This window comes from Methylobacterium frigidaeris, assembly GCF_022179185.1.
Lineage (GTDB): Bacteria > Pseudomonadota > Alphaproteobacteria > Rhizobiales > Beijerinckiaceae > Methylobacterium > Methylobacterium frigidaeris.
This window is the reverse complement of the sequence record NZ_BPQJ01000019.1, coordinates 53833-108931: the sequence shown is the minus strand read 5'-3', so window position 1 is coordinate 108931 and position 55099 is coordinate 53833. Positions and strand designations below refer to the sequence as shown.

Genomic DNA, 55099 nt, shown 5'->3' with positions numbered 1-55099 from the left:
TGCAGCAGCTGCAGAAATCCACCGACGCGCAGCTCGCGACCCTGACCGGAGTGAGCGCGGACAAGCGCCTGGCCGCGATGGCGGCCTCGGCCGACGACAGCCTGGCGTCGCTGACGAACCTCCTCAACTCTTCCGCGAGCGGGCAAGCGCTGTTTTCCGGCACCAGGACGAGCGTCGCCCCGATCAAGGACGGGGCCGTGGCGGATGCCAGGGCCACGGCGGCCACGGCGTTCCAGACTGCCTTCGGCTTCGCGCCGGGCGACCCCAGGGCCGCCACCCTGACGGCGGCGCAGGTGAGGACCTTCCTCGAGAGCACGATCGCGGCTCAGTTCGCCGATCCGAACTGGGGCACCACCTGGTCGCAGGCCTCGAGCACTGCCGTGACCAGCCGTATCGCGCTCGGCGAGACCGTCACCACCTCGGTCACCGCCAACGAGACGGCCTTCCGCCAGCTCGCCCAGGCGGGGATCGTCTCGAGCCTCGGACTCGCCGGCCTGTCGGCCGATGCCCAGGCGGTCGTGTCCGAGCGGGCGATGGGCCTCCTCAGCAAGGCCAGCGCCGGGCTGGTCTCGCTCCAGGCCGACCTCGGCCGCAGCCAGACGCGGATCGCCGATGCCAATACCCGGCTCGACGCCCAAGGAGACCTCATCAAGAAGGAGATCGCCCGCCTCGAGAGCGTCGATCCGACCGAGGCCCAGGCCCGGCTCGCCGCCGCGAAAACCCAGCTTCAGATGTCCTACTCGCTGACCGCGCAGCTCCAGGAGCTGTCGCTCCTGAAATACGTCGCGTAGCGCCCGCCCCCCGGGCCGCGCGATGGCCGCCAAGCCGCGCGACCCGTCCACACGCGCAGACACCAGACCGACGAGGCATCGGCCCGATGTATCGCTTTTCCTATTCCGAGATCCTGGAGGACGCCCCGGAGGTCGGCCGCGAGCGCGAGCGCGCCGCCTTCGACCGGGCGATCACCCTCCTGCGCGACGTCGAGGCCCGCGGCCTCGGCGGGCCGGAGCGGACCGCCGCGGTCGGCTTCGTGCAGGATCTGTGGAACGTCCTGATCGCCGACCTGCTGGCGCCCGAGAACGCCCTGCCCCCCGCCCTGCGCGACGACCTCGTGTCGATCGGCGCCTGGACCATGCAGGAGGCGGGCGCCGTTCTGCGCTCGCCCGAGCGCAGCCTCGCCGCGCTGATCGAGGTGAACACCTCGATCCGCGACGGGCTGCGGTGAGCCGCGCCATGCGCCTGTCGCTGCGCGCCGGGGAGCGGATCTACATCAACGGCGCCGTGCTGCGGGTCGACCGCAAGGTGGCGATCGAGCTCATGAACGACGCGACCTTCCTGCTCGAGAGCCACGTGCTGCAGGCCGAGGACGCGACGACGCCGCTCCGCCAGCTCTACTTCGCCGCCCAGACCATGCTGATCGATCCCGGCCAGTCCGCGGCGGCGCGGGCGCTCTACGACGGCATCCGCGACGGCCTTTTGGCGGCGAGCGGCGAGGCGGCCCTGCACGAGGGGCTCTCAGCCTCCCATGCCCTGGTCGAGAACGGCCGCCTGTTCGAGGCCCTGAAGCTGATCCGCGGGCTCTACCCCCTCGAGGCCGCCCTGATGAAGGCCGGGGAAGCGCCCCCCGCGCGGGGCCCGAGCCCGAGCCTGAGCGCACTGGCCCGCCGCCCCCGCGGCCCCGACCGGCCCCGCGAGCGCGCGGCCGTGCGGCCCCCGGCCGCGGGCCGCCGGCCCGCTGCCACCGCCCTGCCCGCCCGAGACCCGGAGGCCTGAATGACCGTCGACAGCACCGCCAGCGCCACCGCGACCACCGGGACCGCCGCGACCGCGGCCGCCGCCAAGGCCGGCAGCTCCTTCGCCGCCAAGCTGAACTCGGACACCTTCCTGACGCTGCTGATGGCGCAGCTCAAGAACCAGGACCCGACGAAGCCGATGGACTCGACCGAGTATGTCGGCCAGCTCGCCACCTTCTCGCAGGTCGAGCAGGCGACGAAGACCAACCAGAAGCTCGATTCGCTGCTCTCTTCGAGCTTCCTCGACCAGGCCGACACGGTGATCGGCCGCACCCTGACCTCGGCCGACGGCACCCTGACCGGAACCGTCCAGTCCGTGCGGGTGACGAGCGACGGGGCCCTCGCGCGGCTGACCAGCGGCCAGGAGGTGCTGCTGACCTCCGGCGTCGTGATACAGTAGGGCGGCGTTCCAGAGCCCCCATGCGTTCCCCATGAGGTCCCCATGAACGAGGTCGACGCCCTCGAACTCGTCCGCGCGGCGATCTGGACGGTGATCGTCGCCGCGGGCCCCGCGGTCGGCGCCGCGATGCTGGTCGGCATCGCGGTGGCACTCTTGCAGGCGCTCACCCAGATCCAGGAGGTCACCCTGACCTTCGTGCCGAAGATCGTGGTGATCCTGCTCGTCCTCCTCGTCACCGGCACCTTCGTCGGCTCGCAGATCCACGCCTTCGCGGAGGCGGCGTACGGGCGGATCGCGACGGGGTTCTAGAATTCCTCGGTTGGCTCCGACGAGGTTGAAACCCGCCAAGTCATCGCGGGCTCCGCGTCGTGGCCCCGGAACGACGATGCAGGAATCGTCTCCTTCGGAGGATCATCCGCCGGGCTGACCGGACGCACCCCGATGGGCCGGTGGTGCCGGCCGAGGCCTCCGTCCCCAACCCCCGCGCAAGCTAGCCGTGGCACACCCTTCCCCGAAAAATCCTTCGCGGAGGGTGGTGGGGTCATGGCGGTGGGCGCGGCGCTGGCAGTCGAGCGCAAGTCGCGGCGGGATTTCGGCTTCGCGGCCGGCATCGTGGCGATCCTGGCGGTGCTGTTCCTGCCGGTGCCGGCGGTGCTCATCGATATCGGGCTCGCCTTCTCGATCGCCCTGTCGGTGCTGATCCTGATGGTGGCGCTCTGGATCCAGAAGCCGCTCGAATTCTCGTCCTTCCCGACCGTGCTGCTGATCGCCACGCTTCTGCGCCTGGCCCTCGGCATCGCGACGACGCGGCTGATCCTGGCCAACGGCCAGAAGGGCGTGGACGCCGCCGGCCACGTCATCCAGGGCTTCTCGCAGTTCGTGATGAGCGGCGACTTCGTGATCGGGATCGTGGTGTTCCTGATCCTGATCACCGTCAACTTCCTGGTCATCACCAAGGGCGCGACCCGCATCGCCGAGGTCGGCGCCCGCTTCACCCTCGACGCGATCCCCGGCAAGCAGATGGCGATCGACGCCGATCTCAATGCCGGGCTGATCGACGACAAGGAAGCGCAGCGCCGCCGCCGGGAACTCGAGGAGGAGAGCGCGTTCTTCGGCTCGATGGACGGCGCCTCGAAATTCGTGCGCGGCGAGGCGGTGGCCTCGCTCATCACCATCGCGGTCAACGTCTTCGGCGGCATCATCATCGGCACGACGCGGCACGGCATGCCGCTCGGCGCCGCCGCCGACATCTTCACCAAGCTCTCGGTCGGCGATGGCCTGGTCTCGCAGATCCCGGCCCTGATCGTCTCGCTGGCCGCCGGCCTCCTCGTCTCGAAGGGCGGCACGCGGGGCACCGCGGAGCAGGCGGTGATCGGCCAGCTCGGCGCCTATCCCCGGGCGCTGCTGGTGGCCGCCGCCCTGATGGGCGTGTTCGCCCTGGTGCCGGGCCTGCCCTTCCTGCCCTTCGTGGCCCTGAGCGGCCTCCTGTTCTTCGTCGCCCGCACCATCCCGCGCCGCCTCCAGGCCCAGGCGGCGGCGGCCGACGCCAAGGCCAAGGCCGAGGACGCCGTGAAGCAGGCCGAGACGAAGGAGAAGGATTCGGTCAAGGAGTCGCTCAAGACCCCGGAGATCGAACTCTGCCTCGGCCGCCAGGCCGCCTCGCAGATCCAGGCCTCGCAGGCCGAGCTCGGCCACCGCGTCGCCAAGATGCGGCGCAAGTTCGCCCGCCAGTACGGCTTCGTGGTGCCGGACATCAAGGTCTCGGACAACCTCGCGCTGCCGCCGAAGAGCTACCAGATCCTGATCCACGGCACCGTGGCGGCCGCCCAGGAGATCCGCCCCGGGGAGATGCTGGTTGTGGTCGGCGACGGCCCGAAGCCCGACGTGCCGAGCGACGAGGTGCGCGAGCCCGCCTTCGGCCTGAAGGCGCTGTGGGTGATGGATGCCTATGCCGGCGAGGTCCGCCGCGGCGGCTTCGAGCCGATCGACGGCGCCTCGGTGCTGCTCACCCACCTCTCCGAGGTGATCCGCAACAACCTGCCGCAATTCCTCTCCTACAAGGACATGCGCGGCCTGCTCGACCGGCTCGATCCCGAGTACAAGCGCCTGCTCGACGAGATCTGCCCGTCGCAGATTTCCTACTCCGGCCTGCAGGCGGTGCTCAAGCTGCTGCTCGCCGAGCGGGTCTCGATCCGCAACCTGCACCTGATCCTGGAGGCGGTGGCGGAGATCACGCCGCATGCGCGCCGGGCCGAGCAGATCGCCGAGCACGTGCGGATGCGCATGGCGCAGCAGATCTGTGGCGACCTCGCCGAGAACGGCGTGCTCAACGTGCTGCGCCTCGGCGCGAGCTGGGACCTGTCGTTCCACCAGAGCCTGAAGCGCGACGCCAAGGGCGAGGTGGTGGAGTTCGACATCGACCCGCGCCTCGTCGAGCAGTTCGGCACCGAGGCCTCGGAGGCGATCCGCGCCCGGATGCGGGAGGTGCACGGCTTCGCCCTCGTCACCGCCCCGGACGCCCGGCCCTACGTGCGGATGATCATCGAGCGGATCTTCCCGACCCTGCCGGTGCTCTCGCACCTTGAGATCGCCCGCGGCGTCGAGATCAAGTCGCTGGGCACCGTCTCGTGACGGGAATCGGGCCGGACAGCTTCCTCGCCGTCTTCCTGATCTTCTGCCGGGTCGGCGGCTGCCTCCTGGTGGTGCCGGGCTTCTCCAGCCCCCGGGTGCCGCAGCAGGTGCGCCTCCTGATCGCCGGGGCCGTCTCCCTCGCCATCGCGCCCCTGATCGTGCCGCAATTCGAGCCGCGTCTCGCCGGTCAGGTCCCGACCCAGACGCTGGCCTGGATCGTCAGCGAGACCCTGACCGGTCTGATGATCGGCTTCCTCGGCCGGGTCTTCATCCTGGTGCTGGAGACGGTGATGAACGCGACCTCGACCATGGTGGGCTTCGGCGGCATGCCGGGCTCGCCGGTCGAGGGCACCGACCCGGTGCCGGCGGTGGAAGGACTGATCCTGCTCACCGCGACGGCGCTCCTCTTCGCCGCCGACCTGCACTGGGAGCTGTTTCGCGGCCTCGTCGAATCCTATGCCCGCATCCCGCCCGGCGAGGGCGTCGGCAGCCAGGTCATGCTGACCCGGATCGTCGACCAGGTCGCGAGCGCCTTCATGCTGGGCCTGCGCATCACCGCGCCGTTCATCATCTACGCGATCCTGGTCAACCTGGCGGCGGGCTTCGTCAACAAGCTCACGCCGACGATTCCCGTCTACTTCGTCGCCACGCCGTTCGTGATGTTCGGCGGCCTCCTGATGCTCTACTATCTCGCGGGCGAGTTCATGACGCAGTTCCTCCTCGGCTACGCGTCCTGGCTGCAGCGCGGCTGATGGCCAGCACCGGCGACCGGCTGAAGCGCGCGAGGCGCCTCGTCACCGTGCAGGAGCAGATGCGCCGCGCGGCGGAGATCGAGCTGGTGGCGACGCGAGAGCGCGCCGCGGCGATCGAGGCCGACCGGGCCCGGCTCCTCGCGGCATTGGCCTCCTCCGATCACGGCCCGATGCTGCTCGAGGCTACGGCGAAGCGCCTGCGCGGGCTCGCGGCGGAAGCCACCGCGGTCGAGGCGGAGGCCGCCGCGCAAGCCGCGGCGGTGCGCGAACGAGGCCTCGCCCAGAAGCGCGCCGAGGCCTTGGCCGAGCGCCGGGCCGACGATCACCGCCGCGACGCGGACAAGCGCGACGACCTCGACCGTCTCGACGGCCTGGCGGCAAGACTCCCGGCCCGTCCCGACGCAAGCCTCCCGTAAGCCAGACCCGCTAAGACCCCGTTTACCAAAAGATCCGGACCCGCCCGCTGATGAGCATCTCCCCGCCCTCCGACATCGTGCTCGACGTGGCCCGGGCCGCCGATCCGTCGCGTTATCAGGAGGCCGCCGCCAAGCTGTCGCAGCCGGGCAGCGCCGGCGCCACCGCCTTCGCCGATGCGGCGCGCGACGTCGGGCTGTCGACCCACATGCCGCTCGATGCCCGCGGCGCCCTCATGAACCTGCAGAACCAGACCGCGCTGACCGGCGCCGGCAGCGACCCCTACAAGAAGTTCGAGGGGCTGGTGCTGCAGCAATTCGTCGAGGCGATGATGCCGGAGAAGTCCGAGACCGTGTACGGCAAGGGCAATGCCGGCGGCATCTGGAAGTCGATGCTGGCCGAGCAGATCGGCACCCAGATCGCCAAGGCCGGCGGCATCGGCATCGCCAAGATGCTGAACGCCGCCCACCCGGCCGCCCCCGCCGCGCCTGCGGACGCCGCCAATCCCGCGGCCAAGGTGTGACGGCCATGCTGCTCGCCTGCATCAAGCGGCTCGAAGCTGTCGTCGAGGAGGAGACCGAGGCGCTGGAGGCGCGACGAGCGGTCGACCTCGACGGCCTCAACCGCCGCAAGAGCCAGGGGCTCCTCGAACTCACCCGCCTCACCCGCGGCCTCGACGTCGCGGCGCTCGACACCACCGTGGCGATCCACCTCGCGCGTCTGCGCGACAAGCTCGCCCGCAACCAGCAGGTCGTCGCCCTGCACCTGCGCGCGCTGGAGGAGATCGACGACACCCTGGCGCAGGTCGCCCTGGCTGCGGAATCCGACGGCACCTACTCGGCGCGGGCGAACCTCCGGTCATGAAGATCCTGATCACCGGCCTGTGGATCTGCGCCGTCACCATCGCGTCGTGCTACGGCGCAGTGACCTTCGGCGGCGGCATCTTCTCCAAGAAGACCGAGCCCTACCTGGAAGGCTTGCAGTACCAGAAGCTCGCGCCGATCAACATCCCGATGATCGCCGACGGGAAGGTGCAGGGCTACGTCATCGCCGTGCTGGTCTTCACCGCCGACGCCAAGCTGATGCACACCCTGCCGGTGCCGCCCAACGCCTTCGTGGTCGATGAGGCTTTCCGCCAGATCTACGGCGACACGGCCCTCGATTTCCGCCGCCTGGCGAAATACGACATCACCAAGCGGCTGGCCGAGGTGCGGTCGAAGGTCAACGAGCGCCTGGGCGGCGACGTCGTCAAGGACGTGCTGGTGGACGAGATCAACTTCGTGGCGAAGCGGGAAGTGCGGTCGTAGAGGCCGACACCCCCTGAAAATCCCCTCCCCCGTTCCGGGCCCGGAACGGGGAGTGTCGGAAACGGGGACAGGTCAGCGCCCTATCCCCCGAACACCGACGTCAACTGCTGCCCGCCCCGGCTGATCGTCACCTCCCACATCGAGGCGGGACTGCGGGTCATGCGCTCCAGGTCCTTGGTCGAGGTCACCGGGGCGCCGTTCACCGCCAGCACGAGGTCGCCCTTCTGGAGGCCGGCCCGGTTGGCGAGGGTGCCGCTCTCGACCTCGGCGATGATGACGCCGTCGCCCTGCGCCTGCGCCGGCAGGTCGAGCTGAAGGTCCTCGGCCACCGCCGGCGACAGGTTGACCGCGGTGGCGCCGAGGAAGGGCGAGCGGGTCTTCACCTTCAGGGTGTCGCGCGGGCGGGTCTCCGGCGCGGGGCCGAGGCGCACCGGCACCGTCGTGCGGGTGGCGCCGCGCAGGACCGTGAGCTTGGTCTCGCCCTTGATGCCCTTGAGCGCGAAGCGGTAGCCGAAGGCCTCCGGGTCGTCGACGGACTGGCCGTCCACCGCCAGGATCACGTCGCCGCGCTTCAGGCCCGCCTCCTCGGCCGGGCTCTTCGGCTGCATCGAGGCCACCAGCACCCCGGTCGGGTGGTCGAGGCCGACGCTGTCGGCGATGTCCGGGGTCACGTGCTGCAGGCGCGCGCCGAGCCAGGGCCGGCGCACCGTGCGGGCGCCGCCCTTGGCGGTCTCCACCACCGCCTTGACCATGCTGGCGGGGATGGCAAAGCCGATGCCGTGGCTGCCGCCGGATTGCGAGTAGATCGCGGTGTTGATCCCGACGAGGCCGCCGCTGAGGTCGACGAGCGCGCCACCCGAATTGCCCGGGTTGATCGCCGCGTCGGTCTGGATGAAGAACTGGTAGTCAGCCGAGCCGACCTGGGTGCGGGCGAGCGCCGAGACGATGCCCTGCGTCACCGTCTGGCCGACGCCGAACGGGTTGCCGATGGCGATCACGAAGTCGCCGACCTGCAGGTGCTCGGAATCGCCGATCTCCATCGGCGTGAGGCCGCCGCTCGGGCTCTTGATCTTCAGGATGGCGAGGTCGGTGCGGGGATCGCGGAGCAGGATCTGCGCCTCGAACTCGCGCCGGTCGTTCAGCGCGACCTTCACCTCGTTCATGTTCTCGATGACGTGGTTGTTGGTGACGATCAGCCCCGAGGCGTCGACGATCACGCCCGAGCCGAGGGAGCGCTGCGCGCGCTCCTGCGGCAGGTTCGGGCCGGCATCGCCGAAGAAGCGGCGCAGGAACTCGTCCATCGCGCCGCGATTGGCGGCGCGCTTCTCGACATGGGTGCCGTAGACGTTGACCACGGAGGGCGCCGCGCGCTTGACCAGCGGCGCGAAGGAGAGCTGCACCTGCGCCTTGGATTCGGGCACGGCCCGGTTGTCCTGCAGGGCGCGGAAAGGCGGCACCGACTCGGCCTGCGCGGCCGCCGATTGGGCGACCCCGAGGAGGAGCGCGGCGAGCAGCAGGGAGGTCGTCGGTCGGCGCATCGGCATTCGGCTCCGGAAAATCGGGTTCGCGGTCTGGATGCTCTCTCACATGACAGCACTGCGCTGAAAAGATGGCGCCTCGGCCGCACCGGTCATCCCGGCATAGAGGTCGCGGAGCGCGCTCGCATGGACGTCGAGGGTCATCGGAGCGGCCCAGTAGCGCCCGTGGGCCGCCTGGCCGAGACGGCGCACCAGGGCATCGTCCTTCAACCGGCCGAAGACCTCGGCGAGCGCTGCGACCTCGGGCGCGGCGACGAAGCCGGTCTCGGCCTCGCGGATCTTCTCCCCGGCGCCGGCCCGGTCGGACGCGATGGCCGGGATGCCGGCGGCCAGGGCTTCGTAGATCGTCAGCGGGCCGGTCTCGAGCCAGCGCGCCGGCGCCACCACGGCGCGGGCCCGGCGGCGCAGCAGTGCCTCGACCTCCGCCGGCGCGCGCCAGCCGACCACCTCGGTTCCCGGCACGGTGCGCAACTCCGCCGCGAGCGGGCCGTCGCCGACGAACAGGGACGGCAGACCTGCTTGATGGGCCGCCTGCGCCACGAGGTCGGCGCCCTTCTCGCGGGTGAAGCGGCCGACGAAGGCGAGCGCGTCGCCGGAGGCCGGATCGGCCGGGGCGGCGCGGTCGACCCGCACCGGGTTGTCGATCCGGTGATGGCGGAAGCGCCGGCTTCCAAGCAGCGGTTCGAGCCGCGCCCGGCTGCCATCGGAGACGTGGACGAGGTCGAGCGGGCGGCGGGAGAAGCCCCGGGCGATCGCGGCCGATTGCACGACGGAGCGGGCCAGCCGCACCGCCTTGTGCGCCCGCGATTGCGGATCGCAGGACGCCGCGAGGCAGCCGGCCGAGAGCGGCCGCAACGCGCAGGGCTCGGCCCGGTCGAACCGGTAATACACGCCGTTCGGGCAGGCGAGGAAGTAGTCGTGCAGGGTCACGGCCACGGCTGAGCCGCTGCGCGCCAGCACGGAGAAGACGGCAGGCGAGAGCGAGCGGGTCCATTGGTGCAGGTGCAGGACGTCGGGCCGCGCCGGCAGGGCCGCGAGCGCAGCATCGAGGCGCCGCGCCGCCTCCCGGTTCCAGATCCCCTCGACCGCGCCGCGCCAGGCCGGCCGCTCCCACACGTCGGTGAGGCCGAGGCCGATCCGGCGGATGTCGGGATGGTCGAGCATCGGGTCGGCGGGCCCGTCGACCCCGTGAATCAGGGTGACGGCGATTCCAGCCTCGGCGAGGCCGCGCGCGGATTCGATCGCGACCTTCTCGGCGCCGCCTTTCGGCGTCGCGAAATTCGTCAGGATGCCGACATGCATGGGACGGGCCCTCTCACGCCGCGACCCTAGCCGGCGAGGCGCCACCGTCCCGTTAAACGCGCCGCGGACGCAACAGGCCCTGGCCCCGCGCGTTAGCCGGGCAGACCGCCACCGAACGAGGAAGCCCCGATGAGCGACACCCAAACCCCGAATCAGGACCAGCCCGGCTTCCGCCGCGACAGCGCCTCGCCGGAGGACAAGGCGCGGCCCGAGAACCAGCAGGGCAAGCTCAACGAGCGCCTCGACGAGGGGCTCGAGGAGACCTTCCCGTCGAGCGACCCGGTCTCGGTGAAGATCACGAAGTAGCCTGAACGACGAGCAGAAAGAGGAGCGGCGCGGGGGTCAATCCGCGCGGCGCTCCTCATGTCTTGGCCCCGACAGCACCTGGCGTCTACTGCACCTCGAGCAGCCGTCGGGCGATGACCTGGGCCTGGATCTCCGCCGCACCCTCGAAAATCGAGAGGATGCGGGCGTCGCAGAGCAGGCGGCTCACCGGATATTCCAGTGCGAAGCCGTTGCCGCCGTGGATCTGCAGGGCGTTGTCGGCCGCGGCCCAGGCGACGCGGGCGGCCAGCAGCTTCGCCATGCCGGCCTCCAGGTCGCAGCGCTTGCCCTCGTCCTTCTGGTGCGCGGCGAAGTAGGTGAGCTGGCGGGCGATATTGATCTCCACCGCCATCATGGCGAGCTTGTCGGCGACCCGCGGGAAGGAGACCAGGGGCTTGCCGAACTGCACCCGCTCCTCGGCGTAGCGCAGGCCGACATCGAGGGCCGATTGGGCGACGCCGACGGCGCGGGCCGCGGTCTGGATGCGGGCCGATTCGAAGGTCTGCATCAGCTGGGCGAAGCCCTTGCCCTCGACGCCGCCGAGGAGATTCGCGTCCGGCACCTTGAATCCGTCGAAGGCGAGCTCGTACTCCTTCATGCCGCGATAGCCGAGCACCTCGATCTCGCCGCCCGACAGGCCCTCGACCGGGAACGGATCCTCGTCGGTGCCGCGGGGCTTCTCGCCGAGCAGCAGCGACAGACCCTTGTGGCCCGGCTCCTCGGGCTTGGTGCGCACCAGCACGGTCATCAGGTCGGCGCGGACCGGGTGAGTGATCCAGGTCTTGTTGCCGCTGATCCGCCAGGTATCGCCCTCCTTCACCGCCTTGGTGCGCAGCGACGCTAGGTCCGAGCCGGTATTCGGCTCGGTGAAGACGGCGGTCGGCAGGATGTCGCCGGAGGCGATCTTCGGCAGGAAGCGGCTCTTCTGCTCCTCGGTGCCGCCCCCCAAGATCAGTTCGGCGGCAATCTCCGAGCGGGTGCCGAGGGAGCCGACGCCGATATAGGCCCGCGACAACTCCTCCGAGACCACGCACATCGAGATCTTCGGCAGGCCCATCCCGCCATACTCTTCCGGGATGGTCAGCCCGAACACGCCGAGCTCGGCCATCTGGGCGATGATCTCAAGAGGGATGTAGGCGTTCTTCTGGTGCCACTCATGGGCGTGGGGCGCGACCTCGGCCTGGCCGAAGCGGCGCATCTCGGCGCGGATCGCCTCCATGTCCTCATCGAGGCCGGTCTCGCCCACCGTGGCGCTGCCCTGGCCCTCGCGGATCAGCCGCACCAAGGCGGCGCGGTTCCCGGCGGTGTTGCCCTCCGCGATCAGGGTCTCGACCGCCTCCGAGCGGTGGCGCGCCACCTCCTGGGCCTTCAGGCCGAGGGACGAGGTCGGGCGCACCATCTCGCCCTGGCTCATCGGGATGCCACCGAAGAGCTGCTCCAGGTACTCGCCGAGGCCAATGCGCACGAGCAGCGTCTCGGTCTCGCCGAGGCGGCCCTGGCCGGCGAGGTGGGCGGCGTAAGCGCCGAGCTGGGTGATCGCCTCGGCATAGGTCGAGAGCCAGGCGAGGCCGTGGGCGGCGTGCTGCTCGGCCTCGAGGCGCTCGGGCGAGAGCCGCCCGTCGGCTCCCAGAAGGCCGGCGCGCACGCGCCGGGCGGCATCCGCGGCGAGCGCCTTCGCAGCGAGGCCCGCCTCCTGCGCGAGGGTGACGAGATCGGTCGGGGCGGGGGCGGCCTGGGCGGACATCGGTCAGGTCTCCGGTCAACTTTGCTGCAGCGCATACAAATAGCGGCGAATCGCCGGCCTGTAGAGGGGCCGGCCTGCCGTTGCGGTCCGACTTTTTGGGCAGCGGCGATCAGTGCGCCTCACGACACTCCCGCTGCGCCGACACTGCCGGCGCGCACGATGCCGGTGATCGGGAGTTTCGTGAGGGACGCCTATTGCGCCGTGACGCCACCGTCGATCACCATCTCGGCCCCGGTGACGAAGCCGGCCTCGTCCGAGGCGAGGTAGGCGGCCAGCCCCGCGATCTCCTCGGCAGCGGCGTTGCGGCCGAGGGGCACCGAGGCGCGCAGGCGCTCGGACAAGGCTTCCGGGGTGTAGCGGCTGCCGCTGGCCAGATCGCGCAGCATGTCGGTCTCGGTGAAACCGGGATGGATCGAGTTGCAGCGTACCCCGTAGGCCTGCCGCGCGCAGTGCAGCGCGACCGACTTGGTGAGGAGCCGCACCGCCCCCTTCGAGGCGTTGTAGGCCGCGAGGTTGTGCCCGCCGACGATGCCGGAGACCGAGGAGAGGTTGATGATCGATCCGCCGCGGCCGGCCGGCGGCTTCATCGCCCGCACCGCGTGGCGGCAGCCAAGGAAGGTGCCGTCGACGTTGATCGCCTGGACGCGGTGCCAGTCCTCCAGGGTGACGGACTCGATCGTGCCGACCACCGCGATCCCCGCATTGTTGACCAGCACGTCGAGGCCGCCGTGGCGGGCCACCGTGCGGTCGACGGCCCGGATCCAGTCCTCGTCCTTCGTGACGTCGAGGGCGCAGGAATGGAAGGCGGGGTTCTCCGTCGCCACCCGCTCGGCTTCTCCCCCATCGATATCGGCGAGGATCACCGCCGCTGCGCCCTCGCGGGCGAAGCGCCGCGCGATCGCGAGCCCGATTCCCCGCGCGCCGCCCGTGACCAGGGCGACCTTGCCGGCCAGACGTTGCATCCTGATCCTCCTCCCCTGCTCCGCCTCTTTCCGGGCGGCCGGTCAGGGTGGCGCGGCCGAGGCGCGCCCGCAAGTCCGAAGTCGAGGCCGTCGGGCCGTGGCAGCGCCGACTGTCCAGACCGCGCCCCCGAGCCGCAGGGCGGGCGCTTCGCCCGCTCGCGCAACGCCTCATACCCGTACAGGCTCGGCTTCGCGTCGGTTTCTATCAAGGGTGACAAGCTTCTCGGCTTTCGAGCATGGACGACGATGCCACGATTAGCCGCCCATTGCGCACACTCATCTCAGCCAGGCACCGAGCAGCCATGCTTTGTCAGCCCATGATTGATATGATTTTATTTCTAGTATAGGATTGTTGTTTGCTTTAGCCCAGCCCTTCGACAGGGAGCGGTGCCGTGCGAAGGCGCGAATGCATATCCCTCCTGGGGACATTCCTATTCCTGCGCTCGACGACGGCCGAGAGCCGATCTAGGCCGGGAACTTGGCAAATCGGGGTCATCACGGCCTACGCCCCCAACGATGCCGAGATCCAGCCGCGAATCGACGCTTTCACGAATACGCTGTTCAGCTTGGGTAATCACAGCCGGAGCAACACGGACATATTTCTCAAATCCGCGTCGGGAAATATGGACCTCATGAAAATCCACGCGAGGGAGACGGTCGGACGGCGCCCTGACGTCATCTTATCCGCGACCACACCGGCCACAGCAGCTATCCTCGCGGAAACCAAGGACATCCCGGTCGTGTTCGTCAGCGTATCGGATCCCGTTGGAAGCGGATTCGTGACACATTTCGCACGCCCTGACAGGAACGCGACGGGCTTCGTCAACACAGACCCGACTCTGTGCGCGAAATGGGTCGAGATCCTGAAAGACGTTGTGCCGGGCATGTCCTATATTGCCATCATGTATAATCCCAAAACCGCACCCTATTCGAAATCGTATATCGAACCCTTCAAGCTGGCGGCGCACAAATTCGATATCGAGCCCGACACACTCGCTGTTTTCGATGAGAAGGATATCGCTGCTGCCATCAAGGCTGTCCGTCAGAGACAGGGTGGGATCGTGCTGATGAACGACAGTTTTAATACGAATAATAGATTTCTGATTAATTCACTGACACGAGAGCACAAAGTTCCGACAATGTCTTACAACCGCCATATCACTGCCAGTGGCGGCCTGATCTCCTACGGCGTAGATGAAGTGAGCATATACTCCCGGGCCGCACATTACATTCATCGCATCCTGCAAGGTGAGACAATCAACGCATTGCCTGTTCAGACGCCCGACATCATCAATCTAACGGCAAACATGCAAACCGCCAAATTGTTAGGAATTTCGCTTCCAGAAGCGATCCTCATGCAGGCGAGTGAGGTTTTCGAATAAGCGCCGGATCGTCTCGGATGTCTGGAATCTGCGCGTGGATGCTCGGGCAGCGTTCGATCGGATTGCAACATCGACTGCACCAGTGCCGTCCAGCGACGCGTCGTGGGGTCGAGGATGGCTCGCGATCCTCACCTGTCCGGGTCCGGAACGGGAGAGACTTACGAAGTGCCGTCGGCCCGTCAGGTGCGGCTGGATCCCGCTGTCGTGCACGATGGCGTTGCAATCGGACGCCGTGCGAAGTCTTTGATCGTGCCGCCTCTTCTGCGACGAACCGATATCATCGACGTCGGAGAATGCTCTAGAACTTCACCGCCGCACCGCCCCGCACGGTGTTGAGGTTCAGCTTGTGGCCGTCGAAGTCGTTGAACAGGACGTATTGATACTCCGCCCGCAGCAGCAGGTTCGGCGTGATGGCGTATTCCAGGCCCGCTCCCGCCGCGATGCCGCCGACGATCTTCTCCTTGGAGGGCGTGAAGATGTCCGGCGCGGCGAGCACGCTGTTGCCGGGATCGTTCTGCAGGAAGGTCTTGTAGCCGGAATTGTGGACGTAGACCCGCTGCGACGGGTCGGCGAGGGCTTGGTTGCTGCGGTAGGTCGCCTGGTCGTACTCGTAGCCGCGCACCGCCACCGTCTCGGCGATCTGGGCCCGGCCGATCGCGAAGCCACCGGTCACGAAGGGCATGAAGCCGGCGACGGTGTAGCCGACGCGAGCCCGGATGGTGGCGTAGTCCTTGATCTGCGTCGTCGCGTCGCCGGCGAGGTAAGCCCCTCTGAGAGAGCCCCCGCTATCGACGATCTCACGGCCGATCTCGTCGCTGCTGCGGCCTTTCAGGCCGAGATGGGTGTAGTCGAGCTCGACGCCGATCACGGTCTCGTCGAACTGGTAGTTCACTCCCGCGAAGGCGCCGAAGCTCGTCCCGTCCCGGCGCACGTCACGGGCATGCAGGAGGCCGGAGGCGCCGAGGGTGGATTCGATCGCGGTGGCGCGCAGGGCCTGGGCGACCGACGAGCGGAAGACGTCACCGAAACCGAAGCTCGCGCTCGACCAGCCACCGTGGCCGCCAAGATAGATCCCGTCCCAGACGTCCGGAGACGGAAGCGGTGCCGGCTCGACGCCGCCGCGCAGGCCACCGAAGTCGAGATCCGCGGCCTGCACCGTCATGGGCGCTGCGACGCTTAAGCCGACCAGACAACCGCCGACGAGAAAACCAAAGCTCGCGAAACGCATCTGGGCCGCCCCCGGCTTGTTAATCGGCAAATTTTGCCGTGCCGCTGGGAGGATAATGTCGTGGTAACCTTAAATTTCGGTTACACACTCCGGCATGACGCTAGGGACGGTCCGAAATGCCGATCGCCCGGTGTGGCGGGCACACCGGGCGATCGGTCACGCGGATTCGGAAGACGTCAGTAGGCCAAGCCGCCCAGGCCCGGCAGGGCGAGGCCGTTGCCGAAGGCCCACCGCAGCCCGACCCGGAACTCGTTGGCGGCGATGTCCTTGATGCGGGTGTTCTGGTTGTAGGCGTCGAAGCCGGTGCGGGCCTTGCCGACCTCGAGGTAGCGGTAGCTGGCGTCGACGCTCACGCCGGCACCGATCTGGTAGGAGATGCCCGCCATGGCCGCCCAGGCGAGACCGACCGCGGTGTGGTTGGCGCGGGCGTCGTACCCCTGCGCCCCGAGTTGATAGGCGCCGTCGACGCCGCTGCCGCAGGCGGTGGTGAAGCAGGTGGTGCCGGTCCAGGCGTCGTGGAAGCGCTTGCTCGCCATGCCGACGCCGGCGCCGATATAGGGGGTGAAGCCCCACCAGGTGCCGAGATCGACGTAGACGTTGAACAAGCCGGTCAGGACATCGAGCTTGCCGGCCTCGGTGTTGAAGCCCTCGACGAACAGCGTACGCGAGGAATAGTCGCGGAAGCGGCTGCGGGTGCGCCCGTCGATGGTGACGTCGGCGCGCAGGAAGCTGTTGAAGCGGTAGCCGATGCCGCCGCCATAGCCATCGGTGTCGCTGAGGCGGAAGCCGACGAGCTTGGCGCCCTCGGTGCCCGGGAGGGTGTCGTCCTTCGGGTGGCGGAAGTCGCTCGCCGTGTAGTCGCCGCGCAGGTACCAGCCGCTGCCGATCTGCACCGGGGCAGCGAGCGGCGGTGGCGGTGGGGGTGGCGGCGGCAGCAGATCGGCAGCGAGCGCGGGCGCGCCGAGCAGGCCGAGCCCGAAAGCCGCGACCGGAATGCAGTGACCGAACCGTGCCATGGGGCGCCCTTTCCTGCCCCTTCGGCTCCTCAGCCGGGGCTTGCTTGTCGCGAGTGAGTGTGCGGGCTCGAGCGGCCCGACGACTTTACGTAATATCAGAAGGTGAGCGGCGACTTGACCCTAACGGTCCACCACCGCGATCTCCGGCGCGAGCACGCCGGAGACGTGTCGCTCGCTTCAATACTTGCGCACCAGCGGCATCATCGAAGGCGGGGGCGGCTCGTAAGCGGCGGCCAGGACCGGCGCGCCGAACATCCAGCGCATGCCGAGCTTGATGTCGTGCGCCTCGATGTCCTTTACCTTGATCGGCGCCAGGGGAGTGCCGCAGAAGCAGTTGAGCACGCCGGTGCTGCCCTCGCCGAGATTGAGGTAGCGGTAGGCGAGTTCGAGCTTCACGTTCGGCGTGACGGCGTAGGACAGGCCGGCGTGCAGGGCCCAGGCCAGGCTCGTCTTCGTCTGGTTCTTGTAGGTGCCGCCGCTGATGCTCTGGTAGCCGTACTTGCCCCACTCCGGATAATCCGCGTAGGTATAGCTGCCGGTGATCTGGCTCGACTCCGACAGGCCGGAGAAATGGTGGAACGCGGCGCCGACGCCGGCGCCGACGAACGGCGTGACGCCGTAATAGGTGCCGAGATCAGCGTAGCCGTTCACCAGGACGACCGCGGCCGAGTAATTGCCGTTGGTGGTCTCGTAGGTGGCATCGTCGTGGTCGCGGCGAAGGCCGGCTTCATCGTAAGTCGGGTACTTCGACTTGAAGCGGTCGTTTGTGCGGAAGCCGCTGGAGAAGCGGTACTCGCCGGTCACGTCGCCGCGCAGCCAGGAATTGAACTGGTAGCCGACACCGATGCCGGCAAAGCCGCCGCCGCCGAGATCGGTGTTGTAGTAGTTGACGACGTCCGGGCTCGGCACGGTCGAGAGCTTCGGCCGGGTGTAGATGCTGGCGCCGACATCGCCGCGCAGGTACCAGCCGCCGCCGAACTCGACCGGCGGGGGCGGCAGCGGCGGGGGCGGAGGCGGCAGGAGGTCGGCGGCGTGGACGAGCCCCGGCGCAGCCACGCTCGCAGCGAGCGTGAAGATGCGCGCCAGCGCGAGTGGCTTGCTGCGGCCCATGACGGTTCCTTGTGGTGAAAGGCCGCGAGGACGTCGGGCGGCCGTTCTGGAAGACGTCATGACTGTCGCTGAGTTCGGTAAACCCGCGCTTAACGTTAAGCCTTAGGGATGAGAAAGTGTTGCACTTGATTGATCGGACGCCGGCGCCGGGGTCCAGGCTCGAAGCCCCGGATGCGAAGGCGGGGCTCGGCTTGCGCAAGTGATGCGCGTAGATTTGCCGGGAACTCGCGCCTTGGCTGTGGCTTGGGCGGAACGGAGGACGTCGCTGCCTCCGTTCCGCGAGAAATCGGTCAGGCCGCGACCTTGCGCAAGGCCTCGACGACGTCGTCGACCACCCTCACCACGAGGTCGCGGTCGTCGCCCTCGGCCATTACCCGGATCACCGGCTCGGTGCCGGAGGGACGAATGACCAGGCGGCCGCCCTCCCCCAGACGCTCCCGGGCGCCCTCGATGGCGGTGACGACGGAATCCTGGCGCAGCGGCTCGCCGCCGGCGCCGTAGCGCACGTTCTTGAGCACCTGCGGCAGCGGGTCGAAGCAGTGGCAGACCTCGCTCACCGGGCGCTGCTGGCGCTGCACCACCGAGAGGAGCTGGAGCGCCGCCACCAGCCCGTCGCCGGTGGTGGCGTAATCGGACATGATGATGTGGCCGGACTGCTCGCCACCGAGATTGTAGCCGTGCTCGCGCATGTGCTCGAGCACGTAGCGGTCGCCGACGGCGGTGCGGACCATGCCGAGGCCGAGGCCGCCGAGATAGCGCTCGAGGCCCAGATTCGACATGATCGTGGCGACGATGCCGTTCTTCGACAGGCGGTCGTCCTCCTGCCAGGACCGGGCGACCACCGCCATCAGCTGGTCGCCGTCGACCCGCTGGCCCTTCTCGTCAACCACCAGCACCCGGTCGGCGTCGCCGTCGAGGGCGATGCCGATATCGGCGCGCAGCTCACGCACCTTGGCGACCAGGGCTTCCGGCGCGGTCGAGCCGACATCGCGGTTGATGTTGAAGCCGTCCGGCTCGGTGCCGATGGCGATCACCTCGGCGCCGAGCTCCCACAGGGTTTCGGGCGCCACCCGGTAGGCGGCGCCGTTGGCGCAATCGACCACCACCCGCAACCCGTCGAGGGTCAGGTTGCGCGGCAGGGTGCGCTTGGCGAACTCGATGTAGCGGGCATGCACGCTCTCGATGCGCTTGGCCCGGCCGAGATCATGGGATCCGGCGAGCCTGACCTGCAGGTCGGCGTCGATCAGGCGCTCGATCTCGCGCTCGACCTCGTCGGAGAGCTTGAAGCCGTCCGGCCCGAAGATCTTGATGCCGTTATCCTCGAACGGGTTGTGCGAGGCCGAGATCATCACCCCGATATCGGCGCGCATCGACCGGGTCAGCATCGCGACGGCCGGCGTCGGCATCGGGCCGAGCTGCAGCACGTCCATCCCCACCGAGGTGAAACCGGCGATGAGCGCGGTCTCGATCATGTAGCCCGACAGGCGGGTGTCCTTGCCGATCACCACGCGGTGGCGATGGTCCCCGCGCTGGAACACGAGGCCGGCGGCTTGCCCCACCTTGAGCGCGAGCTCCGGCGTGATGACGCCGTTGGCCCGCCCCCGGATGCCGTCGGTCCCGAAATACTTGCGCACGGCTGTCGTCTCCCTGTCCCGTTCCGGGCCAGCGGCCCCCGTCTCGCACGATTAGCGCAAGGCTGGTGCCGCCATCACCCGGACGCGGTCACATGCTGTTTGGGTTATTTTGCGACTTCGGCACAACAACAAGGGGCGACGGGATCTCTCCCGCCGCCCCTCGTCGCGAAAACCGACCGGTGTGGATTCCGGGCCCGCGTCAGGCCTGTGGCTGCGGCTCGTAGCCGCCGTCATTCTCCCGCGGCCGGCCGCGGCCGGCGGAGGGGACCGGCGAGCCGCGGGTGGGGTTCGTCGGATAGTCGCCGGCGTCACGCACCGGGGGCTTGCCGTCGAGCAGGTCGCGGATCTCGTCGCCCGACAGGGTCTCGTACTCGAGCAGGCCGCGGGCCAGGGCCTCGAGGTCGTTGCGGCGCTCGTCGAGGATGCGGCGGGCATCCTGAAGACCGGCCTCGACCAGGCGGCGGACCTCGGCGTCGATCTTCTGGGCGGTGGCCTCCGACACGTTCTGCTGCCGGTTGACCTGCATGCCGAGGAAGACCTCGTCGTTGTTCTCGCCGTAGGCGACGGTGCCGAGCTCGGGCGAGAAGCCCCAGCGGGTCACCATCATGCGGGCGAGGCGCGTCGCCTGCTCGATGTCCGACTGGGCGCCGGAGGTGACCTTGTCGTGACCGAAGATCATCTCCTCGGCGACGCGGCCGCCCATCATGATGGCGAGGCGCGAGGTCATCTGCTCGAAGGACATCGACAGCTTGTCGCGCTCCGGCAGCTGCATGACCATGCCGAGGGCCCGGCCACGCGGGATGATCGTCGCCTTGTGCACCGGATCGGTCGCCGGGACGTTGAAGGCCACGATGGCGTGGCCGCCCTCGTGATAGGCCGTCAGCCGCTTCTCGTCCTCGGTCATGACGAGGGTGCGCCGCTCGGCGCCCATCATCACCTTGTCTTTGGCGTCCTCGAACTCGTGCATCGTGACGATGCGCTTGCCGCGGCGGGCCGCCAGCAGGGCCGCCTCGTTGACGAGGTTCATCAGGTCGGCGCCCGAGAAGCCGGGGGTGCCGCGGGCGATGACCTTCAGGTCGACGTCGGGCGAGAGCGGCACCTTGCGGACATGGACGCGCAGGATGCGCTCGCGGCCGATCACGTCCGGGTTCGGCACGATGATCTGGCGGTCGAAGCGGCCCGGACGCAGCAGGGCCGGATCGAGCACGTCGGGGCGGTTCGTCGCCGCGATGATGATGATGCCCTCGTTCGCCTCGAAGCCGTCCATCTCGACGAGGAGCTGGTTGAGGGTCTGCTCGCGCTCGTCGTTGCCGCCGCCGAGGCCCGCGCCACGATGCCGGCCGACCGCATCGATCTCGTCGATGAAGATGATGCAGGGGGCGTTCTTCTTCGCCTGGTCGAACATGTCGCGGACGCGGCTGGCGCCGACGCCGACGAACATTTCCACGAAGTCCGAGCCCGAGATGGTGAAGAACGGTACGTTGGCCTCACCCGCCACCGCCCGGGCGATCAGGGTCTTGCCGGTGCCGGGGGGACCGACCAGCAGCACGCCGCGCGGGATGCGGCCGCCGAGGCGCTGGAACTTCTGCGGGTCGCGCAGGAACTCGACGATCTCCTGCAGGTCCTCCTTGGCCTCGTCGACGCCCGCCACGTCCTCGAAGGTGACGCGGCCATGGGCCTCGGTCAGGAGCTTGGCCTTCGACTTGCCGAAGCCCATGGCCCGGCCGGCGCCGGACTGCATCTGGCGCGACAGGAAGATCCAGGCCCCGATGAACACCAGGATGGGCAACCAGTTGACGAGCAGCGCGATGAACCACGGCGTGTTGTCCGACGGCGGACGGGCCGTGATGGTCACGCCCTTGCCCTGGAGCTTCGACACCAGCGAGGGGTCGTTCGGGGCATAGGTCGTGAACGTGCCGCCGCTCGTGTAGGTGCCGCTCACCTCCTGGCCGGAGATGACCACACTCTGGATGCGGCCGGCCTCGGCGTCGTTCAGGAGCTGGCTGTAGGCGATCTCCCCGCCGCCCGAGCGGTGACCCGGGTTCTGGAACAGGGTCACGAGGGCCAGCACCAGCAGGAAGATGACGACCCACAGGGCGAAATTGCGGAAATTGGGGTTCATCGAAGAGTCAATCCCTGAGGAGCGCGGTACCGGGCGGGCGTGCTGGGTGGGGCACCGGCACTCGGACCGCAATGTAGGCACCCGCCCGGGGCTTGCCAAGTAATCGCCCGCGCCTGCGGCGCCGCACGCCGTCGGGCGCAGCCGACCGTCATTCCGGTCGCGGTGTCCGCGGCCGCCGCGGCGGCTCCGGCCCCAGGGTCAGCCGGCCGCCGCCGGCCGCCAGGAGGAGACCCGCGACGGTGCGCCGGCAGGCCTTGCCCTCCCGCAGGGCCGGCAGGATCTCGCCGAGGGCGGTCCGCTCCAGCCGGTCCAGGCGCGCCGGGTAGTGCGACGCCTCGCCCCGTGCCGCGGCGCCCTGCACGGCTCCGACGGCGAGGACGACGACCCGCAGCGCGACCGCCTCGGGCAGGGCCGCGAGCCCGAGCCCGTCGAGGACGAGGCGCCCCTCCCCGTCCGGCTCGGGTCGCCGAAGGTCGCGCAAGGCCGCCTCGGCGGCCTCGCTGAGGGCCGCCTCGTCGCGGCGCAGACGCCCGGCGAGGCGGACGAGACGATCCGCACTCAGCCCCTCTTCGGCGAGGAGCGGCAGCAGGCGCCGCAGGCGCGCACGGCCGAAGCGCGGATCGGTGTTGGATGGGTCGCGCACGAACGGCCAGCCCCGCGCCTCGCAGGTAGCGACGAGGCGGGCCTTCGGCACGCTCAGGAACGGTCGGCCGAGAGTGAGCCCGCCGAGGGCACGGGCCGGCGCCATCCCGGCGAGGCCGGCGGGACCAGATCCGGCGCAGAGGCGCATCAGCACGGTCTCGGCCTGGTCGTCGAGGGTGTGGGCCGTGAGGACGAGGTCGGCGCCGGCCTCCCGGGCGAGGTCGGCGAGCAGGCGGTAGCGCGCCGCCCGGGCCACCTCCTGAAGGCGCGCCGCCGGCTTCGGGCCCGTCCAGGCGAGAACCCGATGCCTCAAGCCGAGCCGGGCGGCGAGGCCGGCGACCCCGTCCGCCTCGGCGGTCGAGGCGGGACGCAAGCCGTGATCGACGGTGGCGACGATGACGGGAACCCCGCGCCCTGCGAGAGCGGCGCAGCCCATCAGCGCCGTCGAATCGGGCCCGCCGGACACCGCCAGCACCGCGCCCCGGTAGGCGGCGCCGGGGCCGATCCAGGGATCCAGGAGAGCCGCGCTCTCGGCCAGGCCGAGAGGTCGACCGGAAGAGAGCCCGTCCGGGCGACTCACACTGCTTGGCTCACGCGGCGCAGCGCGCGCGCCGCTGTTCCCGGTCGACTCCCTGCTTCACCGTCGAGGAGGCCTGCGGGAACTTGCGCTCCAGCTCGGCCAGGGTGGCGCAGGCCTGCTCGCGGGCGCCAAGGGCGTTGAGCGAGGCGCCGAGCTTCAGCATCGCGTCCGGCGCCTTGCGCGAGCGGGCGTAGTCGGTCGAGACCTTCAGGAACTGCTCGGCCGCCTCACGGGTGCGGTTGCGCTGCAGGTAGCTCTCGCCGAGCCAGTAGGTCGCGTCCGGCACCAGGGCGTCGCGCGGATGCGACTGGATGAACTGTCGCAGGCTCATCTCGGCCTGCTCGTACTGGCGCTGCAGCACGTAGGCGTAGGCCGTCTCGTAATCGGCCTTGGCGTCGCCGGTGCCGGTGGCCGCGACGCTGGCGGTGGGTCGTGGCGCCGCGGCCGGTGCGGCGGCGGTCGGGCGGGACGGAGGGCGCAGGTCCACCGGCTCGCCGTAATCCGGCGTCTCGTCCTCGATCGCCGCGCGGGGTGGCGCGAGGGTGGCGGTGGCGCTCGGGGTCGCGGGGGCGGCCGCCGCGGAGCGCGGCGCCTGCGAGGGCGTCGCGGCGCCCGATCCAGGCGTACCGCCGAGGGCCTGCGGGGCGCCCGGTGCGCCGGGATTCTGGGACGGGTCGAAGGCGTCGCTCCGCTTCTGGGGCTTGGCCTGCGGGGTGGAGGCTGCCGGGCGCTGCCCGCCCTTCATCTCCTGGAAGCGGAACTCGACGTCCTCCTGGAACTTGCGCAGCTGCTCCTTGAGCTGGCGGTTCTCGTACTGGAGCGACTCGATCTGGCCCGCCATCTGGCGCGACTGGTTCTCCAGCCGGTTGAGGCGCACCACGAACTCGGCGGCGTCCTGGGCAGCGGCCGGGCACGCGGCGGCGAGGGCCAGCCCTGAAACGGCGAGGGGGGCGAGGAGCAGGCGGCGAAGCATGGCGGGGCGCATCACGGCTCGGGTCAGGCGGCGGGTCCGCACTCGGGAGCGCGGGTTAGCAGATGCCGCGTCTCCCGGCAAAAGGTCGGCGCGGACTACTCCGTCCCTCTGGGCAAGGGTCCCCTCTCCGGGCAAGGGGGCGGCAGCGCGCCGCCCCTTACCCTCACGAGCCGGCGCCGCCGTCCAGCACCGTGACGGCGCGGCGGTTCTGCGACCAGCACGAGATGTCGTTGCAGACCGCCACCGGGCGCTCCTTGCCGTAGGACACCGTGCGCATGCGGCTCGACCCGATGCCCCGGGAGGCGAGGTAGTCCCGCACGGCCTGCGCCCGGCGGGCGCCGAGGGAGAAGTTGTACTCGCGGGTCCCGCGCTCGTCGGCATGGCCCTCGATCAGGAAGGTGTAGCGCGGGTAGCGCGACAGCCACTGCGCCTGCTTGTCCAGGGTCGCGGTGGCGGTCGGGGTCAGGTCGGTCGAGTCGGAATCGAAGAACACCCGGTCGCCGATATTGACCACGAAGTCCTGGGCGCTGCCCGGCGTCGCAGGACCGCCGCGCCCGCCGGCGCCGCCGGCGCCGTAGGCCGCCGAGGCGTCGGCGAGGTCGTTGTTGCTCGCGCAGGCCGCCATCGACAGGGCGAGCCCGAGGGCGGCGGTGATCTTGAGCGCGCGCAGGGGCGCGAGCGGCAGCGGCATCGACTGAGAACTCCTCTGAGCGGTCTCGAGCGAAGACCGCACCCGGCGAGGCCCAGGCGGCACGAAGAGCCCGGCCACGCCGCTTCACGACACGCGATCGTCCATAGTCCCGGCCGGTTAAGCGAAGGTTCCGTCGACCTTGACGGGGACTTCGCGCAACCGGACCTCGCGACCTCGGCGGGGCCGCGCGGCTCCCGCCGCCCGGGCCGAGCCCCGGCGACGAGGCGGGGCGAGCCCCAGACACCGTTGAAATACGGCTACGCTGCGGCGCGGAACGCCGTCGCGGCGCACTCCCGCGTCGTGTTGCATGTTTGCATCAAAACGGTTCGCGCTCATTGACGTTTCGTTAACCAAGAGGACCGACCGTCACCCCATTGATGATCGAGATTCTCCCGCGATGCTCGAGTCCCCGCCCTCGCCCCGGATGTCGCAGCCGCAGCCCAAGCCCTGCGTCCTCATCGTCGAGGACAGCTACATGCTGCTCGAGCTGCTGGTGACCCTGTGCGAGCAGCACGGCGTCGAGACGCTGACCGCGTCGAGCGGCGAGGCGGCGCTGACCCTGCTGCGCCAGCATGGCGCGCGGATCGACTGGCTCCTCACCGACATCCGGCTGCCCGGCCTCGTCGACGGTTGGAGCGTGGCCGAGGCCTACCGGCAGATCCAGCCGCACCGGCCGGTGATCTATTCATCGACCACCGCCAACCTGAAGCATCCAGCGGTGCCCGGCAGCATCTTCGTCACCAAGCCTTTCGTGATCGCCGACATCCTGCGGCTGGCCCGGATGATGGCGAGCGAGATCGAGATGTCGCGCCAGCTCTGCGCCTGATCGGTCTCACGCGCCGGCCGCGGCCCGGGCGGCGGCGGCCGCCTTCGCGTTGGCGGTCTCCTCGGCGGCGTCCGCCGCGTCGCTCAGACGAAAATCCTTCGCCCGCGCCTCGCAGCGGGCGCGCAGGAGATCGAGCTCCTCCTCGGTCAGGTGCTCGATGCCGATATAGGCGTTCTGGGCCGCGCTCGCCCGGATCAGCTCGTCGAGCTTGGCCTGGATCGCCGCCCCGTCGCGGTTCTGGGTGTTCTGGATCAGGAAGACCATCAGGAACGTCACGATGGTCGTGCCGGTGTTGATGATCAGCTGCCAGGTGTCCGAGTAGTGGAACAGCGGGCCGGTCACCGCCCAGACCGCGATCAGGAGCAGGCTCGCCGCGAAGGTGCCGGGACGACCCGCCGCCCGGGCGACCGAAGCGGCGAAATCCGAGAAGGTGAGGACGCGCGTCGTTGCCATCGTGGCCCCCGTGACGGCCGGATTCCTGGAAGATTTCCTAACGTTTCCAGAGGCTCCGGGCTGATGAGTGTTCGCTTACGAATTCCGATCCGGCGCCCACGGTTCCCCTCTTGACGCGGCCTCCGGCTCGGCGCAGTGACGGGCGGCTCGCAGCGCGCTCTCGCGCCGCAGCATCCCCGGACAACCTCAACCCCATGCCGAGCGACAGTCACAGTCGACCGCCCTTGCCGTCTCCGGCCTGAGGTCCCGCGCGCTCGCCTGTTCGGCGGCTCACCGCGACCGACCGGGGACGGCCGGCCGACGCCCGCGCCCCAACAGGTGAGCCATGACCGACACCGTGATCGACGCCCCCGTCGAGCCCGCCGCCCTCGCCGCGCGGCTCGCCGAGGAGAGCGCCCCCGACATCGTCGAGGCCCTGAACCGGGAGGCGCCGGAAGTGGCGGCGGCCATCCTGCTCAGCCTGCCCCACGAGCGCGCCGTCGAGGTGCTGGACCAGCCCGAGCTCGACTGCGCCCCCGACATCATCGAGATGCTGCCGCGTGACCGTGTCGCCTCGTTCCTGTCGGGCATGTCGGCCGACCGGGTCACCGACGTGATCCGGGAGATCGAGGAGCCGGGCCGCTCCGACCTGCGCGCCCGCCTCGACGCCGAGACCCGCGGCGCCGTCGACAAGCTCATCGCCTATCCGGAGGAGAGCGTCGGCTCGATCATGACGACCGAGTTCGTCGCCGTGCCGACGACCTGGACCGTCGGGCTCACCCTCGACTACATCCGCAAGGTCGAGCGCACCCGCGAGACCGTCTACTCGATCTTCGTGCTCGATCCGCGCACCGGAGCGCTCGCCAAGGCGGTGCCCCTGCGCCGCCTGATCACCGGCCACCCCGAGGACAACATCCTGTCGGTGGCGCCGAACCGCCGCCCGGTGGTGGTCTCGGCCGATGCCAGCCGCGACGAGGCGGCCCGGCTGATCTCGAAATACGACCTGCTCGCCGTGCCTGTGGTCGATGCCAGCAACCACGTCGTCGGCATCGTCACCGTCGACGACGTGATCGACGCGATGATCCAGAAGCAGACCGAGGACGTGCAGCGCTTCGGCGGCATGGAGGCGCTCGACGAGCCCTACATGTCGATCAGCTTCCTGACCATGATCCGCAAGCGGGCCGGCTGGCTCTGCGTGCTGTTCCTCTCCGAGATGCTCACCGCCAGCGCGATGCAGGGATTCGAGGGCGAACTGGAGAAGGCCCTGGTGCTGACCCTGTTCATCCCGCTCATCATGAGCTCGGGCGGCAATTCGGGCTCGCAGGCGACCTCGCTGCTGATCCGGGCGCTGGCCCTGCACCAGGTGCGCTTGCGCGACTGGTGGCGGGTGGCGCTCCGCGAGATCCCCGCCGGCCTGACGCTCGGGGCGATCCTCGGCATGATCGGCGTGGTGCGGATCGTGATCTGGCAGAAGCTCGGCTTCTACGATTACGGCGAGCACTGGTTCCTCGTGGCCGCCACCGTCGGCACGGCGCTCGTCGGGATCGTGCTGTTCGGCTCGCTCACCGGCTCGATGCTGCCCTTCATCCTTCAGCGCGTCGGCTTCGACCCCGCTACCGCCTCGGCCCCGTTCGTCGCGACCCTGGTCGACGTGTCGGGATTGGTGATCTACTTCACGGTGGCGCTGGTGATCCTGAAGGGCACGTTGCTGTAGAGGCCGGTTCGGTTCCGGCTCTGTGGCACGTCAGGCCTGACCCGTCATTCCGGGGCCGCGAAGCGGGGCCCGGAATGACGTGGTGGGTATGACCCCGGGTGAGGGCTTCAAACCAGGCGCTCCCAAGCTTGGATGTCGGTCGTCAGCGCGACTCTCCAGTCCCCGCCGCTGAGTCAAAAAAGGGGCGCCACGGCGCCCCTTCCAACCGTTTACCCGTGGCTGCTGCCGAGCCGTTCGCGCGGCACGTCGGCCTCGGGCGGGACGGCGGCCGGTGCCTCCGCCGCGCCGCGGGTGCGCCAGAGGCTGTAGACGATGCCGCCGGCGAGCAGCACCACGGTGACGACCAGCGCGACCCAGGGCTGGACCTCGACCAGCTCGAACGTGTCCGCCACCACGATCTTCAGGCCGATGAAGATCAGGATCAGGGCAAGCGCGGTCTTCAGGTAGGCGAAGCGGTCGACCATCGCTGCGAGTGCGAAATAGAGCGCGCGCAGGCCGAGGATCGCGAAGATGTTCGACGTGTAGACCACGTAGGTGTCGGTGGTGATGGCGAAGATCGCCGGGACACTGTCGACCGCGAAGATCACGTCGGCGCCGTTGACCAGCACCAGCGCCAGGGCGAGCGGGGTGAGCCAGAGGACCGGCTTGCCGGTCGCCGGATCGGGCCGGCGGGTGGTGAATTTCTGGCCGTCGAGCTGGTCGGTCACGCGCATGTGCCGGCGCATGAAGGCGGTGAAGCGGTCGGCGGATCGGCTCTCGCCCTCCTCCTCGTCGCCGGAGACCAGCATCTTGATGCCGGCATAGATCAGGAACGCGGCGAAGATCGTCAGCACCCACTCGGCCTGATGGACGAGGGCGGCGCCGAGCCCGATCATCAGGCCGCGCAGCACGATCGCCGCCAGGATGCCCCACAGCAGCACCCGGTGTTGCGCGTTGCGGGGAATGCCGAGATAGCCGAAGATCACCGCGATGACGAAGACGTTGTCCATCGACAGCGACTTCTCGACCACGAGGCCGGCCAGGTATTCCTGGCCCGCCTGCGGCCCGATGTACCACCAGACCCAGCCGCCGAAGAGGAGGCCGAGGGTGAGATAGAAGGCGGTGAGGAGCAGGCTCTCCTTCACGCCGATCTCGCGACTCTTGTCGCGGTGCAGAAGGCCGAGATCGAGGGCGAGCAGGATGAAGATGACGGCGTGGAAGCCCAGCCACATCCAGACCGGCTTGCCGAGCCACGTCATATACAGAAAATCGACCATCGCGGGACCGTGATGCTTCGAGGAGGAAAGCATCGGCTCCGACATCACGAGCGCGCGTTGCGCCGCTCGCCAGAGGGGCCCGCAGCCGATGGGAGCGACTTATGTCCCGGATGGCGGCGGATCAAGGGCAGCGGGGGCTGACGGCCACGCTCTTATTTTTCCATCCTGCCCAGGCGACATGTTGACAGGGCTGCCTGCATCGCGGCCTTGGGGCGCCCATGACGACGGCGAGAGCGCAAGGGACGGTAGTGGTGATCGGAGGCGGGCCCGCGGGCCTCTCCGCCGCCGAGATCCTGGCGGCGGCGGGCCTGCAGGTCACCGTGATCGAGCGGATGCCCTCCCCGGCCCGCAAGCTGCTGATCGCTGGGCGCGGCGGCCTCAACCTCACCCACAGCGAGCCGCTGGAGCGCTTCCTCGCCCGCTACGCCCCGCCGGAGCGACGCCTTGACGCAGCGGTTCGGGAGTTTCCGCCGCAGGCCCTGCGCGGCTGGTGCGAGGCATTGGGCCAGCCGACCTTCGTCGGATCGAGCGGCCGGGTGTTTCCACAGGCCTTCAAGGCTTCGCCGCTGCTGCGGGCCTGGCTCGCCCGGCTCGACCATCTCGGCGTGACCCTGCGCACCCGCACCCGCTGGACCGGCTGGGACGACGAGGGCGCGCTCACCCTCGCGGGCGAGCACGGCCCGGAAAGCCTGAACGCGGACGCGACGGTGCTGGCCCTCGGCGGCGCCAGCTGGCCGCGGCTCGGGTCCGACGGCGCCTGGGTGCCGGTGCTGGAGGCCGAGGGGGTTTCCGTGAACCCGCTCCGCCCCGCCAATGCCGGCTTCACCGTGGATTGGTCGCCGATCTTCGCCGAGCGCTTCGCCGGGGCGCCGCTCAAGCGGATCGCGCTGCACCTCGGACCAGACCATGTGCGGGGCGAGGCGATGATCACCGCCGACGGCATCGAGGGCGGTGCGGTCTATGCCCTGTCGCGACAGATCCGCGAGGCGATCGAGGAAAGGCGAGAGGCGGTGCTTGCCGTCGACCTGCGGCCGGACCTCGACGTCGCCGCTCTCGCCCGCCGGATCGCCGGAGCGCGGGCGAAGGAGTCCCGCGCGACGGTCCTGCGGAAAGCCGCGGCTTTGAGCCCGCTGGCGGCCGGCCTGCTGCGCGAGGCGGAGCGCAATCTGCCGGCGGAGCCGGGCGCCCTTGCAGCCTTGATCAAGGCGGTGCCGCTGCGGCTCACCGGCCTGCGGCCGATCGAGCGGGCGATCTCCAGCGCCGGCGGCGTCGCCTTCGCCGGTCTCGACGACCGCTTCATGCTGCGGGCCCGGCCCGGCACGTTCGTCGCCGGCGAGATGCTGGACTGGGAGGCGCCGACTGGCGGCTACCTGCTCCAGGCGAGCTTCGCCAGCGGCCGGGCGGCGGCGAGGGGCGTGCTGGAGTGGCTGCGCGGGTGCTGAACGACGCGCGCTCAAGGTCTTCCGAACTACGTGACGTCCCGGCGATCCCGGGCTCCGCTGCACGGTCCCGGGATCGCCGGGAGGGCGTCAACCCGGTGGGAGCCGATCAAACAGGCTCCCTGACACTTTCCGGTCTATCGCTTCAGGCGATCGCTTCCGCGATGCGGCAGCCGGCTTCGCTCAGGCGCCGCGCGGGATGGCGATCCAGGCGACGGCGTCAGCCCCTCGTGGCGCGGTCCGAAGGACCGCCCCGGCCGATCCGCGGCAGATCGCTCGCGCCGCTGCCCGGCACCACGACGAGGCGGCGCACCTCGCCGCGCAGGAAGGCCTGCAGGAAGCGGTCGTAGTTCCGGAACGACACGCAGCCGTTCGAGGCGCCGCTCGGGCCCAGCATGTAGGTATGGGCCAGCAGCCCGACCCGGTTGTAGATGGCGCCGCTGCCGCCGACCGGATTGAGCCGGATCGCCCGCACGCCGTGGAACAGCGCCTCACGCTCGGTGAGGTCGTAGGTGCCCGGCGGCGTGGCGCCGCGCATCTTCAGGTGGACGTTGCGCGGATCGTCCATGTGCGGCCCGAGGCCGGAATGCGCCTCCAGCGTCTCGCCGCTCGGCAGGGACACAGTGCGGGCGCTGATGTCGTAGACAGCGATGCCGGGGCCGGCGCTCAGCCGGGGGCGCGGGCTCGGATCGAGGCCGCCGGGTGCGGCGTAGGCGAGGGTCTGCGACGGGGTGCTCTGGCTCCCTCCCCCGAAGATCCGGTCGAACAGCGACGGCTCCTCCGGCAGTGCGGCCTTGAACACGCTCTGGGTCGAGGCCATGGCCTGGACGGGGCGCCGCGGCGCGCGGGCCGCCAGGATGGTCGGCGAGGAACGCAGCTCGGGCGGGCGCGGCACCGGCAGGGGAACCGCGACGAGCGGCGTGGTGGCAGGCTGGACCGCCGCGGACGGCTCCGACGGCGGGACGAGTGCGGCCGGGGCAGCCTCGGCGAGGCGCTGCGGCTCGGGGGCCGGCGTCGACGCAGGGTCCGAGGCCGCGAGAAGCGGGGCCGCCTCGGCCGGGGCGTCGCGGGTGAAGCCCGCCGCTTCGCGCCCGAGGGTCGGCAGCGGCGCGAGCATCCAGCCGAGTTCGGCCGGGGGGAGGCGGGCCTCGCGAATCGGCTCCGCGACGATCCCCGCCACCGGCGGACCAGCCTCCTCGCGCGGCATCAGGCCGGCGGTGGCCCCGATGCCACCCAGCACGGCGGCGATGCCGAGGAGCCGCCGGTTGCGGCGGCGGCGGCGGAGGGAGCCCGGGGCGAGGCGACCGGACGAATACGCGACGAGGTCCATGCGGCCTGTACTCGATGGCTTGTCCCGCACGGACTCGACCGGCCGGTCGCCGGAGCGCGAGCGCCCGACGGTCCGGCGAGATCGGCCGTTTAGGAAAGGATCAACCTTAAGCTCTCGTATTGAGCGGCCTCTTGGTTAATCCCGGCTAAATGACATCGAGCGAATCGGAAGAATTCGTGGCGCCCTGATGGCGGGCAGGACCGGACGCGGTCTCGCGTTGTCCCTGAACGCGACAGCGCGCCGCCCCCGGGGAGGCGACGCGCCGTTAAACCCTGCCTCCCGCGGTGGCGGGCCAGGCTCACTCCACCGTGACGGATTTCGCCAGGTTGCGCGGCTGGTCGACATCCTTACCCAACACCACGGCGGTGTGGTAGGCGAGGAGTTGCACCGGCACCGCGTAGACGATCGGCGCGACGATCGGGTCGAGATCCGGCATCATCAGGGTGGCCAGGGTGTCGAGGCCGGCGGCGTCGGCGCCGCGCGCGTCGCCGATCAGCACGATCTTGCCGCCGCGCGCCGCCACTTCCTGCATGTTCGAGACGGTCTTCTCGAAGGTCGCGTCGTGGGGGGCGATCACGATGACCGGCACCGCATCGTCGATCAGCGCGATCGGTCCGTGCTTCAGCTCGCCGGCGGCGTAGCCCTCGGCGTGGATGTAGGAGATCTCCTTGAGCTTCAGCGCGCCCTCGAGCGCCATCGGGTAGGCGGTGCCGCGGCCGAGATAGAGCACGTCGCGGGCCTTGGCGATCTCGCGGGCCAGCACTTCGATCTCGTCCTCGCGCTTCAACGCCTCGGCCATCAGGCCCGGCACCTTGATCAGCGCGTCGACGAGGCGCTTCTCCGCGGCTTCGTCGAGGGTGCCGCGCGCCCGGCCCGCCGCCAGCGCCAGGCAGAGCAGCACCGTGAGCTGGCACGAGAACGCCTTGGTGGAGGCGACGCCGATCTCCGGGCCGGCGAGCGTCGGCACCACCGCGGAGGCCTCGCGCGCGATGGTCGAGGTCGGCACGTTGACCACCGCCAGGGTGTGCTGGCCCTGCGATTTCGCGTAGCGGAGCGAGGCCAGGGTGTCGGCGGTCTCACCCGATTGCGAGATCACCAGCGTCAGCCCGCCCTTCTCCAGCGGCGGCTCGCGGTAGCGGGTCTCGGAGGCGACGTCGATCTCGACCGGCAGCCGGGCCAGCGTCTCGAACCAGTACTTGGCGACGAGGCCGGCGTAGTAGGCGGTGCCGCAGGCGGTGATCGAGATCCGGCTGAGCTTGGCGAAGTCGAAGGGCAGGGCCTCCGGCAGGGCGACGCGGCCGGCGGCGAGGTCGACGTAATGGGCGAAGGTGCGGCCCACCACCTCCGGCTGCTCGTAGATCTCCTTCGCCATGAAGTGGCGGTAATTGCCCTTGTCGACCAGGAAGGCCTGCGTCGCGATCTTCTGGCGCGGGCGGGCGACGACGTTGCCGGCGACGTCGCGGATCTCGGCGCCGTCGCGGGTCAGGATGGTCCAGTCGCCCTCGTCGAGGTAGGTGATCTCGTCGGTGAAGGGGGCCAGCGCCAGGGCATCGGAGCCGAGATAGGTCTCGCCGTCGCCGAAGCCGACGGCGAGCGGCGCGCCGTGGCGGGCGCCGATGAGAAAATCCTCCTCGCCGGCGAACAGGAAGGCGAGGGCGAAGGCGCCGCGCAGGCGCGGCAGGGCCGCCTCGACGGCGGAGACGGGCCCGAGGCCTGTCCGCATCAGGTGGGTGACGAGCTGAGCCACCACCTCGGTGTCGGTCTCGGTCTCGAAGACGCAGCCCTCGGCGGCGAGCTCGGCCTTCAGCTCGCGGAAATTCTCGATGATGCCGTTATGCACCACCGCCAGGCGCTCGGTGGCATGCGGGTGGGCGTTGGTCTCGTTCGGCCGGCCGTGGGTGGCCCAGCGGGTGTGGCCGATGCCGATGGCGCCGGCGAGCGGATTCTGCAGGAGCTTGAGCTGCAGGTTCGACAGCTTGCCCTCGGCGCGCCGTCGCTCCAGCCGGCCGGCTTCCAGGGTGGCGATGCCGGCTGAATCGTAGCCGCGGTACTCGAGCCGGCGCAGCGCGTCCACCACTTGTCCCGCCACGGCATTCCGGCCGACGATTCCAACGATCCCGCACATGCTCACCGCCTCACGTCTCGCTCGCAGAGTGTCCCGCTGCGGGACGCTCCGACCCTTATGCGGAGCATTGCGGCAGGAATCCTGCCGTACCGCACCCGCTACGCTCGCAGCCCTTCTAGCGAACCGGCCGGCCATCCGGCGAGTCAACTTGCGTAACGGTTTGTGACGGCCAAGGTTCACGGGCTGGTGGCAGGACGCCGCGGCCGGGCGGAGGTCCCGCCCGGCGACCCCGGATGTCAGGGCATCAGCACGGTGTCGATGACGTGGATGACGCCGTTCGACTGCATCACGTTGCCGATCGTCACCCGGGCGGTGTTGCCCTTGTCGTCGGCCACGAACAGGCGCTTGCCCTTCTGCATCACCGTCAGGGTCCCGCCCGCGGCGGTCTTCAGCTCGGCCTGGCCGCCGCCCTGCTTCACGAGCCCCATCAGGTCCTTGGCCGTGTAGGTGCCGGGCACGACGTGGTAGGTCAGGATCTTGGTGAGCGTCGGCTTGTTCTGCGGCTGGACCAGGGACTCGACCGTGCCGGCCGGCAGCTTGGCGAAGGCGGCGTTGGTGGGGGCAAACACCGTGAACGGGCCGGGGCCGGCCAGGGTGTCGACCAAGCCGGCGGCCTTCACGGCGGCCACCAGGGTGGTGTGGTCCTTCGAGTTGACCGCGTTCTCGACGATCGACTTCGAGGCGTACATCGGCGCGCCGCCGACCATCGGGTTCTTGGCGTAAGCGCTGCCGCCCGCCGCCGTCAGGGCGAGGGCGAGGACCAGGGTGCGGGCGTGATTCCGGATCGTCATGGGGTGTCGTCCCGTCTCTCGTATCGGCCCCGCTCTCGTCGGGGTCGGGGGCCGGTACGGAGGGCCGGACGGGAAAGTTTCAGACCCGCCGCGATTTTCTCGCAGTCTTCCGAGCCGGGCGCGATTGCCTCGCGTCCTATTCGCGGATCAGGCGGCCGGTATAGACCATAGGCCCGGTCGGGACGCCCGATGGCGAGCCGCCCGGCGGCTCCACGGAGACGGCGAGGCGCGCCCCGTCGAGGAGGGTCCGGTCGCCCGGCGGCAGGGACAGCCGGGTGCCCGCCTCGTCCCGGACGAGGCCGAGGGAGCGCGGCGCGCCGGAGGCGGGCACGACCCAGAGTTCGAGGCTGCGGTCGCGGGGCGCCTCGGTGGCGAGTGCCCGGACCTGGACCGTGCCGGCCCTCGGATCGACCCGCACCACCAGGGCCGGCAGCTCGCCGCCGCGGTTCACCACCGCGAGGTACCGGCCCGCCTCCCCTCGGGGCGCGAGGCGATCGACGGCGATGAACAGGGCGAGGCCAGCCGCCACCGCGCCCGCCGCCAGGGCGGCGCGGCGCCAGCGCCGGAGCGCCGGACGCAGGTCGACGACCGGAGCGGCGGGCCGCGGCAAGGCCCCGTTCGGCAAGCGAGCGGCGATTCCCTCCCAGGCATCGGGCGGCGGAGCGACCTCCGGCACGGCCCCCGCGAGGGGAGCGAGGCGTGCCTCCCAGGCCCGCTCGGCCGCCTGAAGAGCCGGAGAGGTGGTGCGCTCGCTCCGATAGGTCTCGCGCTCGGCGGCGCTCAAGGTGCCCAGCACGTATTCGGCGGCCCGCAGGTCGGTCTCGTCGGGAGCGCTCATGCGGCGTCGTCCAGGCAGCCCCGCAGCAGCGCGAGCCCGCGATGCAGCCAGGTCTTCACGGTGTTGACCGGTCGGTCGTAGCGCAAGGCCAGCTCCTCCCGCGACAGGCCCTCGCAATAGGCCCGCACCACGCAGTCGCGCTGCATCGGCTCGAGCCGTTCGAGGCAGGTGAGGAGCGCGTCGCGGCTCAGGAACTCCGCCTCGGCGTCGCGCGGGTCGGCGACGCGGGCGAGCCAGTCCTCCTCCTCGTCGTCGCCCATCGGCATCGGCACCTCGCCCTTCCGCCGCACCATGTCGATGGCGCGGTGGCGCGCGATCGCGGCGAGCCAGGCCATCGGCCGTCCCGCCTCCGGTTCGTAGCCCGCGGCGCTCTGCCAGACCCGCAGGTAGGCGTCCTGCAGCACGTCCTCGGCGGCGCCCCGGTCCCGGACGATACGCAGGATCAGGCCGAAAAGTTTCGGGGCCGTGCGGGCGTAGAGGTCCCGCAGGGCGTCCTGCCGTCCCGCCGCCACCCAGGCGATCAGCTCGGCCAGGATTACGGCCTCCCGGTCGGCGGGCGGGTCTCCGTGGGGACGGTCCTCGACGCGCAGCATCGCTCAGGCCTCCGGGGACGCGCCGCCCCTCTCCTCTCCCCGCCATAGATCAATCGCGCTTGAAGGACCACGGGGCGATGGAACCGAGCCGCTCTCGTGACGGGCGCCTTCCGGTCGCGCCGGGATCTGCGCCATGATGCCGGTACCCGGGCCCGAACGACGAAGAGGCCCGGAGAGGGAGGCCCCCGCCATGATCTCCGCGCCGACGGAAGCCGCCGCGCTCCCGTTTCCGAAGACGCCCGCCGAGACCATCACGGTCCTGGCGCATTACCACCGGGCCGAGATCGCCCGGATGGCCGGCTGGCGCGACCGGATAGACCGCACGACCAACTGGGCGATCACGGTCATCGCCGCGATGCTGTCGGTCTCGCTCTCGACGCCGACGGCGCATCACGGCGTGCTCCTGTTCGCGATGCTGCTGGTGATGCTGCTGCTCAGCATCGAGGCGCGGCGCTACCGCTTCTTCGACGTCTACCGCACCCGGGTGCGCCAGCTCGAGCGGCACTACTACGCCGAGGTCTTCGCCCCGAGTCGCGCGTCCACTCCAAGTGTGTCCGATCCCGGTGTGTCCGATCCCGGCTGGACCCGGCTGCTCGCCGAGGACCTGCGCCACCCGATGTTCCACATCAGCTTGCGCGAGGCCTTCGGCCGGCGGCTGCGGCGCAATTACGGCTGGATGTTCGCGATCCTGCTGCTCGCCTGGGTGCTGAAGATCACCTCCGCCCGGCTTCAGGAGACCGGCCCCCGGGCGAGCGTCGCCGAGACCACGCACGGCCTCCCCGAGATCCTGGCCGGCGCCGGCCTCGGGCCGCTGCCGGGCTGGCTCGTGCTCGCGGGCGTGGCCTGCTTCTACGCCTGGCTCCTCGCGGCGGGCCTGCGCGCCGGCCGCCGCGATCCCGACGACGGGTCGGTGCACGTGTGAGGGCGTGCCCTCGCGTGAGGGGATGACCCTCACCCCTTGGTCGGCTTCACCCACCCGGTCTTGATCACCTGCCGCCCGCGGCCGATCGCGAGCGTGCCGGGCGGCACGTCCTCGGTGATGACGGAGCCGGAGCCCACGAAGGCACCGGCCCCGACCGTCACCGGGGCCACCAGCGCCGAGTTCGACCCGATGAAGGCGCCGGCCCCGATCACCGTGCGATGCTTGTTCACGCCGTCGTAGTTGCAGGTGATGGTGCCGGCACCGAGATTGGCGCCCTCCCCCACCTCGGCGTCACCGACATAGGTGAGGTGGTTGACCTTGGCGCCGGCCTTGATCGCGGCGTTCTTCACCTCGACGAAGTTGCCGATGCGGGCGCCTTCCTCCAGCACCGCGCCGGGCCGCAGGCGGGCATAGGGGCCGACCTGCACGCCTGCGGCGAGCCGGGCGTGCTCCAGGTGCGAGAAGGCGTGGATGGTGCAGCCGTCGCCGACGACGACGCCGGGGCCGAAGACCACGTGGGGCTCCACCACCACGTCGGAGCCGAGCGCCGTGTCGTGGCTGAAGAACACCGTCTCGGGGGCGATCAGGGTGGCGCCCGCCAGCATGGCGCGCCGGCGCAGGACCGTCTGCACCGCCGCCTCGGCGGCCGAGAGCTGCACCCGGTCGTTCACCCCTTGCGCCTCGGCCTCCGCCACCCGCACCACCGCGACCCGGTGGCCATCCGCCACCGCCAGCGCCACGGCGTCGGGCAGGTAGTACTCGCCCGCCGCGTTGGCGTTGCCGATCCGCTCCAGAAGCCCAAGGGCGTGGGCGCCCGACAGCGCCATCAGGCCGGCATTGCACAGGGTGACGCGGCGCTCGGCCTCGCTCGCGTCCTTCTCCTCGCGGATCGCCGTCACCTGGCCGTCCTCGACCAGCACGCGGCCGTAACCGGTGGGGTTCGGGCTCTCGAACGCCAGCACCGCGACCGCCGCCCCCTCGGCCAGCGGCGCCCGCAGGCGAGCATAGGTCTGAGGGCTGATCAGCGGCGTGTCGCCGAAGGCCACCACCACGTCGTCGGCGCCGTCCGCCAGGGCGCGACGGGCCGCCAGCACCGCGTGGGCGGTGCCGAGGCGCTCTCCTTGCGGAAAGGTCTCGGCGCCGGAGAACCCCGCCACCACCCGGGCGACGTCGTCGCGGCCGGGCTCGACCACCACGGCGAGGCGCCCGGCCCCGGCTTCCGCGACCGAAGCGAGGACGTGGGCGAGCATCGGCCGACCGGCGATGGGATGGAGCACCTTCGGCAGGGCGGAGCGCATCCGCGTCCCCTTGCCGGCGGCGAGCACGACGGCGAGGAGGGAACGGGCCTCGGCTGGCTTCGGCGTGGATGTCATCGGCGGCCTGTCGGGTTCGCGGAGAAGTGTATGTCGGCGGACCGTCTAGCCGATCGCTCCGTCAGAACAAGCGCCGGCGCGCCGTTCCCCCCCCACGGCGCAACCTTCGCGATTCTTAACCCCCGGTTCAGCCCGGATCGTGGTAAACGGCCGGCGCCTCCCCGAATCCGGACCGGTACCACCTCCCTTGATGACGCAGCCTCCGACCGTCCCGCCCTCCCGCACAGCCCTCGACCGACGCGCGGTGCTGGCGCTCGCCGGTGGTCTGGCCGTGACCACGACGGCGGGCGCGCAGCCGACGGAGCCGGCGCCCCTGTCGGACGGCCAGCGCTTCGATCCCGGCCAGGTGGTCGAGCTGGCCCGCGCGCTCGCGAAGAAGCCCTACGCCGCCCCGGCGAACGACCTGCCCGACCCGTTCAGGGACCTCACCTACGAGCAGTATATCGGCGTGCGGGCGCAACCCTCCGCCCTGCTCTGGGCCGGCGAGGGCCGCGGCTTCGTGGTCGAGCCCCTGCACCGCGGCTTCGTGTTCACCACGCCGGTGGCATTGCACGCGATCGAGGACGGGGTGGTGCGCCGCATCGCTTACGACCGCAATCGCTTCACCTTCGGCAAGCTGAAAGCCCCGGACGAGGGCCGCGACCTCGGCTTCTCGGGCTTCCGGCTCTATGCGAGCTTCAACGGCGCGGCCCCGTCCGATTGCGCGATCTTCCAGGGCGCCTCGTTCTTCCGCGCGCTCGCCGCCGGCCAGAGCTACGGCGTCACCGCCCGCGCCCTGACCCTGAAGCCGGCGGAAGCGAGGGGCGAGGAATTCCCGCTGTTTCGCGCCTTCTGGCTCGAGCGGCCGGGAGCCGGCACCGGGCAGATCGTGATCCATGCCCTCGTCGATTCCGAATCCGCCACCGCGGCGCTCCGCATGACCCTGCGGCCGGGCGAGGCCACCATCGTCGACGTCGAGGCGACGCTCTGCCCGCGCACGAACCTGGAGCATGTCGGCATCGCCGGCATGACCGGCGCCTACCTCTTCGGGCCGACCGACCATCGCAGCGTCGACGATGCCCGCCCCGCCGCCCACGAATGCGACGGGTTGCAGATCCGCAACGGCTGGGGCGAGGCGATCTGGCGCCCGGTGCAGAACCCCGAGACGCTGCAGATCTCCGCCTTCCTCGACCAGGACCCGAAGGGCTTCGGGCTGATCCAGCGCGCCCGCGCCTACGGCGACTACCAGGACGACGTGCAGCGCTGGGAGAAGCGGCCGAGCCTGTGGGTCGAGCCGCTCGGCAGCTGGGGGCCGGGCGTGCCGCAGCACGGCTGGGGCGCCGGCGCGGTGCAGCTCATCGAGATCCCGAGCGAATCCGAGGTCAACGAGAACATCCTGGCCTATTGGCGGCCGAAGGATCCGGTCGCCAAGGAGATCGCCTTCAGCTACCGCCAGTTCTGGTGCTGGACGGTGCCGGGCGCGCCGCCGCTCGCCGCCTGCTCCGGCACCCGGATCGGCAAGGGCGCCGGGGGCAAGCGCCGGCTCTTCCTCGTCGACTTCACCGGCGAGGCGCCCTTCGCCGAGGGCATCGACCCGAACGCCCTGCAACTCGCCCTGCACACCGCGCCCGGCAGCATCGTCCGCCAGCGGATCTACCCGTATCCGGAGCGCAAGACCGTGCGGGCGGTGTTCGAGCTCGACCCGGGCAACGACACCGCCTGCGAGCTGCGCCTGGTCGTCAAGGCCGGCGACAAACCCGTCAGTGAGACATGGCTGTATCGGTGGACCCCGTGACCCTCGCCCAAAACCACGACATCCACCGCCTCGACCCCCTCCGCCGCGACGCGACGCCCCTCGCGGTCGCGCCCGCGGTGCCGGAGGAATCCCCCCTCGCCATGCCGGTGCAGGACCTGCGCCGGTGGTCGGAGGCGCAAGAGCACCAGGTGCCCGGCCGTCGGGCGCCCTGGGCCGCCCGCGCCTTCGTGTTCGGCGGCGGCCTCGCGCTGACGGCCTACGGCGCGGTGCAGATGTACGAGGTCGTGTCGGTCGCCGGCTCCACGACCTGGCTGCAATGGCTGCTGCTCGCGCTGTTCACCCTCAATTTCTCTTGGATCGCGCTCGCCTTCACCTCGGGCCTGCTCGGCTTCCTGGCGCTGCTGCGCCGACGCCGTCCCCAGGCACGGCCAGGACCGCTCACCACCCGTACCGCCGTGGTGATGCCGGTCTACAACGAGGCCACCGCCCGCACCTTCGCGGCGGTCGAGGCGATCCGCGCCTCGATCGAGGCGACGGGCGAGGGCGCAGCCTTCGATTACTGGATCCTGTCCGATTCGACCCAGGCCGATGCCTGGATCGCCGAGGAGCGGGCCTACCTGGCTTTGCGTGAGCGCCTCGGCGAGGATGCCCGCCTCTATTACCGCCACCGGCAGAAGAACCACCACCGCAAGGCCGGCAACATCGCCGACTTCGTCACCCGCTGGGGCGGCCATTACGACCACATGCTGGTCCTCGACGCCGACAGCCTGATGAGCGGCGATTGCGTGGTGACGCTGGCCCGCGCGATGGAGGCGGACCCGGATTCCGGCATCATTCAGTCGCTACCGCTCATCATCAACCGCAACACCCTGTTCGCCCGGGTGCAGCAATTCGCGGCCCGCATCTACGGTCCGGTCATCGCCACCGGCCTGTCGTTGTGGTCGGGCCGGGACGGCAATTACTGGGGCCACAACGCGATCATCCGCACGCGCGCCTTCGCCGCCCATTGCGGCCTGCCGGACCTCTCCGGCAAGCCGCCCTTCGGCGGCCACGTGCTCAGCCACGATTTCGTCGAGGCGGCCTTGATCCGCCGCGCCGGCTGGAGCGTCTACATGCTCCCCGAACTCCAGGGCTCCTACGAGGAGAGCCCGCCCTCGCTGATCGACGTCGCGATCCGCGACCGGCGCTGGGCACAGGGCAATTTGCAGCATAGCCGCATCATCGGCACGGCGGGCCTCAAGCTCGCCTCGCGCCAGCACTTCGCTACCGGCATCGCCGGCTACCTCGCCTCACCGCTCTGGGCGGCGCAGCTCGTGGTCGGCATCGCGCTGGCCCTCCAGACCGCCTACATCCGCCCCGAATATTTCTCGACCGAGTTCCGCCTCTACCCGGTCTGGCCGCGCTTCGACCCCGTGCGCGCGCTCCAGCTCTTCGGGATCACGATGGCGATCCTGCTCGCCCCGAAGCTGTTCGGCCTGATCCTCGGCCTTCTCGACAGCAAGGTGCGTCGGGCGAGCGGCGGCGGCATCCGCCTCGTGCTCTCGGCGCTCATCGAGACCCTGCTCTCGGCGCTGATCGCCCCGATCGCGATGCTGGTCCAGTCCGGCTCGGTGTTCCAGATCCTGCTCGGGCGCGACACCGGCTGGAACCCGCAGCGGCGCGACGACGGCTCGATCCCGTTCTCGGACATCGTGCGCCGGCACCGCTGGCACACCATCCTCGGGCTGGTCGCCGGAATCTCGGCCTTCGCCATCGCCACCTCGCTGTTCCTGTGGATGTCGCCCACCATCCTCGGCCTCGTCCTGGCGATTCCGATCTCCTGGGCGAGCGGGCAACTGGCGCTCGGCCTCGCCCTCAAGCGCGCCGGCCTGCTGATGACCCCCGAGGAGCGCGAGCCCCCGGCGATCGCGGTCGCCGCCAAGGCGATCGAGGCGCGCAACGCGGCGCTTGCTTACGACGATGCCGACGGGTTGCGGGCGCTCCACGCCGATCCGGACCTCCGGGCCGGCCACCTCGCCTTCCTGCCTCCGGCCGAGAGCCGGCCCCGCGGCGCGCCGCAGCCCGACCACGTCATGGCCCAGGCCAAGGTGGTCGAGGCGGAGACCATCGACGAGGCGGCCGGCTGGTTGAACCCCAAGGAGAAGATGGTGCTGCTGCACGACCGGGCATTGCTCGACCGGCTGGCGCGGCTCGGAAGGTGAGTCATCGAGACCCTTATCCAGGTTCGGAGAGGGCGAGACGTCGTGCGAGATGGGGAAGCCGATCGACATCGGATCGGCGATCGGACGAGACGGCTCAGAGCCGGCAGCGCATCAGCACGGCCGGGAACCCGACCGCGCCGCCGCCCAACGGGATCTCGCGCCGTCCGAACTCGCGGAATCCGAGGGCGCGGTAGAACGGTTCGGCGTTGAGGCTGGCGTAGCACTCGAACGCGGAAACGCCGCCACCCTGGGCCTGCGACCGGCACGCCGCGAACACTCTTCGCCCGACGCCGCGGCCGATCCAGGCCGGGTGAACGGCAAAATGGCGGACATGGCCGAGGCCGGGCTCGATCTCACCGGTTCCGGGCCGCTCCGGTGTCCACCCACCGACACCCACGATCCCGTCCGGCACCTCCGCCAGATGGAAGCGGCCGGAGGCGAGCAGCGCCGGGTTGGCGCGAACCATCAAGGGCAGCGCCCAGGTCAGCGTGTCAGCCTCGTAGGACGCGGCCATCAGGACCGGGTAGCTCGCCGCCAGCACGGCCGTGACGGCGTCGCCGTCGTCGGTCCAGGCGCCGGCGGTGCCGAAGCTCGTCCGGTTGGCGATCAGCAGCGTCCCGCCGGGGCGGAGCACCCGGGCCATCCCGGGGATGGCCGCGCGGATGTCCGGGACGTCGATCAGCGTCAGATAGCTGACCACAGGATCGAAGGCGCCGTTCGCGAAGGGCAGAGCCATCACCGTACCCTCGACGCGGCCGGGGAGGGAGATGCCCCCGGGTCGCGGGCCCGGGCTTGGCGCAACTGGGCGTCGGTCGGGTCGATGCCGATGGTCTCGACCCCGAGATCCTGTATCCGGCGGCAGAAGCGGCCCTCGCCGCAGCCAATATCGAGGGCCTGGCGAAAGCCTCGCTCCCGGAGGCGAGCCAGCATCGGCGCGTCGAGCACCGCGCTGCGGCCGAAATCACCCGCCTCGCCCAACTCGGCGATCCAGGCGGCGGCGGACTCGCTCCAGCCATCGCTCATCGCGGCCTCGCTGACTCCCCTTGCGGCAGAGCTCCGCATGCCGGCGCACCCGCCACGCCCGCGTGACGTCGTGGCGTCGGTGGATTATCGATAATTCATGACGACAGCCAAAGACGAACCGATTGCGGTGCGGATCAGCCGGGCCCTGGCCGAGCGCATCATCTCCGGTGCCCTGGCGGCGGGCTCCCGGCTGCGGCAGGACCATGTCGCCGAGGAGTTCGGCGCCAGCCACGTGCCGGTGCGGGAGGCCTTCCGCCGTCTCGAGGCGCAGGGACTGGTGGTGGGCGAGCCGCGACGGGGCGTGCGCGTCGCCGGATTCAGCCCGGAGGAGGTGCGCGAGGTGGCCGAGATGCGCGCCGCCCTCGAGGTGCTGGCCCTGCGCCACGCCGCCCCGCATCTGACCCCGGCGATCCTCGACCGGGCCGAGGAGGCGACCCGGGCCGGCGACCGGGCCGGCGACGTGCAGGCCTGGGAGGAGGCCAACCGGAGCTTCCACCGCCTCATCCTCGCGCCCTGCGGCATGCCCCGTCTCCTGAAGGTGATCGAGGATCTCCAGGCCGCCAGCGCCCGCTTCCTGTTCGCCGGCTGGCGCGCCGAATGGGAGGCGCCGACCGATCGCGATCACCGGGCGATCCTCGTCGCCCTGCGGGCCGGCGACATTGATGCCGCGGCGGGCATCCTGGCCCGCCACGTTCAATGGGTCGGCCACAGGCCGGGCAACGCCGCCTTCCGGCGCAGTGCCTGACCCGCAAACTATCTATTATTTTCGAAACTATTGCTTTTCAGACGCGTACGTGGATCTTTCCATCCGTCGCCTCGGCGAAATTATCTATAAAATGGAGATCCCGATGAACGCCCTCGTCTTCGGCGCCGTGCCCCTGCGCGCGGCCCGGAACGTCGCCATCGTCCTGTCGGGCGTGCTGCTCATCACCCTCGCGGCCAAGGTCCGGATCCCGTTCTGGCCGGTGCTGATGACGCTGCACACCCTTGCCATCATGGCCCTCGCCCTGGCCGTCGGCCCGCGCCTCGCGGTCGCGACGTTGCTCGGCTACCTGACGGCGGGTGCCGCCGGCTTGCCCGTCTTCTCCGGCACGCCGGAGCGCGGCCTCGGCCTCGCCTACATGGCGGGACCAACCGGCGGCTACCTGGCGGGCTATCTCGTCGCCGCCGGGTTGGTCGGCGTGCTCGCGGCCGGGCGCGGGCTCCTCGGCCGTATCGCGGCGATGCTCGCCGGACTCGCGGTGATCTATGCCCTCGGTCTGGCCTGGCTCGCGCTGTTCGTGCCGGCCGAGAACCTCGTCGCCCTCGGCCTCGCGCCCTTCCTCCTCGGCGACCTCGTCAAGATCGGCCTCGTCGCTGCTGGCACCACCGCCCTGCCGGGCCTGCGCTGCGTCAGCCGGAAAGCCGCACGATGAGCCCGCACCACGAAGACGGGGCCGTCCGGCATGACTGGACGACCCAGGAGATCGAGGCCCTGCACGATCTGCCGCTGCTCGAACTCGTCGGCCGAGCCAATGCCGTCCACCGGCGCCACCACGACCCGAACCGGATCCGCAAGGCGAGCCTGCTCTCGGTGAAGACCGGCGGCTGTCCGGAGGATTGCGCCTATTGCCCGCAATCGGCGCATCACCGCGGGGTCGACCTCACCCGCGACCGGCTGATGGACCCGGCGACCGTGCTGGCGCAGGCGGCCCGCGCCAAGGCGGCGGGGGCGGAGCGCTTCTGCATGGGGGCGGCGTGGCGCCAGGTGCGGGACGGCGCGGAGTTCGACGCGGTGGTGGCAATGGTCGAGGGGGTGCGCGCCCTCGGCATGGAAGCCTGCGTCACCCTCGGCATGCTGAAGGCCCACCAGGCCGCGCGCCTCGCCGCGGCCGGGCTGACCGCCTACAACCACAACCTCGATACCGGCCCTGACTTCTACGACCGGATCGTGACCACCCGCCGCTATCAGGACCGGCTCGATACCCTGGCGACGGTGCGGGAGGCCGGCATCGGCCTGTGCTGCGGCGGCATCGTCGGCATGGGCGAGGCGATGACGGACCGGGCCGGCCTGCTGCAGGTGCTGGCGGGACTGGCACCGCACCCCGAGAGCGTGCCGATCAACGCCCTGGTGCCGGTGGAGGGCACGCCGCTCGCCGACCAGCCCCGCATCGATCCCCTCGACCTCGTCCGCATGGTGGCGACGGCGCGCCTCGTCCTGCCAACCTCGATCCTGCGCCTATCGGCCGGCCGGGCGCAGCTCGGGCGGGAGGCGCAGATCCTGTGCTTCCTCGCCGGAGCGAACTCGGTCTTCGCCGGCGACACCCTGCTGACGACGCCGAATGCCGAGCACGACGACGATGAGGCCCTCTTCGCCGCGCTCGCGCCGCGGCAATCCGCCGGCACCGGCCACGCCCCACCCTGAAGGCCGGACGGTCGATGCCGTTGCGGCAAGGGAAGTCATGATCGGCGAAGTAACCGTAATCTATGGCGGCGCGGAAGAGCGCAGCATGATGAGACGACATCCCGCCATGAAGGAGCGCACCCGGCGCAAGAGGGCCGCCCGCCATACCGCGACCACGAAAGACCACCCGGAGTTTAATCCGGCGATCCGAGGATAAAAATCCCGATGCCGGGCGCTTGTCCGGTTGCCGCCCGGCATCGTAAGCAAGATGCAACACCCGAATCGGGAGGAATCGATGAGCGTCTCCGCCCATTTCGTTCGACCGATCTACCCCCAAGCCGTGATCGTCTCGCTGGCCGGCTATCTCGCCGCGGCGGTGATGTGCGCCGACCGGCGGGCGGCCGGGCGCTGACGCGTCCGGCTGCGGGCCAGCGTCAGGCCGCGAGGCGCGGCCGGTCGCGGCGGTAGCTGTCCATCAGGCCGGCGGGGATCGTCTCCGGCGCGGTGTCGATCACCGGGTCGGTCGCGGCCTCGCTCACCAGGGCACGGGCGAGCAACCGGGCCTCGTCGCGGGCCGCCTCGGCGTCGAAGCGGTTGAGCAGGGCGACGATGGCGTGGGCATCGGCGAAGGGCAGCCGCTCGCAGGCGGTCACCGCCCGCTCGATCATCCGCCGCGACAGGCCCGGACCGCTGCTCTCGCGCAGGCCGCTCGCCTCCTCGTGCCAGGCGGACATCGCCGCCGCGAAGGCGGGTTCGAGGGCGGGCGGCAGGCCAGCCCGGCGGTAGAGCGCCGCCATGCCGCTGCCGCGGGGATCGTGCAGCAGCCCCGCCACCCGCTCGGCGGCCAGGCCCGAGAGGTCGGTCAGCGCCGCCTCGGTGAAGGCCATCCGGCCCGACAGCATCGCCCGCAGGATCAGCCCGGGGGTGAGCTGGCCGGCGCCGCGCAGATACGCGACGAGGCGGCGCAGGTCGGCCCGGTCCGAGCCTTCGGCGAGGCCCAGTGTCGCGCGCTCCCGCGCCTCCCGGGTCACCCGCTCGCTGCGCTCGCGGGAGAGCCAGCCGCAGCCGCTCACGAAGGCCGACAGCGCGCTGGCGAGGCGGGCGGTCACCGCCTGGCGTACGTCGACGGGCAGGTCGGCCCGGGCGAGCAGGGCCTCGCGCAAGCGGGCGTCGTCGCCGTGGCGCTCGACCATCCGCAGGAAGCTGCCGCGGGTGATCTCGGCGCCCGGATTGGCGGCGAGCGCCCGCAGGGCCGCCGCGCCGGCGATCTCGGCGAGCGCCCCGCACAGCATGGCCGAGAGGGCGGGCCTCCCCGCGATGGCGATCCGGCCCGCCTCGTCACCGACGGCGGCACAATCGACGAGGTCGGCATCCGACAGGACCGGCGAGCGCGCCAGCACCAGCCCGGCGATCTCCGCCTGGTCCTGGGCGAGCGCCACCACCAGGGTCCGGGGCGCCTCCGCCGCGTTGGCGCAGGCCTCGGCCAGTGCCCGCCGCACCAGGGGCGAGGGATCGTCGAGGAGCGCCGTGATGGCGGTCTTCGCCTCCCACCGCGCCGCGGGGTCGAGCTTGGCGTAGAGATAGGCCCGTGCGAGCGACGAGGCCGCCTCGGCCCGGCGCCCGGCGGATTCGTGCTGCGTCCAGAGCAGGAACTGGCGGATGATCATCGGCGCGGCTCCGTGACGGATTGTCAGGACTGGATCGGGGACGGCGTGACGGCGGCGCGGTGGCGTCCGCCGAATTCACGCGGGCGGCTCGGTGGCAGGGGCACGCCGGTGGTCGTGATGTCTCGGGGGGTGTCCTGGATCCCGGCCGGGCCGGCCGGCGGGCTCGACGACGGCACGGCCGCCGCGGAGGCGACCACCGGCCCGTCGCTCGAGCGCGGGAAGTAGCTCGGCGCCGCCGCGCCGGTGCCCCGGCTGCCCCACAGCTTGGCGACGCTGTCGGAGACCGGGCCGCGGCGGGCATCGGTCTGGAACAGCGAGCGCAGGCCGCTGCCGGCCTCGGGCGCGTAGGCGGTCGGAACTGCTGCCTGCGCGGTGAGCGTGGCGGTCGTGGACGGGACGCTCGGGCTGGTGCCGAGCACGGCGTAGAGCTCGGAGGCGCTGCGGGCCCGGCCGCCGCGATCGTAGAACAGGCCGCGATTGCCGGCGGCGGCCTCTGGCAGGTCGGCGGCGGCGGAGCGCCCGGGGGCGTTCTCGGCCGCGCGGATCAGGGTCAGCGCCCCGCGCACGCCGAGGAGATGGGCGGCGTAGAGGTCGGCCCGGTTCGGCTCGCGGCCGAGCGCGTCCGAGAGGGCGTCGGCGTTGCGGCGGGTGAGCGCGCCGGCCATCGCGGAGGCGATCTCCGGGTCACGCCGCAGGTCGAGGATCGCCTGGCGAGCCGCCGGATCGCTGACTGTATAACCACCCGACGACCGGGCGGTGATCGCGTCGGCATAGGAGCCGAGGCCGAGCGAGGGGCCGTCCTGCTTCATCACCCCGAGCCAGGTCTGCTCGATGAACTGGAACAGGCCGGTGGCCGAGGAGGAGCCGGCCTTGGCGCTGGGGTTGAGGCTCGATTCACGCTGCGCCGTCGAGAGCAGGTAATCGAAGGCGGCGCCGGTCTTCTCGGCGCCCTGGCGGATCGCGTCGATCACCAGGTTGCCCGAGGCCGCACGGCCGGTGCCCTGGGCGGCTCCCTGGCTGGCAGTCCCTTGCGACGGCGTGTTGCTGAACAGGAACATGGCGGCCCGGTGGAGCGGCACCGCAAAGCGCGGGCCGGCTCTCTCTCGGGCCTCAGGATGCTGGGGTTATGGTAAAGGAAGATTGAAGCGGGCGCGGGTGGCGGCGTCCCGCATTCCGCCTGCGCCTCGCCCTCCGGCTCGCGACCGCGGAACAGGGCCTCGAAATCCTGTCCGCCGTCGAAGCAGTCGCTCGGCATCCTCCTCACGCCGGCGCTGCCAGAGGCGCACCGCGCGGAGTTGTTCGGACGTCATGGTGATGCTGATCTTCTCGGCGGCCTGCATGGCGGCCCCTCCCCGTGATCGGCCGGAACACCAGCATGACCAGGGCGTCAGCATAAAATCCCACCCGGATCGCGGGCGGGACTTCGCCTGCGGCCCCGCGCCATCCCTGCGGCGCGAGGCCCGACCGTCACCGCTTCGGCATATCGCCCCCGCCCGCCGGCCGGCGCATCTCGAAGCGGTTCTCGGACTCGACTGTGAAGTAGTCGAAGTAACCGCCGCGCATGATCGGCCGCATCGCCCCGGTATCGACCCGGCCTTCCGGCGTCACGAAGCGGTCGTCGATGTACATCGACACCACCTGGCCGATCACCATGAAGTAGGCCGCCTCGCCGCCGCCGGCCGGCACGAGCGGGATGGTCTGGAGCCATTGGCATTCGAGGGCGGCGGGCGCGTCCGCGACCCGCGGCGGGCGCACCTTGCGCGACGGGGCGGTGGCAAGGCCGGCGAAGTCGAACTCGCTCTCGCCCCGCGGCAGCGGCGCCGAGGACTGGTTCATCCCGTCCTTGAGGTCGAAGGTCGCGAGGCTGCAGACGAACTCGCCGCCCTCCTCCGCGAAGGTCAGCGCGTCCTTGCGCCCGAAGGAGGAGAACATCACCATCTCGGGGCTGTCCCCCACCCCGTTGAAGAACGAGTAGGGCGAGAGGTTCAGCTGGCCCGAGGCGCTGAGCGCGCTGACCCAGCCGATCGGGCGCGGCGCCACCAGGGCCTTAAACGGGTTGTGCTTCAGGGTGCGGGTCTCGGCGTCGTAATGCATCGGCGGCCCCGGGATGCTCTTGGAACGGGCGGTCCGTCGGCGCGGACCGTCCGCCGTCCAGTAGAGCATCCGCCGGCCGGGGCGCCAGCCTGCGCCCGGTCAGTACCGCGTCACGATCTCGGCAAGGGCCGGCCGCGGCCGATCGGGGGGCACCTGCTCGGCCCGGCCGACATGGACGAAGCCCGCCAGCCGCTCGGCCGGATCGAGGCCGAGCGCGTCGAGCACCCGGCGGTCATAGGCCATCCACTCGGTGAGCCAGGCGGTGCGAAAGCCCAGGGCATTGGCCGCCACGATCAGGTTCATCGCGGCGGCACCGGCCGAGAGCACCTGCTCCCAGTCGGGGATCTTCACGTGCGGGCCGGCCCGCGACACCACGGCGACCACGAGCGGCGCCTGGGCGAGGCGCCCGGCCTCGAGGTCGAGGCGCTTGTCGTCGGCCTCCGGGTGATCGGCCCGGTAAGCCTCGGCCACCACCCGGCCGAGGCGGGTCTGTCCCTCGCCCTCGATCAGGATGAAGCGCCAGGGGGCGAGCTTGCCGTGGTCCGGCACCCGGGAGGCGGCGGCGAGGATCGTGTCCAGCTCCTCTGCGGAAGGACCGGGACCGGCGAGTTGCGCCGGCGGCACCGAGCGGCGGGTACGGAGAAGATCGAGGGTTGCGTTCATCTCGGCTTCAGTGGCTTGAGCTATAGCGGACGGACGGGGACGGCAGGCTGCCATCCTGGCGCCCCGATGCTCCCTTTAAGCACCATTCCGCCCCGGACGGCCACGGCCGGGCGTGACGTGAAGCCGGGCGCCGGGCGAGCCGGGGCCGAGGACGCCGACCGCACCATGACGCGCTCCCCACTCCATGCCTGGACGCCCCGGGATTTCTGGCTGGCGCTCGCCGCCGTGATGCTGTTCTGGGCCGCCGCCGCAGCGGTGTGGCCGCTCGCGGGCGCGGTGGTGCCGTGGGATTCCAAGAACCACTTCTACCCGATGCTGCGCTACCTCGGCGCGGCCCTGGCCAACGGCGAATTGCCGCTCTGGAACCCCTACCACTTCGCCGGCCACCCGTCCGTCGCGGATCCGCAATCGCTCCTCTTCACCCCGACCATGCTGTTCTTCGCGTGGCTCGACCCGTCGCCGTCGATGGAGCTGTTCGACGCGGTGGTGTTCGCCCACCTGATCCCGGGCGCGGTCGCGACCTTGCTGCTCTTCCGCCGCCGCGGCTGGCACCCGGCCGGCGCGGTCGCGGCCGCGATGGTGTTCGTGCTCGGCGGCTCGGCCTCGGCCCGGTTGCAGCATACCGGCATGATCATCTCCTACGGCTTCGTGCCCCTGGCCTGGTGGCTGCTGGAGGAGGCGCTGGCGCGCCGCTCCTACGCCTTCGGTCTCGCCTTCGCGGTCGTGGCCGCCGTGATGACGGTCGGGCGCGACCAGGTGGCGTTCCTGTGCGGGCTGAGCCTGATCGGCGTCGCGGTCCACGCCGTGCTCACGGCTCCGGCGCCGCTCGCCTACCTGCGGGCCCGCATCGGCGTGCTCGCGGTGATGGGAGTCGTCGGCGGCGCGCTGCTGGCGGTGCCCTCGCTCCTCACCATGCAGTTCCTGATGACCTCGACCCGGCCGTCCTTCGGCTACGGTGCTGCGATCATGGGCTCGCTGCCGCCCTCGAGCTTCGCCACCGCGCTGTTCGCCGACGTGTTCGGCTCGCTGCGCTGGACCTACGATTACTGGGGTCCGGACTGGCAATCGATGGACGGCAACACCTGGACCGACCGGGCGGTGAACTACCTCTTCGCCGGGACCCTGCCGGCGGTCCTGATCCTCTGGCACGGCATCGCGGGCGGGCGCCTCGCCGCCCAGGAGATCCGCTATCCCGTCATCATGCTCGGCGCGGCCATCCTGTACGCGCTCGGCCGTTACACCCCGCTCTTCGCGCCGGTCTTCGACCATGTCCCCGGCGTCGACCTCTACCGCCGGCCGGCCGACGCCACCTTCGTCATCAATATCGGGCTGGCTCTGGCCGCCGGATACCTCGTCCATCGCTACGTGATGGAGGGCGCCCCCCGGCTGTGGTCCGGCACGGCGGGCCTCGTGCGCGGCGCCCGCCACGTCCTGCCGGGCATCATCCTGCCGGCCCTGGCACTGGCGGCTCTCGGCGGCATCCTGTTCGTCTCCTACGCCTACGCGGCCAAGGCCCACCACCTGCCGGATGCGCTCCGCGACGGCCTGATCGGTACCGCGATCGCCCTCGCTGCGGTGGGCGTGATCCTGCGCGCCGGCCCGCGCCGGCGGGCGCTCGCCGCCGCCTGCCTGGTGGCTCTGCTCGGCGCCGAGCTGGTCTGGCGCAATGCCGGCAACTCCCTCAACGCCGAGCCGGCGGGCCGCTACGCGGTGTTCCAGCGCCTGCCGCCGGAGCAGCTCCAGGGCCTGACCCTGCTCAAGGCCGAGCTCGACGCCCGCCACGCCAAGGGCGAGCACCCGCGGGTCGAGATCCTGGGCCTCGGCGGCGCCTGGCAGAACGCCTCGATGGTGCTCGGGCTCGAGGACACGATCGGCTACAACCCCTTGCGGCTCGCCGATTACGAGCGCGCGGTCGGCCCCGGCGAGAACGCCGCCGACCCGAACCTGCGCCAGTTCCCCGGCCTGTTCCGCGGCTACCGCTCACGGCTCGCCAGCCTGCTCGGCCTCGAATACCTCGTCCTCGACCGGCCGGCCGAGCGGCTGCCGCGGCATTTTCCGCAGCTGACCGGCGCCAAGCTGCTCTACGGCTCGGGCGAGATGTGGATCTACCGCCTCGACCCGGCCAAGCCCCGGGCCTACCTGGCGACCCGCCTCGTTCCGGTCGATTCGGAGAGCGTGCTCAACCAGGACGAGCTACCCGAGTTCGAGGGCAACGAGACGGCGCTTGTCGACCAGGACAGCGTGCCGAAGATCAAGGGCGAGTTCGGCCTCAAGGACCCGGCCGCGCCGGTGACCGCCGCGAAGGGCACGGCGACCATTCTCGCTTATCGCCGCAATGTCGTCACGGTGGAGGTCGAGACCGACCGCGACAGCGTGCTGGTGCTGCACGACATCTTCTATCCGGGCTGGCAGGCTCGGGTGGACGGTGCCCGCCGCCCGATCCTGCGCACCAACCTGCTCTTCCGCGGGGTCGAGGTGCCGGCGGGCAAGCACGTGGTCGAGTTCCGGTTCCGCCCGCTCTCGGTCGACAACCTGGTGGCGGCAGCGAGCGAATTGTTGGCGAGGGACGATGACGCGGGCGAGACGGCGGTTCGGTAAAACCCTGGCGCTCGCGCTCGCGGCTGGGCCCGCCCTCGCCCAGGCTCCTGGCGAGCCGCCGGCCTTCCCACAGAGTGGCGCCCCCCATGGGACTGCATCCCAGGGCGTCGCGCCGCTGGGCGTGACGCAGGGGCCGCCCCCGGCGCCTGCCCCCGCCGAGGCCAGCCTGTCGTTGCGGGCGGTGCTGACCAGCGAGGCGAAGCCCCTGCGCGGCGGCCTGACCTGGAGGATCTACGAGGACCGGCCGGAGGGCGGCAAGCCGGTGGTGCTGGCCCGCTCCGAGGACGCGCAGCCAACCTTCCGGCTGCCGCCGGGCAGCTACCTCGCCAACGTGACCTACGGCTTCGTCAGCACCTCGAAGCGCGTGACCCTGAATTCCGGCGTGGCGAGCGACCAGCTCACCGTCAATGCCGGGGCGTTGCGCCTCTCCGGCGCCGTCGGCGAGGCGAAGATCCCGGGGGGCCAGCTCGCCTTCGCGGTCTTCGTGCCGATCGGCAACAACCCGGAAGGGCGGCTGGTGCGCGACGGCGTGAAGGCCGGCGAGGTGGTGCGCCTGCCCGAGGGCACCTACCATGTCGTCTCGACCTGGGGCGATTCCAACGCGATCCAGCGCGCCGACCTGAAGGTCGAGAACGGCCGCCTCACCGACGCGACCCTCAACCACCGCGCCGCCACCGTGACCCTGAAGCTCGTCGCCGCCCCCGGCACCGAGGCCTTCGCGGGCACCGCCTTCAGCGTGCTCACCCCCGGCGGCGACACGATCCGCGAGGCGATCGGCGCGTTTCCGCAGGTGACCCTGGCGGAGGGCGAGTACCAGCTGATCGCCCGCCACGACGGCAAGGTCTACACCCAGGACTTCAAGGTCGAGAGCGGCGTCGACCGCGACATCGAGGCGATCGCGAAGGATCCGTGAGCGACGGCCGGGCGAGGACCCCGCGCCTGTCCGTGGATGGACTCATCTCCCGGTGGAGCGAGCAGCCGACGGGCGCCGCGATGTGGGGGTATATCGGTGAAGCGGCCGAATCCTGCGCCACCGCTTATCGGGATTTTAACCCGATGACGTAAGGTTGGCCGCATGCGACACATGCTTGGCCTCATTCGCGACGAGAAGGGATCGACGGCCGTCGAGTTCGCCCTGGTCGGCATGATGTTCATCGCGGCTCTGGTGGGCACGATGATCGTGGCCCAGATCCTGTACTTCGGCCAGAAGCTCGATTACGCGACCGAGCAGGCGTCGCGGCAAGTTCTCGTCGGCACCGCCCAGAAGCAGCAGACGAACCCGGTGAGCCTGGCGAGCTTCACGCGGGAACTCTGCGGCTACCTGCCCGCGGCGATGTCCTGCGGTGACCTGATCGTCAACCTGTACGTCGTGGACGCGGGAAATCCGGGCTACCGCGCCTATGCCAGAAACGACATGAGCGGCTTGGCGCTGCCACCCTTGAAGCCGGGCAGCGGCCAGTTCACCCTCGGCAGCCAGGGCAAATATCAGTACTTGCAGGTGATCTATCCGGTCACCCTCCTGCCCGCCTTCATGACCGGCTGGCTCGACACCACCACGACCTACAAGGGCAAGGCGGCCTATCTGGTGATCTCGACCGCCGCCTTCCGCGTCGAGCAGTACTGATGCGTGCCGCTCTCGCCACCCGGATCCGGCGCTTCCGCTCGGCCGATGACGGCATCGCCGCCGTCGAGCTCGCGCTCGTGCTGCCCGTCCTCCTCACGCTGTTGCTCGGAGGCATTCAAGTCGTCGCCTACGTCAACGCAGTGCGCAAGGTCGAACTGGTGGTCCGGTCGATCAGCCAGATGATCTCGCAGGCCGTTCCCCCGAGCAACGGCAGCACCACCTCCGGCCTGGTCGCCAAGGGCGACCTGCATTTCAGCTACGACGCGGCCCTGGTCCTGTTCCCCTACCTGATGAGCGAGGGCAAGCGCCAGAACAAGGAGTGGTGGGAGGTCATCACGATCAACTACGCCAGCATCCGCTTCAAGCCGAACACGGCGACGTGCCCAGACTTGAGCGATCAGAGCGCCTGCTACAGCGCCGAGGTCGTCTGGACCAGCTCCGGGACCACGCAGCCGACGAGCGGAGATCTCTACCGGCGTTGCGGCGCGGAGCTGACCCCGGTCGAGAACACCGCGGCCCCGAGCCCGACGACCCTGCCGCGCTCCCTCTACGGTCCCGCCACGATGGTCGTGATCGACGTAGTGTTCACGTTCACGCCGACCTTCGGGGCGCGGTACCTGCCGTCGCTGCCGATCGCACGCTCGGCCTACGTCCAGCCGCGCCACGTCCCGCTGATCGACTACGACCTCACCGGCAACGACGGAATCGCCACGAAATGCTCCTGAACTGCGCATCACGGTTCTCCGCGACGCTGATGTCGCTGATGCGGGGCCGCGACGGCGGCATCGGCATTCTGTTCGGGCTCAGCCTGATCCCGATCATCGGTCTCGTCGGGCTCGGGGTCGATTACGGCATCGCGGTCACCAACCGGGCGCGGCTCGACCGCGCGGCGGACGCGGCGGCGCTCGCCGCCGTGGTGACGGCCAA

The 55099-nt window shown here is 70.6% G+C and carries 52 protein-coding genes and 1 pseudogene (2 of these 53 running past the window's edge); 27 read left to right on the top strand and 26 right to left on the bottom strand.

Annotated elements, in window-relative coordinates; translation table 11 throughout:
• From MFF64_RS20115 to MFF64_RS20065, 11 genes and pseudogenes are all read left to right on the top strand, one after another.
• A protein-coding gene (locus tag MFF64_RS20115) for a flagellar hook-associated family protein (RefSeq protein WP_238192200.1) crosses the window boundary here: on the top strand, positions 1-791 show its 3' portion. Its footprint begins 250 nt before the window's first position; the window shows 791 of its 1041 coding nt (coding positions 251-1041); its start codon lies beyond the left edge, outside the window; the stop codon is at positions 789-791.
• A gap of 86 nt (positions 792-877) precedes the next feature.
• A complete protein-coding gene (gene flaF / locus MFF64_RS20110; protein WP_099905120.1) occupies positions 878-1225 on the top strand; it encodes a flagellar biosynthesis regulator FlaF in 348 nt (115 codons plus the stop codon).
• A gap of 8 nt (positions 1226-1233) precedes the next feature.
• A pseudogene (flbT, locus tag MFF64_RS20105) lies at positions 1234-1620 on the top strand (flagellar biosynthesis repressor FlbT); the annotation flags it as partial.
• Between the two features lie 153 nt (positions 1621-1773).
• Complete coding sequence (gene flgD, locus MFF64_RS20100) at positions 1774-2193, top strand: flagellar hook assembly protein FlgD (protein ID WP_099905117.1); 420 nt, start codon at positions 1774-1776, stop codon at positions 2191-2193.
• 42 nt (positions 2194-2235) lie between these two features.
• The gene (locus tag MFF64_RS20095; protein WP_099905115.1) at positions 2236-2502 is read left to right on the top strand and encodes a flagellar biosynthetic protein FliQ; all 267 of its coding nucleotides are present in this window, start codon (positions 2236-2238) and stop codon (positions 2500-2502) included.
• A 234-nt stretch (positions 2503-2736) separates the two neighbouring features.
• Positions 2737-4824 carry a flagellar biosynthesis protein FlhA gene (gene flhA, locus MFF64_RS20090; protein ID WP_238192198.1) on the top strand — a complete coding sequence of 696 codons (2088 nt, stop codon included), beginning with the start codon at positions 2737-2739 and terminating at the stop codon, positions 4822-4824.
• Entirely contained in the window at positions 4821-5576 is a 756-nt protein-coding gene (gene fliR / locus MFF64_RS20085) for a flagellar biosynthesis protein FliR (protein ID WP_238192196.1), read from the top strand. The genes flhA and fliR overlap by 4 nt, the downstream gene beginning before the upstream one ends.
• The gene (locus MFF64_RS20080) at positions 5576-5992 is read left to right on the top strand and encodes a hypothetical protein (RefSeq protein ID WP_099907515.1); all 417 of its coding nucleotides are present in this window, start codon (positions 5576-5578) and stop codon (positions 5990-5992) included. Before fliR ends, MFF64_RS20080 begins: the two co-directional genes overlap by 1 nt.
• A gap of 50 nt (positions 5993-6042) precedes the next feature.
• Complete coding sequence (locus tag MFF64_RS20075) at positions 6043-6513, top strand: rod-binding protein (RefSeq protein ID WP_099907513.1); 471 nt, start codon at positions 6043-6045, stop codon at positions 6511-6513.
• A gap of 5 nt (positions 6514-6518) precedes the next feature.
• Positions 6519-6854 (top strand): flagellar protein FlgN, encoded by a 336-nt coding sequence (locus tag MFF64_RS20070; protein WP_099907512.1) that lies wholly within the window; start codon positions 6519-6521, stop codon positions 6852-6854.
• A complete protein-coding gene (locus MFF64_RS20065) occupies positions 6851-7297 on the top strand; it encodes a hypothetical protein (RefSeq protein ID WP_099907510.1) in 447 nt (148 codons plus the stop codon). Before MFF64_RS20070 ends, MFF64_RS20065 begins: the two co-directional genes overlap by 4 nt.
• An 80-nt stretch (positions 7298-7377) precedes the next feature.
• On the opposite strand, the gene MFF64_RS20060 is transcribed toward MFF64_RS20065, so the two are convergent.
• Together MFF64_RS20060 and MFF64_RS20055 are read right to left on the bottom strand one after the other, a co-directional pair.
• Positions 7378-8835 carry a DegQ family serine endoprotease gene (locus MFF64_RS20060; protein WP_099907517.1) on the bottom strand — a complete coding sequence of 486 codons (1458 nt, stop codon included), beginning with the start codon at positions 8833-8835 and terminating at the stop codon, positions 7378-7380.
• 45 nt (positions 8836-8880) lie between these two features.
• Positions 8881-10137: a glycosyltransferase family 4 protein gene (locus MFF64_RS20055; protein ID WP_099907508.1), complete on the bottom strand. Its 1257-nt coding sequence runs from the start codon at positions 10135-10137 to the stop codon at positions 8881-8883.
• A 129-nt stretch (positions 10138-10266) separates the two neighbouring features.
• Here MFF64_RS20055 and MFF64_RS20050 point away from each other — a divergent pair, with 129 nt between their 5' ends.
• On the top strand, positions 10267-10443 hold the full coding sequence (locus MFF64_RS20050) for a hypothetical protein (protein WP_165795855.1): 177 nt from the start codon (positions 10267-10269) through the stop codon (positions 10441-10443).
• A gap of 85 nt (positions 10444-10528) precedes the next feature.
• Here MFF64_RS20050 and MFF64_RS20045 read toward each other — a convergent pair whose 3' ends face one another.
• Positions 10529-12205, bottom strand: a complete 1677-nt coding sequence (locus tag MFF64_RS20045; RefSeq protein ID WP_099907507.1) for an acyl-CoA dehydrogenase family protein — start codon at positions 12203-12205, stop codon at positions 10529-10531.
• Positions 12206-12396: 191 nt separating this feature from the next.
• The gene (locus tag MFF64_RS20040; RefSeq protein ID WP_099907505.1) at positions 12397-13167 is read right to left on the bottom strand and encodes a glucose 1-dehydrogenase; all 771 of its coding nucleotides are present in this window, start codon (positions 13165-13167) and stop codon (positions 12397-12399) included.
• A 392-nt stretch (positions 13168-13559) separates the two neighbouring features.
• Here MFF64_RS20040 and MFF64_RS20035 point away from each other — a divergent pair, with 392 nt between their 5' ends.
• Positions 13560-14549 (top strand): ABC transporter substrate-binding protein, encoded by a 990-nt coding sequence (locus tag MFF64_RS20035; protein ID WP_238192194.1) that lies wholly within the window; start codon positions 13560-13562, stop codon positions 14547-14549.
• Between the two features lie 298 nt (positions 14550-14847).
• Here the strand turns inward: MFF64_RS20035 and MFF64_RS20030 are convergent, their stop codons facing one another.
• From MFF64_RS20030 to pal, 8 genes are all read right to left on the bottom strand, one after another.
• On the bottom strand, positions 14848-15711 hold the full coding sequence (locus tag MFF64_RS20030) for an outer membrane protein (protein WP_238192192.1): 864 nt from the start codon (positions 15709-15711) through the stop codon (positions 14848-14850).
• A gap of 242 nt (positions 15712-15953) precedes the next feature.
• Complete coding sequence (locus MFF64_RS20025; RefSeq protein ID WP_099903526.1) at positions 15954-16793, bottom strand: outer membrane protein; 840 nt, start codon at positions 16791-16793, stop codon at positions 15954-15956.
• A gap of 177 nt (positions 16794-16970) precedes the next feature.
• Positions 16971-17903 (bottom strand): outer membrane protein, encoded by a 933-nt coding sequence (locus MFF64_RS20020; RefSeq protein ID WP_238192189.1) that lies wholly within the window; start codon positions 17901-17903, stop codon positions 16971-16973.
• A gap of 290 nt (positions 17904-18193) precedes the next feature.
• Positions 18194-19537, bottom strand: a complete 1344-nt coding sequence (glmM, locus tag MFF64_RS20015; RefSeq protein ID WP_099901463.1) for a phosphoglucosamine mutase — start codon at positions 19535-19537, stop codon at positions 18194-18196.
• Between the two features lie 199 nt (positions 19538-19736).
• Complete coding sequence (gene ftsH / locus MFF64_RS20010; protein WP_238192188.1) at positions 19737-21659, bottom strand: ATP-dependent zinc metalloprotease FtsH; 1923 nt, start codon at positions 21657-21659, stop codon at positions 19737-19739.
• A gap of 148 nt (positions 21660-21807) precedes the next feature.
• Positions 21808-22881 carry a tRNA lysidine(34) synthetase TilS gene (gene tilS, locus MFF64_RS20005; RefSeq protein ID WP_099902254.1) on the bottom strand — a complete coding sequence of 358 codons (1074 nt, stop codon included), beginning with the start codon at positions 22879-22881 and terminating at the stop codon, positions 21808-21810.
• Between the two features lie 10 nt (positions 22882-22891).
• Positions 22892-23854 (bottom strand): tol-pal system protein YbgF, encoded by a 963-nt coding sequence (gene ybgF / locus MFF64_RS20000; RefSeq protein WP_238192215.1) that lies wholly within the window; start codon positions 23852-23854, stop codon positions 22892-22894.
• A gap of 163 nt (positions 23855-24017) precedes the next feature.
• Positions 24018-24545: a peptidoglycan-associated lipoprotein Pal gene (gene pal / locus MFF64_RS19995; RefSeq protein WP_238192186.1), complete on the bottom strand. Its 528-nt coding sequence runs from the start codon at positions 24543-24545 to the stop codon at positions 24018-24020.
• Positions 24546-24942: 397 nt separating this feature from the next.
• Between pal and MFF64_RS19990 the strand changes: the two genes are divergently transcribed.
• Positions 24943-25371: a response regulator gene (locus tag MFF64_RS19990; RefSeq protein WP_238192165.1), complete on the top strand. Its 429-nt coding sequence runs from the start codon at positions 24943-24945 to the stop codon at positions 25369-25371.
• Between the two features lie 6 nt (positions 25372-25377).
• On the opposite strand, the gene MFF64_RS19985 is transcribed toward MFF64_RS19990, so the two are convergent.
• Complete coding sequence (locus tag MFF64_RS19985) at positions 25378-25824, bottom strand: low affinity iron permease family protein (protein ID WP_099904990.1); 447 nt, start codon at positions 25822-25824, stop codon at positions 25378-25380.
• 325 nt (positions 25825-26149) lie between these two features.
• Here MFF64_RS19985 and mgtE point away from each other — a divergent pair, with 325 nt between their 5' ends.
• Complete coding sequence (gene mgtE / locus MFF64_RS19980) at positions 26150-27517, top strand: magnesium transporter (RefSeq protein ID WP_099904988.1); 1368 nt, start codon at positions 26150-26152, stop codon at positions 27515-27517.
• 209 nt (positions 27518-27726) lie between these two features.
• Here mgtE and MFF64_RS19975 read toward each other — a convergent pair whose 3' ends face one another.
• Entirely contained in the window at positions 27727-28773 is a 1047-nt protein-coding gene (locus MFF64_RS19975; protein WP_099904994.1) for a TerC family protein, read from the bottom strand.
• 218 nt (positions 28774-28991) lie between these two features.
• On the opposite strand from MFF64_RS19975, the gene MFF64_RS19970 reads away from it, so the two are divergent.
• Positions 28992-30215 (top strand): TIGR03862 family flavoprotein, encoded by a 1224-nt coding sequence (locus MFF64_RS19970; protein ID WP_238192163.1) that lies wholly within the window; start codon positions 28992-28994, stop codon positions 30213-30215.
• A 217-nt stretch (positions 30216-30432) separates the two neighbouring features.
• Here the strand turns inward: MFF64_RS19970 and MFF64_RS19965 are convergent, their stop codons facing one another.
• The 5 genes from MFF64_RS19965 to MFF64_RS19945 all read right to left on the bottom strand — a co-directional run bounded on the left by MFF64_RS19965 (position 30433) and on the right by MFF64_RS19945 (position 35889).
• Positions 30433-31542, bottom strand: coding sequence for a DUF2778 domain-containing protein (locus MFF64_RS19965; protein WP_099905895.1), 1110 nt, complete (start codon positions 31540-31542; stop codon positions 30433-30435).
• 298 nt (positions 31543-31840) lie between these two features.
• Entirely contained in the window at positions 31841-33667 is a 1827-nt protein-coding gene (glmS, locus tag MFF64_RS19960; RefSeq protein WP_099905897.1) for a glutamine--fructose-6-phosphate transaminase (isomerizing), read from the bottom strand.
• A gap of 236 nt (positions 33668-33903) precedes the next feature.
• Positions 33904-34458: a fasciclin domain-containing protein gene (locus MFF64_RS19955; protein ID WP_099905899.1), complete on the bottom strand. Its 555-nt coding sequence runs from the start codon at positions 34456-34458 to the stop codon at positions 33904-33906.
• 136 nt (positions 34459-34594) lie between these two features.
• The gene (locus MFF64_RS19950; protein WP_099905901.1) at positions 34595-35296 is read right to left on the bottom strand and encodes an anti-sigma factor; all 702 of its coding nucleotides are present in this window, start codon (positions 35294-35296) and stop codon (positions 34595-34597) included.
• Positions 35293-35889 (bottom strand): sigma-70 family RNA polymerase sigma factor, encoded by a 597-nt coding sequence (locus MFF64_RS19945; protein ID WP_238192161.1) that lies wholly within the window; start codon positions 35887-35889, stop codon positions 35293-35295. Before MFF64_RS19945 ends, MFF64_RS19950 begins: the two co-directional genes overlap by 4 nt.
• A gap of 190 nt (positions 35890-36079) precedes the next feature.
• Between MFF64_RS19945 and MFF64_RS19940 the strand changes: the two genes are divergently transcribed.
• Entirely contained in the window at positions 36080-36811 is a 732-nt protein-coding gene (locus tag MFF64_RS19940) for a DUF2270 domain-containing protein (protein WP_099901309.1), read from the top strand.
• Positions 36812-36840: 29 nt separating this feature from the next.
• Here MFF64_RS19940 and glmU read toward each other — a convergent pair whose 3' ends face one another.
• On the bottom strand, positions 36841-38184 hold the full coding sequence (glmU, locus tag MFF64_RS19935) for a bifunctional UDP-N-acetylglucosamine diphosphorylase/glucosamine-1-phosphate N-acetyltransferase GlmU (RefSeq protein WP_238192159.1): 1344 nt from the start codon (positions 38182-38184) through the stop codon (positions 36841-36843).
• 190 nt (positions 38185-38374) lie between these two features.
• Between glmU and MFF64_RS19930 the strand changes: the two genes are divergently transcribed.
• Positions 38375-39958: an OpgD/OpgG family glucan biosynthesis protein gene (locus MFF64_RS19930; protein WP_099902804.1), complete on the top strand. Its 1584-nt coding sequence runs from the start codon at positions 38375-38377 to the stop codon at positions 39956-39958.
• A 101-nt stretch (positions 39959-40059) separates the two neighbouring features.
• The gene (gene mdoH, locus MFF64_RS19925) at positions 40060-42120 is read left to right on the top strand and encodes a glucans biosynthesis glucosyltransferase MdoH (protein WP_238192213.1); all 2061 of its coding nucleotides are present in this window, start codon (positions 40060-40062) and stop codon (positions 42118-42120) included.
• 94 nt (positions 42121-42214) lie between these two features.
• Here mdoH and MFF64_RS37865 read toward each other — a convergent pair whose 3' ends face one another.
• Together MFF64_RS37865 and MFF64_RS19915 are read right to left on the bottom strand one after the other, a co-directional pair.
• A complete protein-coding gene (locus MFF64_RS37865) occupies positions 42215-42856 on the bottom strand; it encodes a GNAT family N-acetyltransferase (protein WP_273557162.1) in 642 nt (213 codons plus the stop codon).
• On the bottom strand, positions 42856-43143 hold the full coding sequence (locus MFF64_RS19915) for a methyltransferase domain-containing protein (RefSeq protein WP_207768182.1): 288 nt from the start codon (positions 43141-43143) through the stop codon (positions 42856-42858). The genes MFF64_RS37865 and MFF64_RS19915 overlap by 1 nt, the downstream gene beginning before the upstream one ends.
• Positions 43144-43240: 97 nt before the next feature.
• On the opposite strand from MFF64_RS19915, the gene MFF64_RS19910 reads away from it, so the two are divergent.
• The 3 genes from MFF64_RS19910 to bioB all read left to right on the top strand — a co-directional run bounded on the left by MFF64_RS19910 (position 43241) and on the right by bioB (position 45547).
• A complete protein-coding gene (locus tag MFF64_RS19910) occupies positions 43241-43888 on the top strand; it encodes a GntR family transcriptional regulator (protein WP_099905605.1) in 648 nt (215 codons plus the stop codon).
• 103 nt (positions 43889-43991) lie between these two features.
• A complete protein-coding gene (locus tag MFF64_RS19905) occupies positions 43992-44558 on the top strand; it encodes a biotin transporter BioY (RefSeq protein ID WP_099905606.1) in 567 nt (188 codons plus the stop codon).
• Positions 44555-45547, top strand: a complete 993-nt coding sequence (bioB, locus tag MFF64_RS19900; RefSeq protein ID WP_099905604.1) for a biotin synthase BioB — start codon at positions 44555-44557, stop codon at positions 45545-45547. The genes MFF64_RS19905 and bioB overlap by 4 nt, the downstream gene beginning before the upstream one ends.
• A 413-nt stretch (positions 45548-45960) precedes the next feature.
• Here the strand turns inward: bioB and MFF64_RS19895 are convergent, their stop codons facing one another.
• From MFF64_RS19895 to MFF64_RS19880, 4 genes are all read right to left on the bottom strand, one after another.
• Complete coding sequence (locus tag MFF64_RS19895) at positions 45961-47193, bottom strand: DUF2336 domain-containing protein (protein WP_238192157.1); 1233 nt, start codon at positions 47191-47193, stop codon at positions 45961-45963.
• 23 nt (positions 47194-47216) lie between these two features.
• Positions 47217-48251 (bottom strand): transglycosylase SLT domain-containing protein, encoded by a 1035-nt coding sequence (locus MFF64_RS19890; protein ID WP_133123710.1) that lies wholly within the window; start codon positions 48249-48251, stop codon positions 47217-47219.
• A gap of 409 nt (positions 48252-48660) precedes the next feature.
• Positions 48661-49287, bottom strand: coding sequence for a flavin reductase family protein (locus MFF64_RS19885; RefSeq protein ID WP_099907721.1), 627 nt, complete (start codon positions 49285-49287; stop codon positions 48661-48663).
• Between the two features lie 99 nt (positions 49288-49386).
• Positions 49387-49950, bottom strand: coding sequence for a nitroreductase family protein (locus MFF64_RS19880; RefSeq protein ID WP_099907719.1), 564 nt, complete (start codon positions 49948-49950; stop codon positions 49387-49389).
• A gap of 165 nt (positions 49951-50115) precedes the next feature.
• On the opposite strand from MFF64_RS19880, the gene MFF64_RS19875 reads away from it, so the two are divergent.
• The 5 genes from MFF64_RS19875 to MFF64_RS19855 form a co-directional block, all read left to right on the top strand.
• Complete coding sequence (locus MFF64_RS19875; RefSeq protein ID WP_099907726.1) at positions 50116-52548, top strand: YfhO family protein; 2433 nt, start codon at positions 50116-50118, stop codon at positions 52546-52548.
• Complete coding sequence (locus MFF64_RS19870; protein WP_099907717.1) at positions 52520-53461, top strand: RgsD C-terminal domain-containing protein; 942 nt, start codon at positions 52520-52522, stop codon at positions 53459-53461. The genes MFF64_RS19875 and MFF64_RS19870 overlap by 29 nt, the downstream gene beginning before the upstream one ends.
• A gap of 162 nt (positions 53462-53623) precedes the next feature.
• Positions 53624-54172: a TadE/TadG family type IV pilus assembly protein gene (locus tag MFF64_RS19865; protein ID WP_099907715.1), complete on the top strand. Its 549-nt coding sequence runs from the start codon at positions 53624-53626 to the stop codon at positions 54170-54172.
• On the top strand, positions 54172-54897 hold the full coding sequence (locus MFF64_RS19860) for a TadE/TadG family type IV pilus assembly protein (protein WP_099907713.1): 726 nt from the start codon (positions 54172-54174) through the stop codon (positions 54895-54897). The genes MFF64_RS19865 and MFF64_RS19860 overlap by 1 nt, the downstream gene beginning before the upstream one ends.
• On the top strand, positions 54888-55099 hold the start of the coding sequence (locus MFF64_RS19855; protein ID WP_099907711.1) for a pilus assembly protein TadG-related protein. 1252 nt of this gene lie beyond the right edge of the window; the window shows 212 of its 1464 coding nt (coding positions 1-212); it begins with the start codon at positions 54888-54890; its stop codon lies beyond the right edge, outside the window. The genes MFF64_RS19860 and MFF64_RS19855 overlap by 10 nt, the downstream gene beginning before the upstream one ends.

Bases quoted from the DNA above. Each gene is read 5' to 3' on its own strand.
- flaF (WP_099905120.1), top strand. From the start codon at position 878: ATGTATCGCTTTTCCTATTCCGAGATCCTGGAGGACGCCCCGGAGGTC.
- flgD (WP_099905117.1), top strand. From the start codon at position 1,774: ATGACCGTCGACAGCACCGCCAGCGCCACCGCGACCACCGGGACCGCC.
- MFF64_RS20095 (WP_099905115.1), top strand. From the start codon at position 2,236: ATGAACGAGGTCGACGCCCTCGAACTCGTCCGCGCGGCGATCTGGACG.
- flhA (WP_238192198.1), top strand. From the start codon at position 2,737: ATGGCGGTGGGCGCGGCGCTGGCAGTCGAGCGCAAGTCGCGGCGGGAT.
- MFF64_RS20080 (WP_099907515.1), top strand. From the start codon at position 5,576: ATGGCCAGCACCGGCGACCGGCTGAAGCGCGCGAGGCGCCTCGTCACC.
- MFF64_RS20075 (WP_099907513.1), top strand. From the start codon at position 6,043: ATGAGCATCTCCCCGCCCTCCGACATCGTGCTCGACGTGGCCCGGGCC.
- MFF64_RS20070 (WP_099907512.1), top strand. From the start codon at position 6,519: ATGCTGCTCGCCTGCATCAAGCGGCTCGAAGCTGTCGTCGAGGAGGAG.
- MFF64_RS20065 (WP_099907510.1), top strand. From the start codon at position 6,851: ATGAAGATCCTGATCACCGGCCTGTGGATCTGCGCCGTCACCATCGCG.
- MFF64_RS20060 (WP_099907517.1), bottom strand. From the start codon at position 8,835: ATGCGCCGACCGACGACCTCCCTGCTGCTCGCCGCGCTCCTCCTCGGG.
- MFF64_RS20055 (WP_099907508.1), bottom strand. From the start codon at position 10,137: ATGCATGTCGGCATCCTGACGAATTTCGCGACGCCGAAAGGCGGCGCC.
- MFF64_RS20050 (WP_165795855.1), top strand. From the start codon at position 10,267: ATGAGCGACACCCAAACCCCGAATCAGGACCAGCCCGGCTTCCGCCGC.
- MFF64_RS20045 (WP_099907507.1), bottom strand. From the start codon at position 12,205: ATGTCCGCCCAGGCCGCCCCCGCCCCGACCGATCTCGTCACCCTCGCG.
- MFF64_RS20040 (WP_099907505.1), bottom strand. From the start codon at position 13,167: ATGCAACGTCTGGCCGGCAAGGTCGCCCTGGTCACGGGCGGCGCGCGG.
- MFF64_RS20030 (WP_238192192.1), bottom strand. From the start codon at position 15,711: ATGACGGTGCAGGCCGCGGATCTCGACTTCGGTGGCCTGCGCGGCGGC.
- MFF64_RS20025 (WP_099903526.1), bottom strand. From the start codon at position 16,793: ATGGCACGGTTCGGTCACTGCATTCCGGTCGCGGCTTTCGGGCTCGGC.
- MFF64_RS20020 (WP_238192189.1), bottom strand. From the start codon at position 17,903: ATGGGCCGCAGCAAGCCACTCGCGCTGGCGCGCATCTTCACGCTCGCT.
- ftsH (WP_238192188.1), bottom strand. From the start codon at position 21,659: ATGAACCCCAATTTCCGCAATTTCGCCCTGTGGGTCGTCATCTTCCTG.
- ybgF (WP_238192215.1), bottom strand. From the start codon at position 23,854: ATGCTTCGCCGCCTGCTCCTCGCCCCCCTCGCCGTTTCAGGGCTGGCC.
- pal (WP_238192186.1), bottom strand. From the start codon at position 24,545: ATGCCGCTGCCGCTCGCGCCCCTGCGCGCGCTCAAGATCACCGCCGCC.
- MFF64_RS19990 (WP_238192165.1), top strand. From the start codon at position 24,943: ATGCTCGAGTCCCCGCCCTCGCCCCGGATGTCGCAGCCGCAGCCCAAG.
- MFF64_RS19985 (WP_099904990.1), bottom strand. From the start codon at position 25,824: ATGGCAACGACGCGCGTCCTCACCTTCTCGGATTTCGCCGCTTCGGTC.
- mgtE (WP_099904988.1), top strand. From the start codon at position 26,150: ATGACCGACACCGTGATCGACGCCCCCGTCGAGCCCGCCGCCCTCGCC.
- MFF64_RS19975 (WP_099904994.1), bottom strand. From the start codon at position 28,773: ATGGTCGATTTTCTGTATATGACGTGGCTCGGCAAGCCGGTCTGGATG.
- MFF64_RS19970 (WP_238192163.1), top strand. From the start codon at position 28,992: ATGACGACGGCGAGAGCGCAAGGGACGGTAGTGGTGATCGGAGGCGGG.
- MFF64_RS19965 (WP_099905895.1), bottom strand. From the start codon at position 31,542: ATGGACCTCGTCGCGTATTCGTCCGGTCGCCTCGCCCCGGGCTCCCTC.
- glmS (WP_099905897.1), bottom strand. From the start codon at position 33,667: ATGTGCGGGATCGTTGGAATCGTCGGCCGGAATGCCGTGGCGGGACAA.
- MFF64_RS19955 (WP_099905899.1), bottom strand. From the start codon at position 34,458: ATGACGATCCGGAATCACGCCCGCACCCTGGTCCTCGCCCTCGCCCTG.
- MFF64_RS19950 (WP_099905901.1), bottom strand. From the start codon at position 35,296: ATGAGCGCTCCCGACGAGACCGACCTGCGGGCCGCCGAATACGTGCTG.
- MFF64_RS19945 (WP_238192161.1), bottom strand. From the start codon at position 35,889: ATGCTGCGCGTCGAGGACCGTCCCCACGGAGACCCGCCCGCCGACCGG.
- MFF64_RS19940 (WP_099901309.1), top strand. From the start codon at position 36,080: ATGATCTCCGCGCCGACGGAAGCCGCCGCGCTCCCGTTTCCGAAGACG.
- glmU (WP_238192159.1), bottom strand. From the start codon at position 38,184: ATGACATCCACGCCGAAGCCAGCCGAGGCCCGTTCCCTCCTCGCCGTC.
- MFF64_RS19930 (WP_099902804.1), top strand. From the start codon at position 38,375: ATGACGCAGCCTCCGACCGTCCCGCCCTCCCGCACAGCCCTCGACCGA.
- mdoH (WP_238192213.1), top strand. From the start codon at position 40,060: ATGCCGGTGCAGGACCTGCGCCGGTGGTCGGAGGCGCAAGAGCACCAG.
- MFF64_RS37865 (WP_273557162.1), bottom strand. From the start codon at position 42,856: ATGGCTCTGCCCTTCGCGAACGGCGCCTTCGATCCTGTGGTCAGCTAT.
- MFF64_RS19915 (WP_207768182.1), bottom strand. From the start codon at position 43,143: ATGAGCGATGGCTGGAGCGAGTCCGCCGCCGCCTGGATCGCCGAGTTG.
- MFF64_RS19910 (WP_099905605.1), top strand. From the start codon at position 43,241: ATGACGACAGCCAAAGACGAACCGATTGCGGTGCGGATCAGCCGGGCC.
- MFF64_RS19905 (WP_099905606.1), top strand. From the start codon at position 43,992: ATGAACGCCCTCGTCTTCGGCGCCGTGCCCCTGCGCGCGGCCCGGAAC.
- bioB (WP_099905604.1), top strand. From the start codon at position 44,555: ATGAGCCCGCACCACGAAGACGGGGCCGTCCGGCATGACTGGACGACC.
- MFF64_RS19895 (WP_238192157.1), bottom strand. From the start codon at position 47,193: ATGATCATCCGCCAGTTCCTGCTCTGGACGCAGCACGAATCCGCCGGG.
- MFF64_RS19890 (WP_133123710.1), bottom strand. From the start codon at position 48,251: ATGTTCCTGTTCAGCAACACGCCGTCGCAAGGGACTGCCAGCCAGGGA.
- MFF64_RS19885 (WP_099907721.1), bottom strand. From the start codon at position 49,287: ATGCATTACGACGCCGAGACCCGCACCCTGAAGCACAACCCGTTTAAG.
- MFF64_RS19880 (WP_099907719.1), bottom strand. From the start codon at position 49,950: ATGAACGCAACCCTCGATCTTCTCCGTACCCGCCGCTCGGTGCCGCCG.
- MFF64_RS19875 (WP_099907726.1), top strand. From the start codon at position 50,116: ATGACGCGCTCCCCACTCCATGCCTGGACGCCCCGGGATTTCTGGCTG.
- MFF64_RS19870 (WP_099907717.1), top strand. From the start codon at position 52,520: ATGACGCGGGCGAGACGGCGGTTCGGTAAAACCCTGGCGCTCGCGCTC.
- MFF64_RS19865 (WP_099907715.1), top strand. From the start codon at position 53,624: ATGCGACACATGCTTGGCCTCATTCGCGACGAGAAGGGATCGACGGCC.
- MFF64_RS19860 (WP_099907713.1), top strand. From the start codon at position 54,172: ATGCGTGCCGCTCTCGCCACCCGGATCCGGCGCTTCCGCTCGGCCGAT.